This is a genomic window from uncultured Sphingobacterium sp. (assembly GCF_964277905.1).
Lineage (GTDB): Bacteria > Bacteroidota > Bacteroidia > Sphingobacteriales > Sphingobacteriaceae > Sphingobacterium > Sphingobacterium siyangense.
The window spans coordinates 115,344-173,014 of record NZ_CAXYKD010000038.1; the positions used below are offsets into that span (position 1 = coordinate 115,344).

General features: G+C 42.4%; 33 protein-coding genes (2 of these 33 cut by a window edge). 23 read left to right on the forward strand and 10 right to left on the reverse strand.

The window, feature by feature from the left end; translation table 11 throughout:
* The 6 genes from ACHWSC_RS17440 to ACHWSC_RS17465 all read right to left on the reverse strand — a co-directional run.
* Positions 1 to 1,386 carry the 5' portion of an alpha-L-fucosidase gene (locus ACHWSC_RS17440; protein WP_394677609.1) on the reverse strand. 18 nt of this gene lie to the left of the window's left edge, so the window shows 1,386 of its 1,404 coding nt (coding positions 1-1,386); it begins with the start codon at positions 1,384 to 1,386; the stop codon falls past the left edge of the window.
* Positions 1,373 to 2,851 carry a RagB/SusD family nutrient uptake outer membrane protein gene (locus tag ACHWSC_RS17445; protein WP_394677610.1) on the reverse strand — a complete coding sequence of 493 codons (1,479 nt, stop codon included), beginning with the start codon at positions 2,849 to 2,851 and terminating at the stop codon, positions 1,373 to 1,375. Before ACHWSC_RS17445 ends, ACHWSC_RS17440 begins: the two co-directional genes overlap by 14 nt.
* Before the next feature lie 11 nt (positions 2,852 to 2,862).
* The gene (locus ACHWSC_RS17450) at positions 2,863 to 6,153 is read right to left on the reverse strand and encodes a TonB-dependent receptor (RefSeq protein ID WP_394677611.1); all 3,291 of its coding nucleotides are present in this window, start codon (positions 6,151 to 6,153) and stop codon (positions 2,863 to 2,865) included.
* 158 nt (positions 6,154 to 6,311) lie between these two features.
* Complete coding sequence (locus ACHWSC_RS17455; RefSeq protein WP_394677612.1) at positions 6,312 to 7,487, reverse strand: FecR family protein; 1,176 nt, start codon at positions 7,485 to 7,487, stop codon at positions 6,312 to 6,314.
* A 45-nt stretch (positions 7,488 to 7,532) separates the two neighbouring features.
* Positions 7,533 to 8,126, reverse strand: coding sequence for an RNA polymerase sigma-70 factor (locus tag ACHWSC_RS17460; protein ID WP_333888539.1), 594 nt, complete (start codon positions 8,124 to 8,126; stop codon positions 7,533 to 7,535).
* A gap of 146 nt (positions 8,127 to 8,272) precedes the next feature.
* Complete coding sequence (locus tag ACHWSC_RS17465; RefSeq protein WP_394677613.1) at positions 8,273 to 10,102, reverse strand: right-handed parallel beta-helix repeat-containing protein; 1,830 nt, start codon at positions 10,100 to 10,102, stop codon at positions 8,273 to 8,275.
* Between the two features lie 286 nt (positions 10,103 to 10,388).
* Between ACHWSC_RS17465 and ACHWSC_RS17470 the strand changes: the two genes are divergently transcribed.
* From ACHWSC_RS17470 to ACHWSC_RS17495, 6 genes are all read left to right on the forward strand, one after another.
* On the forward strand, positions 10,389 to 12,992 hold the full coding sequence (locus ACHWSC_RS17470) for a hypothetical protein (RefSeq protein ID WP_394677614.1): 2,604 nt from the start codon (positions 10,389 to 10,391) through the stop codon (positions 12,990 to 12,992).
* Between the two features lie 259 nt (positions 12,993 to 13,251).
* Complete coding sequence (locus ACHWSC_RS17475; RefSeq protein ID WP_394677615.1) at positions 13,252 to 16,449, forward strand: SusC/RagA family TonB-linked outer membrane protein; 3,198 nt, start codon at positions 13,252 to 13,254, stop codon at positions 16,447 to 16,449.
* A gap of 18 nt (positions 16,450 to 16,467) precedes the next feature.
* Positions 16,468 to 18,441, forward strand: coding sequence for a RagB/SusD family nutrient uptake outer membrane protein (locus tag ACHWSC_RS17480; protein WP_394677616.1), 1,974 nt, complete (start codon positions 16,468 to 16,470; stop codon positions 18,439 to 18,441).
* A 10-nt stretch (positions 18,442 to 18,451) separates the two neighbouring features.
* The gene (locus tag ACHWSC_RS17485; RefSeq protein WP_075991603.1) at positions 18,452 to 19,183 is read left to right on the forward strand and encodes a DUF3823 domain-containing protein; all 732 of its coding nucleotides are present in this window, start codon (positions 18,452 to 18,454) and stop codon (positions 19,181 to 19,183) included.
* A gap of 69 nt (positions 19,184 to 19,252) precedes the next feature.
* Positions 19,253 to 20,233, forward strand: a complete 981-nt coding sequence (locus ACHWSC_RS17490; protein ID WP_120336608.1) for a family 43 glycosylhydrolase — start codon at positions 19,253 to 19,255, stop codon at positions 20,231 to 20,233.
* A gap of 97 nt (positions 20,234 to 20,330) precedes the next feature.
* Positions 20,331 to 22,592: a GH92 family glycosyl hydrolase gene (locus tag ACHWSC_RS17495; protein ID WP_394677617.1), complete on the forward strand. Its 2,262-nt coding sequence runs from the start codon at positions 20,331 to 20,333 to the stop codon at positions 22,590 to 22,592.
* A gap of 186 nt (positions 22,593 to 22,778) precedes the next feature.
* On the opposite strand, the gene ACHWSC_RS17500 is transcribed toward ACHWSC_RS17495, so the two are convergent.
* Together ACHWSC_RS17500 and ACHWSC_RS17505 are read right to left on the reverse strand one after the other, a co-directional pair.
* A complete protein-coding gene (locus tag ACHWSC_RS17500; protein WP_394677618.1) occupies positions 22,779 to 25,265 on the reverse strand; it encodes a glycosyl hydrolase family 95 catalytic domain-containing protein in 2,487 nt (828 codons plus the stop codon).
* A 3-nt stretch (positions 25,266 to 25,268) separates the two neighbouring features.
* Entirely contained in the window at positions 25,269 to 26,513 is a 1,245-nt protein-coding gene (locus ACHWSC_RS17505; RefSeq protein ID WP_394677619.1) for a glycoside hydrolase family 71/99-like protein, read from the reverse strand.
* Between the two features lie 267 nt (positions 26,514 to 26,780).
* On the opposite strand from ACHWSC_RS17505, the gene ACHWSC_RS17510 reads away from it, so the two are divergent.
* Genes ACHWSC_RS17510 through ACHWSC_RS17520 form a run of 3 tightly spaced genes read left to right on the forward strand, consistent with a single transcriptional unit; the run spans position 26,781 to position 29,725 of the window.
* Positions 26,781 to 28,052, forward strand: coding sequence for an erythromycin esterase family protein (locus ACHWSC_RS17510; RefSeq protein WP_394677620.1), 1,272 nt, complete (start codon positions 26,781 to 26,783; stop codon positions 28,050 to 28,052).
* Positions 28,053 to 28,056: 4 nt separating this feature from the next.
* Positions 28,057 to 28,962 carry an ABC transporter ATP-binding protein gene (locus ACHWSC_RS17515; protein ID WP_394677621.1) on the forward strand — a complete coding sequence of 302 codons (906 nt, stop codon included), beginning with the start codon at positions 28,057 to 28,059 and terminating at the stop codon, positions 28,960 to 28,962.
* Positions 28,955 to 29,725 carry an ABC transporter permease gene (locus tag ACHWSC_RS17520; protein WP_394677622.1) on the forward strand — a complete coding sequence of 257 codons (771 nt, stop codon included), beginning with the start codon at positions 28,955 to 28,957 and terminating at the stop codon, positions 29,723 to 29,725. The genes ACHWSC_RS17515 and ACHWSC_RS17520 overlap by 8 nt, the downstream gene beginning before the upstream one ends.
* A gap of 21 nt (positions 29,726 to 29,746) precedes the next feature.
* Here the strand turns inward: ACHWSC_RS17520 and ACHWSC_RS17525 are convergent, their stop codons facing one another.
* Positions 29,747 to 32,500, reverse strand: a complete 2,754-nt coding sequence (locus ACHWSC_RS17525; RefSeq protein WP_394677623.1) for a substrate-binding domain-containing protein — start codon at positions 32,498 to 32,500, stop codon at positions 29,747 to 29,749.
* Positions 32,501 to 32,791: 291 nt separating this feature from the next.
* Between ACHWSC_RS17525 and ACHWSC_RS17530 the strand changes: the two genes are divergently transcribed.
* The 7 genes from ACHWSC_RS17530 to ACHWSC_RS17560 all read left to right on the forward strand — a co-directional run bounded on the left by ACHWSC_RS17530 (position 32,792) and on the right by ACHWSC_RS17560 (position 44,611).
* Positions 32,792 to 34,114: a sugar porter family MFS transporter gene (locus ACHWSC_RS17530; protein ID WP_394677624.1), complete on the forward strand. Its 1,323-nt coding sequence runs from the start codon at positions 32,792 to 32,794 to the stop codon at positions 34,112 to 34,114.
* 199 nt (positions 34,115 to 34,313) lie between these two features.
* Positions 34,314 to 35,264 (forward strand): carbohydrate kinase, encoded by a 951-nt coding sequence (locus ACHWSC_RS17535; protein ID WP_088160623.1) that lies wholly within the window; start codon positions 34,314 to 34,316, stop codon positions 35,262 to 35,264.
* 86 nt (positions 35,265 to 35,350) lie between these two features.
* Positions 35,351 to 38,476: a SusC/RagA family TonB-linked outer membrane protein gene (locus tag ACHWSC_RS17540; protein ID WP_394677625.1), complete on the forward strand. Its 3,126-nt coding sequence runs from the start codon at positions 35,351 to 35,353 to the stop codon at positions 38,474 to 38,476.
* Positions 38,477 to 38,520: 44 nt separating this feature from the next.
* Positions 38,521 to 40,203: a RagB/SusD family nutrient uptake outer membrane protein gene (locus ACHWSC_RS17545; RefSeq protein ID WP_313184409.1), complete on the forward strand. Its 1,683-nt coding sequence runs from the start codon at positions 38,521 to 38,523 to the stop codon at positions 40,201 to 40,203.
* A 43-nt stretch (positions 40,204 to 40,246) separates the two neighbouring features.
* Positions 40,247 to 41,359, forward strand: coding sequence for a hypothetical protein (locus ACHWSC_RS17550; protein ID WP_394677626.1), 1,113 nt, complete (start codon positions 40,247 to 40,249; stop codon positions 41,357 to 41,359).
* A gap of 75 nt (positions 41,360 to 41,434) precedes the next feature.
* Positions 41,435 to 43,039: a glycoside hydrolase domain-containing protein gene (locus ACHWSC_RS17555; protein ID WP_394677627.1), complete on the forward strand. Its 1,605-nt coding sequence runs from the start codon at positions 41,435 to 41,437 to the stop codon at positions 43,037 to 43,039.
* A 66-nt stretch (positions 43,040 to 43,105) separates the two neighbouring features.
* Entirely contained in the window at positions 43,106 to 44,611 is a 1,506-nt protein-coding gene (locus tag ACHWSC_RS17560; RefSeq protein WP_394677628.1) for a glycoside hydrolase family 32 protein, read from the forward strand.
* 59 nt (positions 44,612 to 44,670) lie between these two features.
* Here the strand turns inward: ACHWSC_RS17560 and ACHWSC_RS17565 are convergent, their stop codons facing one another.
* Positions 44,671 to 45,819, reverse strand: coding sequence for an alginate lyase family protein (locus ACHWSC_RS17565; RefSeq protein WP_394677629.1), 1,149 nt, complete (start codon positions 45,817 to 45,819; stop codon positions 44,671 to 44,673).
* A gap of 156 nt (positions 45,820 to 45,975) precedes the next feature.
* On the opposite strand from ACHWSC_RS17565, the gene ACHWSC_RS17570 reads away from it, so the two are divergent.
* The 7 genes from ACHWSC_RS17570 to ACHWSC_RS17600 all read left to right on the forward strand — a co-directional run.
* Complete coding sequence (locus ACHWSC_RS17570; protein ID WP_313184420.1) at positions 45,976 to 46,575, forward strand: RNA polymerase sigma-70 factor; 600 nt, start codon at positions 45,976 to 45,978, stop codon at positions 46,573 to 46,575.
* A 64-nt stretch (positions 46,576 to 46,639) separates the two neighbouring features.
* Positions 46,640 to 47,866 (forward strand): FecR family protein, encoded by a 1,227-nt coding sequence (locus ACHWSC_RS17575; protein ID WP_394677630.1) that lies wholly within the window; start codon positions 46,640 to 46,642, stop codon positions 47,864 to 47,866.
* 253 nt (positions 47,867 to 48,119) lie between these two features.
* On the forward strand, positions 48,120 to 51,623 hold the full coding sequence (locus tag ACHWSC_RS17580; protein WP_394677631.1) for a SusC/RagA family TonB-linked outer membrane protein: 3,504 nt from the start codon (positions 48,120 to 48,122) through the stop codon (positions 51,621 to 51,623).
* A gap of 17 nt (positions 51,624 to 51,640) precedes the next feature.
* Positions 51,641 to 53,401, forward strand: a complete 1,761-nt coding sequence (locus ACHWSC_RS17585) for a RagB/SusD family nutrient uptake outer membrane protein (protein ID WP_394677632.1) — start codon at positions 51,641 to 51,643, stop codon at positions 53,399 to 53,401.
* Positions 53,402 to 53,512: 111 nt separating this feature from the next.
* Positions 53,513 to 56,077: an alpha-L-fucosidase gene (locus ACHWSC_RS17590; protein WP_394677633.1), complete on the forward strand. Its 2,565-nt coding sequence runs from the start codon at positions 53,513 to 53,515 to the stop codon at positions 56,075 to 56,077.
* Positions 56,078 to 56,136: 59 nt separating this feature from the next.
* Positions 56,137 to 57,072 (forward strand): SGNH/GDSL hydrolase family protein, encoded by a 936-nt coding sequence (locus tag ACHWSC_RS17595; RefSeq protein ID WP_394677634.1) that lies wholly within the window; start codon positions 56,137 to 56,139, stop codon positions 57,070 to 57,072.
* 53 nt (positions 57,073 to 57,125) lie between these two features.
* Positions 57,126 to 57,671: the beginning of an alpha-L-fucosidase gene (locus tag ACHWSC_RS17600; RefSeq protein WP_394677635.1), read on the forward strand. 1,296 nt of this gene lie beyond the right edge of the window; 546 of the gene's 1,842 nt are visible here — the first part of the coding sequence; it begins with the start codon at positions 57,126 to 57,128; its stop codon lies off the right edge, out of view.

Below are 57,671 nucleotides of genomic sequence, written 5' to 3' on the forward strand. Positions count from 1 at the left end.
ATTAAAAGTATGAATAATAGGTTGGCCAATGGCCTTATCTATTGTTAATTTAATTTGTGTACAGCGAATGGGGCCTTTCAATTGAATGATACATTTGTTACCAACGGACGAGCCCGTAAATAGTGTTTGCCATCCCTGCTTTGTTTTCGCAGTAATGTGGAAAGCACGTATACGTTGTCCTTGATCAAGGCTTTCTTCAATCATTAACTGGGTAACAGCTTTCGCCTTTTTAAAGCGAATAAGCTCTTGTTTTGGGTCTAGATCCTTTATAGGACTACCATATTGACGTTTGATCTCACTTCCAAGTTCTTCTAATCGCCGCCGATCTATTTGTGGTACAAGCCCCAAGGTGTCGGGTGTAACTCCTAAGATCAATGTTGCATTTCTGCCGACAGACTTTTGATACATATCCACAAGGTGGTTAAGAGAAAATACCGAATTTTCGTCATTTGGCTCCCAAAACCATTCGTGTCGACCGTTTGCTCCGCGGAGCGGGGCATCAGCCATTGCAGGCATAAAATAGGTTCCATCCGGATCACCGGTTTTTAAGAGTAAGAAATCGTTTGTGGAAATTGCCCTTGGACAACTCTCTCCTGCACCGGTATAAGGAAAAGGAAACATAGACCAGCATGGATAATGTACTGTTCCAGACTCGGAACCGCCCCATCTTGCCTCTGCCAGTTCGTCGTTATGATAGAAAAGGCAATTAGGTTGATATTTTTTTACAATTTGGAGCACATTGGGAGCACCTTTCTCAGGACTGCTGGCTCCACCATCAAACCAAATCTCAAACAGTGGACCGTACCATGTGCATAGCTCCTGTACCATTCCCTCTACCATTTTATTATAGTATTTTTGCCGTTCTATTTGCTGCTGTCCAGTACCGATTGCTTTAAAATCGTGAATACCAAGGTAAGCGTTCCAACGAATCCCTACATAAATACCTGGTTTTATCCCGTGTTTGATACAGGCTTTTATAAAATCACCAACAAGATCTTCTTTCCCGTTTTTCCACCCTAAAGCACTCGTGTTATAGGGATTGACTTTTGAGGGATAAAGGGCAAATCCAGTTTCATGAGTCGCGGTAATGAGTGCGAATTTAGCCCCGGCTAGTTTTGCGCTCAGCACCCATTGTTCGACATCCAGTTGTTGCGGCTGGAAAATGTGTATATCAGGAACAGGAACAATACGATTGTATTGCTGTTGATATGCCTTCCGGTCAAAGACATGCAGATCATAGTGAAAGATGATACCAAATTCGGCTCTCTGCCAAGCAAGCTGCTGTTTATTTGGGAGGGCGACAACTTGGGCATATATGCTTGGACAGGAAAGCCCAAGCATGATAATAAACAGCAATAAATCGTGGTATGGTTTAGTAACCCTCATTTTGCGTTAAATTTGGGTTTGCATCAATTTGTTGGAGCGGGATAGGATAAACGACCTGGTATTCTTTGGCTGCATAACCTCGCTCTTTGGCTGACTGGATAAATTTTCCATGTCGAATCAAGTCTTCGCGACGCAATCCTTCAGAAAAGAACTCTCGCCCACGTTCCGCCAGTAGAAAATCACGCAACAATAATTTGTTACTATAGTCTGCTAATTTGAGCAAAGTTGTATTAGCACGTTGACGAACCTGATTGATGAGGTCGATACTCTCTTGATTAGGACCATTTAGCTCATTAAGTGCTTCAGCACGACTTAAAAGAACATCGGCATAACGTATGTAGACAATATCGTTACCCATATTTTCGCCCACACCGTTTGGATCTGGCCAGTATTTGAAGCTTCGTACATCATTGAGGGCTTTACCATTGTTATCCTCGAGCAACTCCACATTTTTACCAGAGATATCAGTATAGTTTCGTATGAGAAGTTCACGTCTTTTATCGTTCGATTCAAAGGTTTTGTAAAATGCACTATAGGTACGGAATTGTGCACCAAAATTGACCCAGTTGGTGAGAATAGGGTAGTTTGGCGGGAAAGCATGTGCCATGTAGTTATTTTGATAGCCTGCCTGCGCGATACAAGGTGCCCTAAAGATGTATTCTTTATTGCTTTCACCTTCAATGGCAAAAAGCCGTGGATAATTACTATACAGTTCATATTGATGAAGGTCTATAATTTCCTGAGTGACATCGATCAGCTTTTTCCAATTTTTTTCTTTGAGATAAATCTTCATTAAATACCCAAGAGCGGCACCTTTTGTTGCCCTGCCTATTGGACTTTCTGTAAGCGGTAAATATTGTTTGGCAAATTCAAGATCACTGATGATATAGTTGACAAAGACATCTCGGTCGGCTCTTTTGGCATTTTTTCCAATTTCTTCGATCTCTTGCGGACTAGCGCCGGCAGGGATGTCAATCAGGGGGGTAGGGCCGAATAAATTATAGAGGAAATAATAAGATGATGAACGGATAAACTTGGCTTCGGCTTGTATTTTGTTGAGTTTGGCCGGGTCTAAGCCGTTGAGCTGATTGGATAGAATGATAACCGAATTTGCACTGGCAATGGCTTTATACATTTTCTCCCAGAATGAATTTAAAAAACTATTATTGACAGACCAATTAAACTGGATAAATGGAGCGGCATCTTTTTCGAGGCCACCACCCGTTTCAAAGGCAATATCTGTGTTGAACTCATTCATCATATAGGTATAGTTACGATGATCATAAGCAATAATACGGGATTGCGCATAAGCTCCTGTAAGCAGTGCATCAATGCCAGTCTCATCGGCCAAGAATTTGTTGGGGTCGTATTCTGTATATACTTCTTCTTTCAAAAATGAATTGCAGCCTATCGTCGATAGGGAAAGCAATAGTATGATGAGATATTTAAGTTTTAATGTTGTCATGTTAGTCGAATTTAGAGTGTAAGGTTTAATCCCAATCGAATCGTGCGTGCTAAGGGGTAGCTATTGTAGCTCACTTTGGAAACGGTATTGGTTCCTGTCGCACTTGCGTCAGGATCATAACCTTTATATTTGGTCCAAGTTGCCAAATTCTCTAGTGCCAGAAATATATTGACGCGATTGACTGATTTTCCATTCTTCAATACTTCGTAGTTTAAATTGATATTTTTGAGTCTTAAAAACGATGCATCTCTTACCGTCATTGAATTGATAATATAGTCGCCACCATAGGCTGTAGGGTTTACGCCGCTCGGATATTGATTAGTTGGGTTTTCTGGTGTCCACCTATTCAGGTAGTATTCGGATAACCTGTTGCGGTATTCGTTGGTAGGATAGAGGGTTTCGGTGATATTGGCGTCTAACATACTAATTCCGCCCACGTATTGAAGTAGGAAGTCCAGTGAAACATTTTTATACTTGAACGTATTGGAAAGGCTCAGATTGATGGAAGGAAAAGGTTTTCCTAAAATGGTTCGATCTTTTAAGTCTATTTTCCCATCTCGGTTCTGATCTTTAAAGCGAATATGCCCCGGCTTTGCTTCAGGTTGTGCTGAATTTTTTATCTCCGCATCGTTCTGAAATATTCCCTCCGTCTCATACCCATAGAAAGATAACATGGGTTGACCCCGTTCTACAAGTTGGTAGTTGGAGATAAAACTGGCAATAGATCCCGTAATAAGTTGTGGAATAAAATCTGGTAGTTCTTTGACTTCATTTTTTAGTAAGGCCAAATTAAATAGACTGTTCCATTGCCATTGATCACGAATAATATTTTTGCTGTTTAACTGAAAATCAATACCACGGTTTTCAACATTTCCAAAATTGACCATGTAGTTGCTAAAGCCCACCACTGAAGAAATGGGTTTACTGAATAGTTGATCCTTAGTGTTACGTTTGTAAGCGTCGACAGACCCCGTAATTCGCCCACGCAGAAGCTCAAAATCTAATCCTAGATTTATTTCTTCCGTAGATTCCCACCGTAGATTTTTATTAGGTAGTCTCGCAGGGACAACACCCTGATAAATCTTATCACCAAAGACAGCATTTCCCGACGCGACCAAGGTGTTGATTGTTTGGTAATTGTCTATTCCTTGGTTTCCTAATCGTCCATATCCAAATCTCAGTTTAAGCGTGGTACCATTTTCTTTCAAATGGGAAAGAAAATCTTCATCCGTTAATTTCCAGGCAAAAGCTCCGGACGGAAAAAATGCAAACTTGTTTTCTTCCGAAAAGCGCGATGTACCATCTGAACGCAAAGAGGCTGTAATAAAATAACGATCGTTAAAATTATAATTGATACGGCCTAATACACCATTGAGTCTGTTGCGGCTTTTACTAGAACTTACATTGTCGCCTTTATCACCATCTCCACTCTGTAAAAGGTTGTAAGAAGTGACGTCAGATAAAAATTTCATTGAACTGGCTCCCACGCCTTCACTTTGAAACTCTTCAAATGTTGTTCCCAATAAGAAAGCCAATTGATGTTTTCCAATTTTTTTATTGTAGTTGAGTAAAAACTCGCCCAACCATTGGTGGCCACTTGACGCATTTTTTGAACCCAATCCGCTATTGGCAAGACCGTTTATGGTCGATCGGTCCGTATAACTGGAGTTCATCATGTTGGCGGTACTTCCGCCAACACGTAATGTTGCTGTAAAATCGGTAAAAGGTTTAATTTCTGCGGTAATCAATCCATAAAATGTATTGGAGATATTTCTATTCTCCTTACCATTGATTAGGGCCAGTGGATTGTCTAAAGCGATAAAATTATTAAGGTAGTATCGACCATGTTCATTGACGTATGCCGGTAGCGTGGGGTCAAATTGCAATGCGCTATTGAGCGGGCCCGCGGCTTCATTCACTCCATTGGATGTATAGATTGCTTGCTGGTTACCACGGGTATAATTTCCGTTTATATTGAATTTTATATAATCCTTTGGTCGAAATTCCAGATTTGTTCTGAAATTAATTTTAGCGTAGCCCGAGTTTTTTACTAGACCATCTTGGTTGAAATAATTTAGAGCGGTATAGAAATTACTCTTATCCCCACCGCCGGAAAAGCTAAGTTGATGATTCTGTACGACCGCATTTTTTCTAAATATTTCATTCTGCCAATTGGTTCCTTCTCCCATGTTGTTGATCTGGTCTTCCGTAAAAATGGCGTCTTTGTTTGCGTCTTTTCGGATAGCATTCAGAACTTGCATGTACTGCTTTCCGTTAAGGACATCCAATTTTTTTGATACATTTTGAAACCCGATATAACTATCATATTTCGCTATAGCTGTGCCAGATTTTCCTTTTTTTGTTGTAATAAGCACTACACCGCTAGCCGCACGAGTACCATAAATAGCAGCTGCTGAGGCATCTTTTAAGATGTCTATTGATTCGATGTCATCCGGACTTAAACTACTAGGGTCGATACCAGGTAGCCCATCTACCACAATCAGAGCATCATTACTACTGTTAATGGAACCTGCACCCCTGACCTGTATTTTGGTTCCTGCCCCAGGTGCCGAATTGGTTTGACTGATGGTTACACCTGGTGCCTTACCATTGATCAACTGAAGGGCGTTGATATTGGATCCTTGTGTGAAATCCTTAGCTTGAACGGCAGAAATTGAACCTGTGAGGTCTGATTTTTTTTGAACACCATAGCCCACAACAACGACTTCCTCCATTTCATTGATTTGAGGCTCTAAAGTGATGACGAGCTGTTGGGACCGTTGGAAAGATATTGTTTTCTCTTTAAATCCAATAAAATTAATGCGAAGCTCACCACTGGGCGGAGTCTTGGCAAATTGAAAATCACCATGTTCGTCTGTTGCCACAGATTGTTCGGTACCGACGAGCAGAATAGTGGCTCCGGCAATAGGCTTTCCAGTATTGTCTTTTAATTTGCCCCGAAGATCCTGTTGAAATGTGTTGTCTTTTCCAGCTGTGGTTGAAGCAGAAGCATTGGGATGGATCAAAATTGCATTATTACGCACGCTATAGGTCAATTGCTGATCGGCGAGTAATATACGTAGTGCTTCGGCTAAAGGCTTGTTGGTAATGCTGAGATTCATTTTTTTGTCTTCATCAATTTGTTGAGAATTGTAAAGAAAGTCTGTGCCACTCTGTTTTCTAATCTTTGTTAAAATAGATTTGAAGCTTTCCCCTTTCACATGTAGCGAAATGTTTTGTCCATAACTATTTGCACTGACATGGAACGTGGCTATTACTAGAAACAGGATAATCAGTTTCATAAAAATCATAGTTTTTACGATAATCCTGGTCGTAGGATATCGAAATGAATAAGAAGTTTTATACATTTGAACTGGATAAATTGATTAATAATTTTCGTTTTGTTGGTCGTTATCTAACTGCGGGAGTGTTGGAGCACTTCCGTTTTTTTATTTAAAGTTTATTTATTGGTTACATAAATGCCTCCTTCTTTTATGTTGAATCTCAGGTTGGAAACTTCCTCTAGATTTTTGAGTAGATCACTTAGATCATTGGTGCGTCGATAGGTTCCTGAAAATCTATCCTCGCTTTGTGAGTTGATCTTAATAAATTTAACATCATACCAGTCTCTAATTTGTTCGGTTAATTGATAAATATCCACATTCTCGAATTTAAAATAACCTTGCTGCCATGCCAGGATATCCGTTGTATCTATTTCGGTTTTTTTAGGTGTTGCAGTTTCTCCGTATGCTTGCTGCCCAGGAGAAAGGTGGATCACAGTCTTTGGACTACTAACCTTTACTTTCCCTTCCAGTAATGAAATCCTTTCTATACTATTTGGGTAACTTTGGATATTAAAATGTGTTCCCAGCACCTTGGTAGTATAATGTAAACCTTGTACAGAGAAGGGCTGTCGATCGAGATGAGTGACCTCAAAATACCCTTCGCCGACTAATTGTACCTGACGTTCCATTTCATTAAAGCTTCTCGGAAACGTAATCTGTGAATTGCTATTGATCCATACTTTTGAACCGTCAGGTAGAACAAGTGCTTGTGTTTGCCCTTTTTGGGTTTGAATAGTCAATTTCGTGTTGTTGGCTAAAACATGTTTGTCGTCTTGTCGAAAAACAAGAGTGCCCGCTGAATCCTTGACAATCCCATAGGTTTTGAAATCGGATTGCTTCAATGGGATGTTGTTGCCGTTAGTATTGTTGCTGGCATAAATAAGACCGCTATGTTTTTTCAGAAAGATTTGATTTACTGTAGTGTCGTGTTGAGGGGTCTCATCCTTATTTTTGTCGGTAAGCGTAAATAAAAGTGCTGCAAGAGAAATTATACCAATGAAAATGGCTGCATAAGGAAGGAAGGTTTTCCAACGGCTATTTTTTATGGCACCGGTCTGATACGGGGTATCTTGAACTAAATGCGCGTGGATATTGGACCAAATCTTGTCTTTTTTATTTTTTTCTAGCGAGACTTCCTTGGAATATTTGAGGTAAAATTTGTCAAATTTAGCCAAAAGATCGGCACTAGGATTAGTGGTCAGTAGAACTATTAATTGTCGCTCCTGTTCTGGACTAAGCTTATTTTCTAGATAGTCTTTGACTAAGTTTTCAAACTCAGAATTGGTCATCATGATATTGGTCTTTATTATAAGAACAATATTGAGTTAGGCTAAGGACTAGTCGATGAAAAAAAAAGTAAAAAATAATAGGGGATAGATGATCGAAGAATCTCCTGGAGTACCCTTGAGTTCTTCTTTGATAAATTTTAAAGAAGACACCAAATGATTTTTTACGGTATTTGTCGAAATGGATAACTGTTGCGCTATTTCCTGATGTGATAGTCCCTCGAATCGACTCATACGAAATACGAGTTGCTGTTTTTTGGGTAGCTTTTGAACCAATTGTTCCAGTGCTTCGTTCACTTCTTTTTCCGCCAAAGGGTCTTGTTCAAAAATGCAATCATGAGATCCTTCGGAGCATAGGGGTTCGAAGAGGCTATGGTATCTTTTAAGCTGTTTGAGCCTATTGAAGCATTTATTTCGACTGATTACATAGATAAATGTTCGAATATTGCTGTCTATATCTATTTTTTCTCTTGAGTCCCAGAGCTGGAGAAAAGTATCCTGTACAATTTCTTCTGCAATGTGCTCATCCTTTAAAATATGAAGCGCAAATTGGTAAACCATTTGCGCATATTTATCATAAAGTACCCTTAGGGCAATTTGATTACCCCGAGATAATTTGTGCAATATGGCAATGTTGTCTTTCAAATGCTGTTCTAAATGTTGTGTATAGCGTGCCTAGATAACCCGACTATTACACCTGGTTAGATGTTTGCTTTATTGAACGTAAGCTATTCTTTACGAAATTCGGCTGTTACGAACTTCGCGAAGAATATACTAAGATAGTAAAATCTCTATTGATCCAAGGTTTGTAAATCACTTTGTTTGCCATTTACCGTATTGTTTGAAATACTGCTATTTGCGACACGTTCAAAAAATAAGGGCTTTTTATTCCAATGAAAAGCAGGATATTCCTTATTGGTCTTGATTTGGTTGTTGCGAAATACTAATCCATTGACTGATTTAGCATAAAGAATAGGCTTATCGAAGGTTTCAAAGCGGTTGCCTTCGATGACGATATGGCTATGGAAGTATTTCTGCTGATTTTTTAAATCCGGAATTTCTGGATAGATCGATATAATCGCATTGGTAAATTGGAACATATTGGTCAAGGCATTGATAAAAGTATTGTTCCGGATGCGAATATCGTGGCAGCTGCCAGTTTCATACCAACCATTGGCATCGCCACACAGGAGAATAGCTGTACCTGAAGTATGATCAAAGAGGTTGTTTTCTACCAGGGTCTTTTTGGGTGTACTGAATAAAGCACCTCGTGCTCTATTGTGGCGTATGGTATTGCCACTAAATAGTACACGTGGCGTCCACGTGAGGTTTTCGATGCCAATATCCATTTTTGTTGGGTCAATAGCTGGGTCCAAAGCATTACTTAAAGTAATCTTGAATTCGCGGATTGGGTCTGAGGCTTTCTCGCGTAAAACGCTAATGGATTGGATCTTATTTTTCTGGTCCCAGAGTTCCATTGTACTGGATCGGATAAATTGGACTGTATCCCCCTGGTAGCCCCAGTCAAATCCGTAGGATTGATCGTGCATATAACGACCGATCAATGTTTTGTCATCTAGTCGTTTGGTGATCTTCAGGTAGGTGCCATGGATATTGATGGCATCATCCATCATATTTTCATAAAGTCCATTCTTCGATACAATAACACCCTTGCAACCCGAAAAATGTGTTGCGTCGGCCTGAGCCGTAAAATAACGCGGATCCTGATCGCTGCGAAGTGCAATTCGGAAACCTTCCAATGTGATGTTGTCCGTTAATTGAGCTAACAAACCCATGCCTTCGGCGTAATGGACGGCGATATTTTCAAGCCGTATATTTTTTCCTTTATGGACAAATATGCCCGGATTGGGACGAAATCCAGCGCGCATGGCAACGACGGTACCCGGTATAAGCTTGCTGTTCTTCCATTGCTGCGCTTGAATGATACCTGGAGAGAGCTCCTTCACTTTGGTTGTGCCCACGAGAATATCGCTTGTATTATAGACAATGCGTTTGGTCTTTTCTTCAAAGGCAATCCCCGATGTCGGTCTCAGTTGCCAGCCTTCACCGGTATTGTAAAATATACTGTCTTTGATCGTATAGGTTACCCAAGGTGCAGTTTGATAAGTAATTGTACCGTTGATTGTATCGTTTTGTAAAATCTTGACCTGGCAGATCTGGGGACGCTCAAAATCGATGTGGATATTTTTCAAAGTGAGGTTTTTATTTTCAATCAATGCAATTGGTAACATGCGGCCATGATAGATAAAGTCTGATCCTTGTCCATCAATTGTGATATTGTCGCAATTTTCAAATGCCATACCTACGGTCTTGGGGTTGTCCTGATCGTGATTGGAGATGTAATATTCGCGGATTAGTGCCCCTTCTGGATGAAAGTCATAACGTCCCTTTTTGAATTTTAAAATAATAGGTTCTTTCTTGCCAGTCTTGCTGAAGATGGATTGAATAGCTTTATTGACCAATGCAGTACTATTGTTGCCCATGTTGGGAACAACACCATAGGTGGAAAGATCGATAATCTTCGTTGCGGACTGCGCAAGGCAGTTAAAATACATGAATGGTAGGAGAAGGATAAGCAAATAAGGTTTTAGGATGTTCATGATGTCCTGCTATTGATAAATTGGTTTATATCGCACAATTTCCCTATGGGATTTGGCTTGTCGAATATAGGGATAATCGCCCAACATCCAAATTAAGTCGTGAAGCGTAGCGTTTTTTTTACGCATGTGAAAACATGGTTTTACTCATAAATGGAAGCAAAATTCACGATGAAGAAGAAATTTGGTGCTAAGCAAAAGATCACTACACCCACAGAGGTAATAGTTGCAGAAATTTTAGATTTCTATTTAAAATTTTATATTTTTGAGATCAGGCTTAATCTAAATTGTGAAGAAAAAATCAAGACATCTTTTTCTGGTTTTCTGGTTTGTACTGATCTGTCAGATTGGATCGGCGCAATATGGGTTAGAATTTGCCAGCCACAACATGGAAGCCGATAAGCGGACTAGCCTGCAGATCGGTGCCAAGGAATCGATTTCTTTTCAACATAAACTGTCTGTTTCGTTCGATCTTTCCTTTTTGCCACTCCAACAGGATTATTTTGGTTATATCTTTCGACTGATTACGGATGATGGTGTCAATATCGATTTGATATACGATCGGCGGCTTGATCAGGACAAACATTTTAAATTGGTAGTGGGGGAGGACTTTACCCCGGTATCTTTCAATATCACAGCCTTACAGTTGTATTATAATTGGACGCCAATGCGCCTCGAGCTCGATATGGATAAAAAGGAGCTTTATTTTCAGGTTGGAACGGCCCGGTATTCCTATCGGCTCAATAAACAGTTTGCGCCTCAGTTTAAGCTCGTTTTTGGCGCAAATATGATGAAAAACTTCCAAACGATGGATGTTCCCCCCATGCGCTTAAAGGATATTCGAATTGCTGATAATGGTAAACTTAAATACTATTGGCCATTGGATGAGTCTTCAGGGACCAAGGGTTTAGATGAACAAAAAAAGAGCACAGCGGAAATCGGTAATCCGATCTGGATCAAACGGCAACGTAGTGAATGGAAAACACAGTCTTCTTTTACACTGGAAGGACAAGCTAGTGTGGCCTTTGACAAAAATGAAGAAACACTGTTTTTTGTTGGAAATAAGCGTTTAATGATCAGTAAAATTGGTGGTAGTGACTTACGTTCGCAGGAATATGCGGATGGCAAGCTTTTGCTTGTTAATGGTAGCCAATCGCTTTTTGATCCGATCAAAAAGAACGTCCTGAATATCTCCATCGACCAAAAAATCGTTGCTGCTTATGATTCCACCAGTCGAACATGGAATAAACAATTTGATTTTCCTGCTGTAGGCACAAACTATTGGCTGTTCAACAAATATTTTAATTCGTCCGACACGAGTATCTATATGATCGGGGGCTATGGACATTTTAAATACAAAGCGGGCGTATTGCGTTATCATCTGCCCACACAATCTTGGGATAGCATTCCTTTTACAGGTGATGAAATTTTTCCGCATTATCTTGCGGGAATGGGGCAGGGAAAAGATGGTGTATACCTGGCCGGTGGTTATGGCAGTTCCACAGGAGATCAAATGTTGAATCCCCGCATTTCAAATGATTTTCTTAAGCTTGATTTTAAAAACCGCAAGTCTCTAAAAGTTTACGAATTTTCATCTGCATTCGCCGATATGGTATGGGCCAATAGTTTGGTCGTTGAAGATAGTAGTGGACTGTTTTATGGATTGATTTTTCCGAACAATAAATTCAAAACACATTTACAACTGGTGGCAGGCAGCCTCAAAGGTACACAATACCAGTTTCTGGGAAGCAGCATACCCTTCGATTTTCATGACATCCGTTCTTTTGCCGATCTCTATTATGCGCCGAAATCTAAGTCCTTCGTTGCAGTTACCTTGTTTTATGATGACAAGACCGATCTGACTAAGGCAACGATTTATACTTTGCTGGCCCCCCCTTTACCGTCTGAACAGGGTATAATGCCTTTGGCTAAGCCTGCGCTGCTTAAATACAGCCTTTATGCCCTCGCTATAATGGGATTATCGCTCTTGATCTGGTGGTATCGAAAAAGAAGCAAGCAAAAAAAACAAACGATTTCCGTCATAGAAACCGATAAAATAGGAGAGCCGCACCTACAAGCAGCTCCCTTGAAGGAGACTGAACAAGATAAGAGCGGGCAATTGGTAGATCTTCCGCAACCCAAGAAAGTGGCCAAGGGATTTGAAACCCGACATGGCGCCGGAATCTACCTTTTCGGCGGCGACTTACAGATTGTGGATCTTGCTGGAAAAGAAATCACAAAGAAGTTTTCGCCATTGCTTAAAGAAATGCTGCTGATTTTTATTCTCTATACCGTACGATGGGAGCGGGGAATTAGCTCAGAGAAGTTGACTGAGCTATTTTGGTCCGATAAGAGCCAGTCCAGTGCGCGTAATAATCGATCAGTGAACATCGCTAAGCTCAATAGTTTACTCGAGCAATTGGGTGATTTTAGGGTGACCAAAAAAAGTGGTTACTGGTGCATTGAGCCAATGGATACAGTATATATCGATTACCTCCGCTTCAGCAGGATGGTATCCAATAAAAAATATTTTACAGAAACTGAAATTAGAGAATTACTCGATATAATTGACAAAGGTGGCTTCCTTTTCGAAGTGGACTATGAGTGGCTCGATAATTTTAAAAGTGAAATGTCTATTCTGGTGCTCACAACTTTGGGCAATTTTATTGAAAATCTGAATGTGCAGGATAATGCTGAACTGATTATTGAGATCTGCAATAAGATATTCTATTTTGATGAAATCAATGAGGAGGCGATGGTTCATAAATGTCGTTCCTTGTTACAGCTGGGCTATCACAGCCTAGCCTTACAGTGCTATGAGAATTTCTGTCAGATCTACGCTCGTTTATATGGTGAAGCTTACCCCAAAAGTTTTAAAGACTGTCTAGATTAAGAAAAAATATTTAAAATTTTAATGTATTGATATACAGTTGTTAATATTGTTTTTGGATACCTGTTAATCTTCTGTTAATCTTCTATTATACCCCTCGCCAATATATTCGTTTTCATACTTAATAACCAATCAAATGAAAGCGAAAAATTATCTTCAGCTCTTCCCTAGGGAATAGCGGTAATGGACTGTTTGTAGCAAACAGGTCCTCCCTAAATACATAAACCTAATACATAATTCAATAACCAATTTAAAACAATACATGAAAACAAACTTCATTTTTAATGAAAGGCCACTGCCGTGGAACAAGCTCCGTCGTTACCCTTGGCAGTGGGCATTGTCCTCGCTGCTGCTATTGTCTCCAATGGCAACCATCGCGCAGCAACAGCAGATCGAAGGTAAAGTGCAGACTTCAAAGGATAAGCCGATCGCTGGGGCTTCCATTACAGACCTCCGTACCGGGCAGACAACATCGTCTGATGGTCAGGGACGCTTCAAGATTAGCGCATCGCCGGGAGATAAACTCGTGATCACTTTTGTCGGTTACCGCAAGACTGAAATGATCGTTGGGCAACAACGCCTCATGGATGTGTTGCTCAACGAAGATAATACAAGCTTGGAAGAGGTCGTGGTTGTGGGGTATGGCACGCAGAAAAAGGCTTCGTTAACAGGGGCGATATCATCGGTGAACAATAAAGAAATCACAGTAACAAAAAATGAAAATGTGGTCAATATGTTAGCCGGTAAGATGCCCGGTGTCCGTATCAGCCAACAGTCGAGCCAACCGGGATCATTTGAATCAAATATCGACATCCGCGGAATGGGTGAGCCCCTGATTGTGGTTGACGGAATCCCCCGTGATAAAGATTATCTGTCACGCATGGATGCCAATGAAATCGAAAGTGTATCCGTATTAAAGGATGCTTCAGCAGCTGTTTACGGTGTGCGCTCGGCGAATGGTGTTCTTTTGGTGACCACACGCCGGGGAAGCAATGAAGATGGAAACTTTGAAATAAACTATTCCTATAATCGGGCCTGGCAAAAGTTTCTTTATGTTCCCAATACGGTGGATGCCCTTGCCTATATGCAGCTTAAAAATGAACAGATAGGTCGCGATTTTAATAGTAATTATCCGGCGAAGATGCCTAATATTTTTGGACCGGCAGATTTTGAAGCGTATCAGAACGGCACAAAAAAGACATCCAATTATGTCGATGCGGCATTTGACAAAGTATCACCACAATATCAGCACAATCTTTCCATCAACGGTGGCGGCAAGAAAGTTAATTATTTCTTCAACCTGGGCCATATGGATCAGATGGGCGCTTACAAAAGCAAGAGCCTCAATTATAATCGCTGGAATTTCCGCTCCAACATCGATGCGCAGATCACAGATCGTCTGAAAGCATCTTTGGATGTGGGCGGGTATGCCGATGAGACCAACCAACCACGTACGGATATCTGGGCCGTCTACAAACAGGCCTGGAGACAAAGACCTATTGTGCCGATCTATGTCAACGACAATCCCCTTTATCCGAATTTTGAGATGATCGATAACGAAAATCCGGTCGTGGTAACGGACTCCAAACAGACTGGCTATCGTAAATTTTTACGTAAGCAATTCAACGGTATCATCTCTTTAGACTATAAAGTACCCTTTGTGGAAGGCTTAAATGCGAAGGCAACCTATAATTATGATTTCAAGTACAGTGACAATACGGATTTCAAAAAGTCCTATTTTTTATATAGCTATACACCACCTGTCTATGATGGTAACGGCCAGATTATAACCCCTGAAAAGTATAATGCACATGAGAAAAATGCTCCTACGACCGTGAGGCGGAGTTCCTATCCGGATACGCATTCTCTGATGCAGTTCTCGTTGAATTATAACCGTCGTTTTGCCGAAAAACACCAGGTCTCCGGTTTGTTGCTTTTCGTCGAAGAATATAACAAATGGGATAGCTTCTATGCACAGCGGGAGATCATGGTCAATTCGGAATATCTATTTGCTGGAGAGGACAAGAACCAATTGGCAAATATGGAAGGTATTGGCGAACGTACAGCACGAGGTTTGGTCGGTAAGTTCAATTACGATTACTTAGGTAAATACATTGCCGAATTTAGTTTTCGTTATGATGGCTCATCTAAATTTCCAAAAGAATCACGCTGGGGATTTTTCCCGGCAGCCTCGGTGGGTTGGCGTATCAGCGAGGAAGGGTTTATTAAAAACAACTACAATTTTATCAATAACTTAAAAATAAGGGCATCCTATGGTAAGCTCGGGGATGACCGTTCGGCAGGTAATTACCCTTCAACCATCGTTGGTTATGCACTGGAACCCAATGAAACGGGGTGGATCTTTGGTGGAAACCTCGTGAATGGGGCCCTGCCTACAGCAATTCCCAACCCTAATCTCACCTGGTATACTTCCAAAACTGCTGACCTGGGTTTAGACATGGATCTATGGAACGGCAAGCTGGGCTTGACTTTTGATTATTTTAACCGTAATCGCTCAGGCCTTCTGGCGACAAGCCTTGACTTGATCCCTGGTACTGTTGGTGCCAACCTACCGCAGGAAAATCTGGAAAGCGATCGCACGTTCGGCTATGAGCTCTCTTTGACACATCGCAATAAGATCAATGATTTCAATTATTTTATTAATGCGCAGGTCTCTTCTACCAAGAGTCAATTTGTAAACCGCGTAGAATCAAAAGCGGGTAATTCGTACGACAACTGGCGTAACCGCTATTCTAATCGTAATAAGGATATCTGGTGGGGCAAGGAGTACGCCGGACAGTTTGGATCGTATGAACAGATTTATAACCACCCAACATTGGTAAGCAGCGGCACATTGCCTGGTGATTATTACTATCAGGACTGGAACGGCGATGGAGTGATCAACGATGCCGACAATCATCCTATTGCAACGTACAATATGCCTTTGATCAACTATGGTTTTACCTTAGGAGGATCGTGGCGTGGTCTGGATCTAACGATGAATTTTCAGGGTGCTGCAAAAGTGTATGTACAGTATAGTGAGGTACTGGCAGGACCACTGCAGTTTGACGGTGGTGCTTTGACGCAGTTTTTGGATCGCTGGAGACCAGTTGATGCTGGTGCCGATCTATTTAACCCAAGCACACAATGGTTTGCTGGATATTATCCTTCTACTGGCTCTGCCATGGCCGAAGGAACCCGGGCGGTTCAAAATGCCTCCTATCTGCGTCTGAAAACCTTAGAACTGGGTTATTCTCTCCCGCAACAATGGTTGAAGACATTAAAAATAAAGAATCTAAGGATCTATGCGAGTGCTTATAACCTGTTGACATGGACGGGTCTCAAATATACCGATCCCGAGCACCCAGGGTCTGCCGGAGGTTCTTCATCGGGTGATATTGATGTGTACAAATATCCCATCAATAAAACCTACAACATTGGAGCATCCATTAAATTTTAATCTCAAAACGAACAAAACATGAAAAAATCAATCGCTATAGCAATTATTGGCCTTTTTCTGTGCTCGGGCATGCAATCCTGTAAAAAAATGGATCTGGATCCACTAGGGGTATTGGGTGAAGATGCGCTTTTTGGAAATGAAGCTGGAGCACGTAAATATGTCGCTGGAATGTACAGCTATCTGCCCATAGAAGACTTTGTATATCATCCTGAAAGAGGATTTAGATGGGACAATTATTGGCAAAATTCGGAAACGCTTGCGGCCATGAGTGGCGAGATGACCGGACAATTTTGGGGGGTAGCTGGGGCACAGGGCTTTGGTTACTGGCCATATGATCGCATCCGGAATGTCAATACCCTGATTGCAGGCCTGCCTAAATACAAAGCCAATTATACCGAGCAGGGGTACAACCAGATCTTTGGGGAAGCCCATTTCCTACGGGCTTTCTATTATTTTGCTTTGGTTAAGCGCTACGGTGGGGTACCTATTATAAAAGACGTGCAGGATCCAACAGCTGATAAAGAACAGCTCTTGGTTAGCAGAAATAAAGAATCTGAGGTTTATCATTTTATCAATGAAGACTTGCAGGCGGCTATTTCAATGATGTCTGGAAGCAGCGAACGTGGCCGCGCCAACAAATATGTGGCAGCAGCTCTACTTTCCCGCGCCATGTTGTATGCCGGTAGTATTGCTAAATATAGTTCGTATAGCAATCTCTCTGGCGATGCCACAGACAAGCAGTTGGTAGGTATCAAAAAGGAAGAAGCGGAATGGTTCTTCAAACAGGCTTATGATGCTGCAACAACCGTGCTGGCAGGACCGTACAGTCTGTACAATAAAAATGCACAGGATAAGGAACTCAACTACGTAAATTTGTTTTTGGACTTAGACAGCCCTGAGGATATTCTGATCAAGGAGTATAGTCTGACCGCACCGCACAACAACCGTCTCAAACATAGCTATGACGCTACACACTTACCCAATCCGACCTTTTCGAGTGACAATGAGTCTGCGGCATACCCCGTATTGAATGTCGTGGAGTTATTCGGTGAACTTCCAATCACTGATGCCGGTGGAAAACCAGTACGCTATACGGACCGTAAACAGCTGTATGCCGATTTGGAACCTCGTCAGCGGGCCACATTTTACTTCTCGGGAATGGAATTGCGCGAAGGCGCCGAAAGACGGAGTTTTGATATTCAGCGTGGACTCTACAAAACCTTTCCCGGTAAGGCTGCTGATGCACAGATGGGCGCGGGTACTGCGGCGATAAATAGCGAGTCAAATCGAATCTTGGCTGGCCCCAAAAATAGCCTGTTTGATTACAATGGTACGAAGATCAACATAACAGGCGAGCATGGCATGTGGAAAGATGGACATGCCAACAATACCCGAACTGGATTTTACATCCGTAAATACATTAACTATAAAATGTCTACCAAGGATGTGAAGTTATATAACAGTACACAACCCTGGAAGGTCTTTAGGCTCGCTGAGATACTTTTGAATAAGGCAGAAGCTGCTTATGAACTTGGCCTGATCAAAAATGATGAAGCACTTAAACAGGAAGCATTTCAATACATCGCGCAGATCCGTAATCGTGCTGGTGCCAAGCCTTATCTCTTTACAGCTGCTTCGGCAAACCTCTCCGGTAAATATGGTTATCCCTTGGATGGAAATCTGCAATTTATACGTGAGGAGCGCGAACGTGAACTTTGCTTTGAAAACCACCATTGGTGGGATATGCGGAGATGGCGCATTGCAGATGTGGAGCTCAATAACTTTGTACCCAATTCGCTGATGCCTTACCTTGTATTGGATGAACTGAAATATGCTCCGGGCGGCGAACGGATCAACTCCTTTATTTTTATTCGCGAAAAGGAACCTTGGAACAAGACGTTCAACTTTGAAAAGAAATGGTATTATGAACCTATTCCGGGTGGAGAACTGAACAAAAACCCTAATCTATATCCACAGAACCCTATTTACTAACCGAGCGGAAATGAGAACGATATATTTATTTACAGCATTGACAGGCTTGTTATTTTTAAATGCCTGTTCGAAAACAGATAATTACGATGGCCCGAATGCGAGTATGAAAGGACAGGTCATTGATAAGGTAACGAATAAACCCTTCCTGACCGGACAGGGCGAATTTAGCATCCGTTTGCTAGAAACCAGTTGGAGCGACAATCCCGCACCGCAGGATATCGCCGTCAAGCAGGACGGATCGTATAACCATACAAAACTCTTTCAGGCAACGTATACCCTCCAGCCCTATGGTGGCGCATTTTGGCCAGCACAGAAGATCGAAGGTTACCAACTGGGGGCTAATGCAGAGCAAAACTTTGAGGTGACCCCCTACCTACAGATCAAAAACGTGAAGTGGACCTTAAAAGCCGAAAATAAACTGGAAATCTCCTGTACGCTTGCCGCACCTATTACGGGTGGATTGCCGCAAGTGATTGAGGTTCGCCCATTCCTGAGTCTGACACCATACTGTGGGGCTGGCAACCGTATTGATGCGTATTATAAGGATGAATATCGCGCTTTGATCAATCAAAACTGGGAAAATATTGGCAATATGCAGACCGGAGAAGGAAAGGAAACTTACACGATCAAGGATATTCCATTGAAATCAGGGTACACCTATTATGTACGGATGGGTGCAAAAGTGCGCGACACCTACGAAAAATTCAATTATTCGGAAGTGGAGGTTATTAAAGTACCTTAAGTAAAGAATCTAAACAATAAGCGGGACTTGGTGCCCGCTACTACTACTCAATACTAAATAATTATTCGGATGAAACAATTTATTAAAGCAGGTTCCAGATGCCTATTGGGCATGACATTATTTTTTGCCACACACTTGCAGGCGCAAGATAATCCATTTATCAAACATATGTATACCGCAGACCCTTCGGCACGGGTATGGGCCGATGGCCGCCTGTATGTGTACGCTTCACATGATATTGCTCCACCTCAAGGTTGCGATCTGATGGATCAGTACCATGTGTTTTCGACGGCGGATATGAAAACATGGACCGATCATGGCGAAATATTACGCGCCTCACAAGTCCCATGGGGTAGAAAAGAAGGTGGATTTATGTGGGCTCCGGATTGTGTCTATAAAAATGGTACTTATTATTTTTATTTTCCACACCCAAGTGGTACGGAGTGGAATAAGACCTGGAAAATTGGTGTAGCTACGAGTAAATCACCAGCAAAAGATTTTGTGGTACAGGGCTATGTAAAAGGTGCCGAAGCACTTATTGATCCACATATCTTTATCGATGATAATGGACAGGCCTATTTTTATCAGGGGGGCGGTGGTGTCTGTAAAGCAGGTAAGCTCAAAGACAATATGATGGAGATTGATGGTGAATTGCAAAAGATGGAAGGTTTGGAAGATTTTCACGAAGCTTCATGGGTACACAAGTATAATGGAAAATATTATCTGTCCTATTCTGACAATCACGATGAGAACTGGAAAGATGGAGTAAAAGGAGATAACCGTATGCGCTATGCGGTAAGTGATAGTCCAATGGGACCATGGAAATCAATGGGCATCTATATGGATCCGACGAATAGCTATACAAACCATGGCTCCATTGTCAAGTTTAAAGGTAAATGGTACGCTTTCTACCATAACAGTGAATTGTCACAAAAAAATGGCGAATTCAACGATTGGCTTCGTTCCATCTGCGTAGACCGCTTGGAGTACAATAAGGATGGCAGTATCAAGAAGGTAAAGCAGACTGGCTTATTGACAGGTCCCAAATAATCGATGGACACGAAGACGATATGTTGCCAAAAAAAATTAACTTTAGGGGCGGAACAACTGTTTCGCCCTTAAACCATCGAACACTTAATTGTTTAAAATGCTAACGAAGAATATCAAACGTAAAACCAATACATTGTTACGCACAATATGTTGCTGTTCTCTTCTTTCGGTCAGTATGCTAAAAGGTTTTTCCCAAGCTAAAATGACGAAAGATTATGTTGACTATGTCAATCCTTATATGGGAAACATCAGCCATTTATTGGTGCCAACCTACCCAACGGTCCACTTGCCAAACAGCCTTTTGCGCGTTTACCCTGAGCGGGGAGACTATACGTCAGACCGTCTGTTTGGTCTGCCGCTTATCGTTACCAGCCATCGTGGAAAATCGGCTTTCAATCTTAGTCCCATGGTGAAATTGCCAGGCAGTTTGAAACCGGTACAACTGTATAGTTACGATCAGGAGGAAATGCATCCGTATGCCTATTCGGTGCTATTGGATCAAGAGAATATTCAGGTAGACTATGCGCTGTCGCATCAGTCGGGGATGTATACCTTTACGTTTCCGACAACTTCGACAAAATACCTTCAGTTCAACTCACAGGAAGGGAAACTTCAATGGGACGGACAGGGACTTTCAGGTACACAGGATATTGGTAATGGTACGCACGTGTATATTTATGCGATTCCCGAATCCAAGCCAGTTGCGGTGAAGCGACTGCAAGGCCAACAACTGGAAAATGCAACAGAAACTGCAGGTAAGAATTCGTGTATGGTATTGGAGTTTAATCAGGCAGGGACTAGCTTGCGCATGAAATATGGTGTTTCATTTATCGATGTCGCACAAGCAAAAGCCAATTTAAAACGTGAAATCAGCGACTTTGATCAAAAGAAGCTAGCTGAAAAAGGCCGTAAAATATGGAACGACGCTTTAGGTAAAATAGCTGTGGAAGGCGACAATGAGTCCAATAAACATGTGTTTTATACCTCCTTATACCGCACCTACGAAAGGCCAGTCAATATTTCTGAGGATGGACGTTATTATAGTGCGTTCGACGGTAAGGTACATCAGGACGAGGGCAAACCTTTTTTTACCGATGACTGGATCTGGGACTCCTACCGTGCACATCATCCATTGCGGGTACTGTTAGATCCTGGCACAGAATCCTTGATCCTCAATTCTTTTGTCCGGATGTCTGAACAAATGGAGCAGCCTTGGTTGCCTACTTTCCCTGAGATTACCGGTGATAGTAGACGGATGAATTCCAATCATGGTGTAGCAACTTTGTTGGATGCTTACCGCAAAGGAGTGCGTAATTTTGATATCAAGAAAGCCTATCTGGCAGCAAAAGGTGCGATTACAGAAAAGACACTAGCTCCTTGGTCGGGTAAAGCCGCGGGGAAATTAGACGAGTTTTTTAAGGAGAAAGGCTATATTCCAGCATTATATCCAGGTGAAAAAGAAACGATACCAGAGGTAAACGGTTTTGAACGGAGACAACCGGTCGCTGTAACCTTGGGTACCTCTTACGACTTATGGTGCTTGGCACAGCTTGCTCAAGAATTGGGTATTCAGGCTGATTATGATCTCTTTATGAAGCAATCTTTCAATTATCGAAATCTTTTCAACGAACAGACCAAATTTTTCCATCCCAAAGATGACAAAGGAAATTTCATCATGCCTTTTGATTATGTGTTTTCTGGCGGACAAGGAGCACGGGAGTATTATGGTGAAAACAATGCCTGGATCTATCGCTGGGATGTACAACACAACATTCCGGATCTGATCAAATTGATGGGGGGAAATGAATTGTTTGTCAAGTACCTCGATGAGATGTTTCAGCAGCCTTTGGGTCGGTCGAAATTTGATTTTTATGCACAGCTTCCAGATCATACAGGTAATGTTGGACAATTTTCCATGGCGAACGAGCCGGCTTTGCATATTCCTTATCTCTACAATTACGCCGGACAACCTTGGATGACACAGAAACGGATACATAAACTGATCGGTGAGTGGTTTAGAAACGATCTTATGGGGGTACCGGGTGATGAAGACGGTGGCGGGATGTCTGCTTTTGTGGTCTTTTCCCAAATGGGCTTCTATCCTGTAACACCAGGTTTGACTTCCTACAGCATCGGATCTCCATTTTTTCAGAAAGTGAGCATACAGCTTCCTAATGGCAAGTCTTTTGTAATTATCGGCAAGAATGCATCTGCAAAAAACAAATACATTCAATCGGCGAAATTAAACGGGCAGCCGCTGAACGTTCCACAGCTGACCCATGCCGATGTGCTGAAAGGTGGCACATTGGAATTTGTGATGGGGGATAGAGCAAATCGAAATTGGGGAAAGGGAAACTAACAAAGCTTGCTTACCGGCATGTGTATGTCAGAAAGTAAAAAAGGTAAAAAGCGCTGTTGATCATCGATCAACAGCGCTTTTGTTTATGGATAGCTTTGTCCTATTGTCTATACGCGGTAGGATATTCGCCTTGCTTTAAATCGAATAACCAAAACTTTGATAAGCAGCTCAAATATGGATGCTCCCTTATTGAAACATATCGGGGGTAATCAAGACTGCTGTACCTTTTGTTCCATTCCGTTCGATCTGTTTACCTGCATAGCTGATACAGACCGGACCATTACTGCTGGGTAGGATTTCGGCTTTCTTAAGCTTACCGTTTTCCCACTGTATATTCACCGTACGATTTCCTCTTGCTTTAAGTCCGGTTACGCTTCCCTGATCCATGTTGTGGCTTAGAGCGGGTAGCAGCTCGATGAGGTAATTGTTGTTTTTGTCCCTGACCTGACTTTGCAGCAGCATTTCGGCAATGGCTGCGGTCGCGCCAAAGTTCCCGTCAATTTGGAAAGGTGGGTGATTATCGAACAGATTGGGCAGTGTCTTGTCACTGATCAGGTTATACAATAAGCGGTAGGCATGTTCTCCGTCATGCAATCTATTCCACATATTGATTTTCCAGGCTAGACTCCAACCTGTACCATGATCGCCCCGACTTAATAGCGTCTTTTTTGCAGCTTCGGCTAGTTCGGGCGTATTAACGATTGAAATCTGGTTGCTCGGATGCAAACCAAATAAATGTGAGGTATGCCTATGATTTACCTCTGTTTCTTTATAATCTTCGATCCATTCCATAATGCGGCCTGTTTCTTTGCTGATTTGTGTTGGAATAAGTTTGGTTAAGGCAGCTTGACAGCGTTGTCTGAAATCAGGATCGCAATCTAAGAGCTTTGTGGCTTCAACACAATTTTGTAGGAGGTCGCGGATAATCTGTGTATCCATGGTGGCACCGTAGGTAAAACTGGAAACTTCACCCGATGGTAGGATAAAACTATTCTCAGGGGAATGTGAAGGGTTGGTGGTCCAATAACCGGAAAATGATTTACCTTGGGGGATTTTGACCATAAAATCTAAAATAAATTCAGCCGCTCCTTTCATAATAGGATAAGCCTGGACTTTTAAAAATTCTCGGTCGCCAGTATAGTTATAATGTTCCCAGGGGTGCTGCGCCATCCAGGCCGATCCCATGGGCCAAATGCCCTGTACGCCATCGGCTGGAGCTGTGTAGCCCCAGGCGTCGGTGAGATGATGTACCACCCAGCCTTTAGCTCCATAGAGCTTGCTTGCGGTACGCTCACCAAAAGGAATTAATGCCTTCGTCAGGTCAAATAGGGGCTTATGCAATTCAGAAAGATTGGTTACCTCGGCAGGCCAATAGTTCATTTGCAAATTAATATTGGTATGAAAATCAGCATTCCAAGGTGGATCCATCTGCCAAGCCCATAAGCCCTGCAAATTTGCCGGCATATGTCCTGGACGTGAACTGCTGATTAAAAGGTAACGACCAAACTGAAAGAATTTGTTGACTAAGGTATTAGGTACCTTTTGCAATTCTTTTGTCAACCGAATGAGTGAATCGGTGGGTAGTTTTGCGAGTTTATCTTGTTCCGGATCTGGAAGATTCAACTTGACCCGATTAAAATACTGTTGGTAATCTTCTATATGAGCTTGTTTTAACTGTTGATAATGCTGTTTGTTCAGGCTACTGATTACCTTGCGGCAGCTTGCAAGTGGATCAATATCCACCGGGGTTTGTGGATAGGCGATATGCTTCAATCCGGGATAATCCGTAGCAGCGGTGACGATGATGGTAATCTCATCTGCTCCGGTAATCGCTATGCGGCCGTCGGCATTGATAAGTTTACCGCCTTTAAGGATTACTTTTGCAATTGCGGCAAATTTTGTTCCGCGCTCATGGGCATGAGCAGATTGGCCAATCTGACCCTGAAGTAGCAATTGTTTGGGATCTGTCGGATCAGCCGTGCAACTGAAATCTTGGGCTCTTTTCCAGGTGAAGTTTAGATCGAGTGCCTGTTTCTTGTTTGCTGTATAATGGATGACCATCGCGTTGGCAGGTGCTGAAATGAATGACTCGCGAAAGAACTTGACGCCATTATACACGTAGCTTGTTTGTTGCAATGCACGCTCAAGATCAAGCGAGCGCATATACTGTTCAGCTTTAAGATGGAGCATATCAAACCATAGTTCGCCTAGCGACTGATAGGGTTTGATGTTTTTGGGTAAGCCCATCAAAGTTGTGTCTGCAAGGTCGATTGCTTCTTTATTTTTACCTTCAAAAAGAAGTTGTTGTATGCGGGGCAGATACATTTTCCCCTTGGGATTATTGGGATCCTGCGGATGACCGGCCCAAAGCGTACTTTCGTTCAGTTGGATGCGTTCATCGGCGACACCACCAAAAAACATAGCACCGAGCTGACCGTTACCGAGCGGTAGCGCTTCCTCCCAAACTCCTGCGGGGCGTGCATAGCATAACGTTAAAGGGCCTGCGGAAAGACTTGCTGCCGACTGAATCTGTGTGCGGTCTGTCCAGAATTGCGTGATCTTATGTTGCCGCTGACTAGCTGGGGCATCTATTATTTTAGTGGACTGCTGTGCCTTAATTGTTGTGTTGCCCATCAGTAGCAGTGCGCAGTATAGGAGCGTTTTTATTTTCATCTTTTAGTTTCTTTTCGGTTGTTTTACGGGGACTGAGGTTTTGGTTTTTAGGTATTTGCTTGCCTGTCCGGTTAACCAAAGATAATGATCATTTGGAAGATTATCTTCAATACCGACAAATGAACCTGTTCCATTAAGTGGGACATCTTTTTGATGCAGTGTCTTGAATATGGCGGTACCTTCGTCGACTTCATCAAACATGGCGATGTAGAGCATTTGGGCACCAATTGAGAGGTTATACTGTAATTGTTTCCATAAGAAATTTCCGGAATCACGTGGGACAAAGGCACGTGAACTCCCAGTCATGTTCGTCCAGGAGAATCCAGGGAAGCAAAGTGGAGCATAATCGATTTGATGTTGTTTGCACCAGTCCATATCATCTTTGATCAGGGATTTGAACTGATCGAATCCGGCCTGATTATATCGACCAACAAACCAAGGCATAATGATATCTGATTTTTTGATGAGTTCATGCAAAAATGGATCGGATTCAGTATCCTGGCGTAATTCACGCCAATAAGTCGGTACGCCAAGAAGCACGCTATAGCCGTTTTGTTTGAGGTAATTGACAATACGTTCGGCTGTTTTGAGGTTATATTTGCGACCGTCGTTAAATCCGATACCCCAAACGGCAATCAGTGGTTTGCCATGATGAAAAAGATAGGTTTTGGCGCGATCACGCTTTTTGAGGTTCCATTCTTTTTCAAGGGCGGCTACATCGTCCATTAAGATTTTGTCGTCACCATCTTTAATGCCACTAAGGTCGTACATGACGCAGATTGCGCGGTCAAATTCATTGGCTGAACGAATAGCCGAAGTCAAGACTGTATTGAAGTGGTTGTGACCACTGGGGTTAGCGATCTCACCCACGAATCGTTGCATAAATACGCCATCGATTCCGTATTGTTGCATCCATTTAAAATGAAGGTTGACGGAAGAATAATCATGTGCGCTATAGAGTTTAGCGGGCTTTCCCTCTTTTGTCATAAAAGGACTGTCATAGGTTATTTGATAGGCGCTGACGTCGGGCCAAAAATCGATATTTGTAGAACCGGGTTGGAATCCGTTTTTTCCACGGTAATGGTACCATCCGCGGTCTGCACCATCCGTAGGACTATTGAACCAGCCTTGGTAGCCGGCCATAACAAGGCCGCTATACGAGTCGTATTGTTTTTGTGCGAATAGTAAGCCTACCGAAAAAAGTAGACAGATGCCAAGAAGATGGAATTTGAGCGTTTTAGCTATCATATCGATTTATAATTAAGTTATGCCGTTAAATATCGATTAACCCAATTAATAGTCCATTAATAAAGTATTAATAAGCCTTGAATAGATAATTTTACCGCAGTTGAATATAAAGATTAACCGCCTTTTTATTGTCATGCTATATTTCTAATTTTTTTTGTGTAATTTTTTATGGAAAAAGAAAAAATGATCATCATATATTAAAATACGTCCTACTTTAGCGTGATACGCAGTAGATAGATCAATTATGAATTATATAAACTGAGATAAATGAGAAGTGTTCTATGCGCACTTGCGGTAACGATTATCTTAATCTTATCGTTTAATAAACTTGTTTATGATGATATGCCCGTAACCAACGCTACGATAGTATTGAACGAAGTAAATCGTCATAAACAAGACGTCAAAAGTATCTTAATGACCGATAGTAATTTTTCGGATTTAAGTTTTTTTGATGCTATGCTAAAAAACAATAGAATCCTGATGTTGGGAGAAATGATGCACAATGATGGCGAAACTTTTAAAGCGAAAGCCAGGATCATCCGTTATCTCCACGAACATCTGGATTATGATGTTGTTTTATATGAGGCAGGGCAGTATGATATGTGGATGATGAATGCACAGATGGATACCCTGATGGATAAGTCGCAGGAAAAAACGATCGGTGGTACTGGACTATTTGACTTCTGGTGGCAAAATCAGGAAAATCAGCCCCTCTTAACGTATTATAAAAAAACAAAATCAACAGAGCGTCCAATGATCCTCGGCGGATTTGATATCCAATTTTCAGGCAGGGGCTTATCAAATCTACGCGTAAAATTATTGGAGGATTTCCTGCTTAAAAATGGGATAGATTCAACCAAATATCCGTTATTGAAAAAAAATAGCAACAGGTTGGAGTATCTAACTTATGAACCTTTTGCCAGTAAACGGCTCAATGCGAACGAAAAAAAACAGTTCCTGGCAGAACTGGATGAGTTGAACCGCAGGATCCTCAGCGGCGTAAAAGACTCGGAGCATCTGATCTATAGCCGATATCTGTCTGATATGAGGCACAACTTTGACAAATCTTGGCGCTATAAAACTGGGTCGATGCAGAGCATGCATTTTAGAGATTCACTGATGGCGGAAAATCTAACCTATCAGATCGATTCGCTTTACGCCGGCAAAAAGATTATCGTCTGGTGTGCCAATATTCATAGCTTTTCTGCGCCATACAATAAAGATTATCGGCCCCTCGGGACTTATCTAAAGCGTAAATACGGTGCTCAAGCGTATAGTCTGGATTTTACTTCCTATGGACGATATGATAAAACTGGCCGTGTTGTCGATAGAGTGGGTAAGTTGGCCGTGGAAAATGTATTTCATGCCACTAAATCACCCTATTTCTTTTTGGATCTTCGTCAGTTGCCCAACAATAGCATGTTAAAACAACGTTTTAGTTCAGTCATTAATCAGGGGATTGATGAAGAAAGAAAATGGCACGAGTTTATCGATGGCATTTTCTATATCGATATCAATAAAGATCCAATTTACCGCTAACAGCATGGAAAGTATCTTAACACAACAACTTAGCTTTAAAATAGGCGCAAAAACAATCTTGGATAATATTAGCCTACAAGTCCCAGACAGGAGTATTTATGGATATCTCGGCCGAAACGGGGCGGGAAAATCCACAACAATCAAATTGCTTTTAGGTCTTTTGGAGGATCAGGCAGATACGATTTTTATTCAGGGAAATAGTCTAAAGGCACATCCGACAGGTGTTTATGCCAATGTTGGAAACTTGATTGAGGCCCCATGCTATTATACGAAATTGACCGTTTTTGAAAATTTAAAGTACTTGGATATCATCCACAAAAAAGGCAACAAACGCATTGATGAAGTATTGGAAATGGTAGATCTTCATCGGGAAAAGAAGAAAAAAGCCAGTGCCCTGTCCATGGGGATGAAACAGCGGCTGGGAATAGCGATGGCGATTTTTCATGATCCGCAATTGCTTATCCTGGACGAACCATTAAATGGTCTCGATCCACAGGGAATTGTCGAAATGCGCAATTTATTTTGTCATCTCAACGAACAGGGAAAAACGATCTTTCTTTCGAGTCATATTTTGAGTGAGCTTGAAAAAATAGCGACACACATTGGTATCATTGAAGGTGGGAAAATGATTTTCCAGGGAACCAAACAGGAGCTGCTGGGACAGGTTGACCGAGAAGTGTACCTACGTACAGCCAGTCCCGAAGCAACAGCTTCGGTTTTAAGAAATAGCGGTTTTTCTGGTGTTAAAATCGAAGGGGAAAACGTTGCCGTCACTATCGGCGATGATCTGCAATTTGATTTTATGATCAAATCTTTGGTCGAAAAGCAGATTGATATTTATGGATTGGAATCCCGTAGTGCTGATCTTGAACAAATTTTTATAAACCTTATCACTCGTGTCAATGACTAATACATACTATACTGCTTTCTTGTCGGAAAAGTACAAACTCTTGCGTAATAGGGAAATTTTTGGGGTACTTATCGTTCCTATGGTGCTCGTTTTTGCGATTGCCGGTTATATTATTTATGATGTTATGGATTCAGGAGGGGCAATGGCGGTTCCTAACCCTTGGAAACTTCTGCTTGGCCGATATGTTTTTCAGTTTTTTTACCTGCTCTATCCCATCCTGGTCGCTTTATTCGTCTATGCCTGTTGTGATGTCGAGTATAAGAATAACAATTATAAAATACTCTTTACCCTACCCATCAGTAAATCGAATATTTTCTTTTCCAAAGCCGTCTTTATCCTGTTGACCTTACTGTTTTCAATACTCTTTGCTTACGCTGCATTTCTGATCAGTGGTTATCTGCTCAGCCTGATTTACCCCGTACTGGGGTTTCAGAATTATGATTTTAGGGTCGTAATCTTTTATACGTTTTTGAAACTTTTTATTACGCTCTCAGCTATCGCTATGATTCAGCTTGCCCTGAGCCTATTGTTCAGAAGTTTTATCTACCCAATTGGAGTAGGCATGTTTATGTTGGTCTTTTCCGTGCTTGTCGCACAGAAAAGTTTTTCGGATTTTATCCCTTATACAGGTGCCTATAATGCGGTAATGAATATCATGTCCGAGAATGATTCCTTTGCACGACTAGACTATAGCAACATGCTGATGCTCGTCATATTTCTATTGATCAGTTTTTACTTATTCAAGCGGAAAGGACAGTTTTAATTTGTAGGCACACCTGATCGGCTATTTTTTATCAAGTTCTTTTTTATAAGTACTCGGAGACTGGCCATATTTCTTTTTAAAGGCCGAAGCGAAATAGGATGCGGAGGAAAAACCGACACTGCTAAATATCTCGTTGATGTTTAGTCCTTCAGCCATAAGGCTTTTGGCTTTCTTTAATCTTCGCTCGATAATGTATTCATTGACGCTGCAGTCAAGTAACTGTTTGACTTTACGGTAGAGCTGCACGCGGGAGAGATGAAGCTCGTTGGCAATGCCATCGACACTCAATCGCGGGTCTGATAATTTGGATTCGACAATCGCGGAAAAATTGTTCAGAAAACGTCTATCGTTATCATTGACCTGCTCAGCTTGAGCGTTATCAAACTGTTCCACATTGCTGCTGTATTTTTCTTTAAGCTGATGGCGTGACTGTAGGATGTTTGAAATCCGTGTCCGCAGTAATTCGGCATTGAAAGGTTTAGTAATGTAGTCATCGGCCATCAATTTACTTCCTTCGAGCATCGTATCTTCATTGGCGAGTGCACTCAATAAGATGACGGGAATATGTGCGGTCTGATAAAATGCTTTGATGTCCTTTAGAATATCCAGACCGCTACCATCAGGAAGCATAATATCCGTAATGACTAGATCTGGAAAATGGGTCTTCAACATTCCATTGGCTTGTTGCACATCTTTTGCCAGGAAAAGATTATAATCCCTTTCTAAGAGGGAGCGGAGATAATCTCTGATTTCATCATTATCTTCTACGACCATAATACTTTTTGATTTGTTGGATCGAAAAGAAAGATTGTTGTCTACCATCTTTCGTGTGGCGTCCAATATGTCGTCTTGTTGAAACAGTGGTTTTTCTCCTTTGTCGAAATCGGCCAGTTCAGCGGGCTCGTAGTGACTATTTCCAATTGGCATACGTAGGGTGAATATCGACCCATGGCCGGGTTTGCTACTCACAGTGATTTGGCCATGATGCAGTTCGATGATCTGTTTGGTGTAGGCGAGGCCGATTCCGGAGCCATTACGACTACTGGCGCCCTGATAAAAAGGATCAAAAATATGCTCAATATCACTTGGGGCAATCCCCAGGCCATTATCTAATACACGTAGATAGAAATAGTCTTTGAAATTGTTTTCTTCCAATATAATTTCAATTCTGCCACTTGCCGCCGTATGTTTGATCGCGTTGGACAATAAATTGGATAAGACCTGTTCCATGAGGTATTCGTCCATCCAAACCTCTTTCAAGCTTGTTTTGTTGACATAACTGACGGAGATCCTGTTTTTCTTAACCAAGGGTTTGAAACTACCTATTACCTGCTGAATAAATGGGTCAATGTAAACAATGGCCGCATGCAGCTTAATCTTCGATTTACTGATGCGATGGATATCAATGAGGTCGCTGACCAAACGTTGTAGTTTTTTTGCATTCCGTTTGATGCGCGACAACTGTTCTCTGACCTCTTCGGTAAGATCTTTTCGTAATTCAAGGTCCTCGATAGGCGCGATGATAAGGGTCAGCGGGGTTTTAAATTCATGCGAGATATTGGTGAAGAAATTATTTTTGATTTCTGCCGCTTGCTGAATTTGACTGTTCATTTCGACGATCTGTTTTTGTTGCGCAAGGATCTCGCTATTCTGGATTTCCAGATGTTTGTTCTTTTCCCAGTTGCTCCTGATCACGATAATAGAAATTCCCCCAAAGACAACAGCTAGCACCAAGCTAACGACCAATACATTAAGAACGGACTTTTGACTTTGGTAAATCTTATTCTGTTCCGTAATGAACTCCTGTCTTTTGTCAATATCGAGCTGCTGTTGTTTTATTTTATCCGACTGCAGGGCAAGCAACTCCGCGTTGGTTTTATCGATGACAGAGGTTGCGAGTATATTCTCGCGGCGGTAGTTTTGATGGTTGATGATAGCCAAGGCCGTTCGAATGGCTTCGGCCCCGCCAGTGGGGTAGAGTATGGAAGCAAACATTTTGCCCTGTATGATCTTTTCAAGGCCATTTCCGGGACCAGGAAGAGCATCAACACCAATTATCTTAATGTCCTTTTTGATCTGCGCTTCGTCCAATGCTTTTTTTACCCCCATGGCCATCTGATCATTGAATGTAAAGATGATATCACTCTGGCTCATGACGTTTATATGCTTACGCATTTCCAGATAGGCTTTATTTTTCTCCCAGCCGCCGTGAATGACGCCGCTCACCCGAACCGCTGTGGCATCTCCAATTTGCTGGATAAAGCCTTTTTCACGCTCTATTGAAGCCGAGGTGCCCGATAGCCCTGTGACTAATCCGACCGAACCCTTTCCTTGTAAAATTGTACGGCTATATTGACCGGCCAGTTTCCCGATGGCGAGATTGTCGGCGCCCACATAAGCATTATATTGGCCGGAGGACGTCTTACGGTCTGTTACGATGACAGGTATATTGCGTTGGAATACAGAATCCACAATTGGCGTGAGTGGCTCGGCCTCATTTGGGGATACAATCAGAAGATCGATATCCTGTTTGACTAATTCGCGAATTTGATTGATCTGTACATTATTGTCGCCATGTGCGTCGCGATAAAGAAAGTCAATATCGGGATTGAAGGAAAGTTCCCTTTTCATTTCCTCGAGCATCGTTTGTCGCCAGGCATCGTTTCCGATACACTGCGAAAATGCGATGACCTGCTTTTTCTTCCGGACCATTGGTTGACAGCCACAAAAAAGAAGCAAGGTCAATATGCCACTAAAAATGAAATATTTTCCCATGATTTTTCCCCTTAAATATCCGAATATACATTATTTAGATTTTTTTGGGTAACAGTGGTTGTGTTAGTGTATGTTTTACACTAAAATAGGAGCCTTCAAAAATGTATCATTTTCTAAATTTTCTGTTTAAAAAGTGAAAGTTTTGAAAAGTAAATTGAATGTAAGTGTTAGATTTTTAGTGTTTTAGTGTTTTTGGGAAAATGTTACATAAATAAATGTTTTTGCGAAGTCCAAATTTAAGTTAAGATGAAGCACGTGTTAAATTTGGATTAATCAATTATAGATCATCACATGAACAAAAACACGGTATTAGCTTGGTCCTTTGTAGTGGCTTTAGGCGGATTTTTATTTGGATTTGATACAGCGGTTATTTCGGGAGCAGAAAAGGCCGTTCAGGAGCACTGGCATTTAAGTGAGTTTCAGCATGGACTGACAATGGCCATCGCCTTGATAGGGACAGTTGTCGGCGCAGCATTAGGTGCACTGCCTTCCGATAAATTAGGCCGTAAAAATACCTTATTTGCTGTTGCAGCCCTTTACTTTATTTCAGCGATTGGTAGTGCACTGGCGAATGACTGGACGATATTTATTTTATTCCGCTTTTTGGGTGGCATAGGAGTTGGTGTCTCTTCGGTAACGGCACCAATCTATATATCAGAAATCTCCCCGGCAGCATCGCGGGGTAAGTTGGTAGGGCTTTTTCAATTCAACGTTGTATTAGGTATTTTGATAGCCTATTTGTCCAATTATTTTATCGGTCAGGTTGGCGAAGAGTCCTGGCGCTGGATGCTGGGGGTACAGTGCTTTCCGTCGTTGTTATTCTTCTGTTTGATCTTCCTCATTCCGGAAAGTCCGAGATGGTTGCTGCTGCACGGGGGGAATTTGGCCGAGGCAACACGGATTATGAAAAAAATTAATTCGGATGGTTACGAGCTGGAGATTTCAAAAATTCAGGAGTCCAAAAACAAGTCCGAAGGAGAAGGCAAACTCTTCGTTCGCGAAAATGCCAAACCTATTTTATTGGCCTTTTGTTTTGCGCTGTTCAATCAAGTTTCAGGTATCAACGCGATTATATATTATGCGCCCCGTGTATTTGAAATGGCTGGTTTAGGCTCACAGAGTTCACTGCTTTCGACAGTAGGTATAGGGGTTGTCAATTTTATTTTTACGTTGCTGGCGATCAATTTCATCGATAAGGTGGGCAGAAGAAAATTAATGTTGGTGGGCTCGATCGGGCTGATTGTTTCATTAGCACTCGTTTCCCATGCTTTTTATACCAACCAAACGACGGGGTTTGCGATCACAATCTATCTGATGAGTTTCATTGCCTTTTTCGCATTCTCGCAAGGTGCGGTGATTTGGGTGTTTATTTCGGAAATTTTTCCGAACGACGTACGTGCCAAAGGGCAGACATTTGGTAGCTTGACACATTGGGTGATGGCGGCGATTATCACTTTTTGTTTTCCAGCCTTGACAGAAATGCTCGGCGGCGGCGGTACCTTTTTGATCTTTGCCCTATTTATGGTGCTGCAGCTTGTTTATGTGCTTAAGTTTATGCCGGAGACAAAAGGGAAATCATTGGAAGATCTTGGGCATACCATCAATCTGCATTAGTCTTTAGCTAGACTAGGCTAATAGGTGTCGGAGTAGCTATGACGCGACTGGCGCCTATCTAAAGTTATTTAATCAAAGACAATGTGATAACATGTTGTGTGTATCTATTGTCAACATTGAATTTAAAGGGAAATATAATAATCAATTTGTTACTTGGTTTTTGGTGCTCGGCCGAAGCTTCGTATAAAAAGGAGAAAATATGAAAAACGGAGATAAATCAATACAGGGTATTTGTTTTGGCGAGGTTCTTTGGGACAATCTTCCTACAGGTAAAAAATTAGGCGGTGCGCCTTTGAATGTGGCTTATCACCTCAATAAATTGGGGGTTACGACGCGTATGCTAACGCGCATAGGGCGTGACGATAATGGTTACGAGTTGCGTAACGTATGTGAAGATCTGGGTATCCCGACCGATTTCTTCCAGTACGATGACCTGTTACCAACTTCAACAGTAGAGGTTTCGATCGATGCAAAACGCGACGTGCATTACGATATCGTTTATCCTGTAGCTTGGGATAGAATAGCGGTGGACAATGTTGTTCTTGAGGCAGTTGCAGCGGTGGATTTTTTGGTGTATGGTAGTCTGGCCTGTCGGGATGAGGTAAGTTTTCAAAGCTTGCTATTACTGCTGGAAAAAGCCCGCTTCCGGGTGATGGATGTCAACCTGCGTACACCTTATTTTGGTCCGGAAAAAATACATAAACTGTTGGGATACGCTGATTTTGTGAAAATGAATGCCGAGGAACTGCATGTTATTTCCGACTGGAATGGCGCAACGGATGCCTATACCGATCAGCAGCGTGTGGACTTGATCATGGAGCGTTTTGCAATTCAGGAGGCAATAGTAACCTATGGTGCAGATGGTGCGGTATATCATTATAAAAAAGACAATATCAGTTATCATTTTCCAGCCTTGAAAGTTCAGGTAGAAGATACCATCGGAAGTGGTGATTCTTTTTTGGCGGCTTTCCTGACCAAAAGGTTTCAGATGCAGGAAGGTGTTCAGCTGGAGGAAGTACTGGAATTTGCGGCCACCTTAAGTGGATTTGTGACACAGAGCCGGGGGGCTTGTCCTGAATATAACGATGAGGTCATCAATCGATTCCAATGGTTGCATCCGATCTTCAATGGAGCTCAGAAGCAACAGTAGGTAAACTGCTTCTTTACGAAGCAGTTTACCCGCTATCATAATCAAATAATCAATCTAAATCATTAACCATTTACTTATAACCAATTATGTTTACAAGACAGAAAGCAATGCTGCTCCCGTCTTTGGCACTTTTTTCTGTTGTCGCATTTGCGCAACAGACTGAAATCCGGGGAAGAATTACGGATAGTGGGACAGCAGCACCTATAGTAGGGGCATCTTTAGTGGTGAAGGGAACCACAATAGCCACCAAGACAAATGAAAAGGGAGAATTTGTCCTTCAGACTTCGGGCAATCAGGGTACATTGGAAATAAGCTATGTCGGCTATGCCTCCCAGACGATTGCTGTAGCAGGAAGAAAGTTCCTCGATATTCAGCTTGCACCTACCGAAAAAGGGCTCGATGAAGTGGTCGTTACAGGATATCAAACAGAACGTAAGAAGGATTTGACAGGTGCAGTGAGTGTTGTTAATGTTGCTGAGATGATGAAAGCTCCGGAAAATAACCCGATGAAAGCACTGCAAGGAAGAGTAGCTGGTATGACCGTAACTTCGGATGGTAGTCCAAGTGGAGCGGCAACAGTGCGTATGCGCGGAATCAGTTCCATCAACAGTAGTCAGGATCCCTTGTATGTCATTGATGGAACCCCCACACAGGGAGGAATGCATGAACTCAATTCGAATGATATCGAAAGTATTCAGGTTTTAAAGGACGCTTCTTCGGCGAGTATCTATGGCTCGCGCGCAGCGAATGGTGTTATTGTCATCACGACAAAAAAAGGAAAGATGGGTGCCCCTAAACTTACAGTAGACGCCTATGCCACCAGTACGCATTTTAATAATCGCATGAAAGTGCTGGATGCCCAACAATATGGTCGTGCATTGTGGCAGGCCACCATCAATAATGGCGGAAACCCCAACGGAAATAATATTGGTTATCAGTTTGAATGGAATAACGACGCAAATGGCGTACCTCAGCTCAATACTGTTTTTGTTTCCAAGTATATCGACCGTGAACATACCATGTACGCTTCCGATACCGATTGGTTTAAGGAAGTTTCAAAACCGGGATTGCAACAATCTTACAATGCGACATTAAGCTCCGGGACAGAAAAATCCAGTTCCTTTTTCTCCTTAGGTTATTTGCACAATAATGGGACACTCCGTTACACGGATTTCCAGCGGATATCTGCCCGGATGAATGCCGATTATAAATTGTTTGATGGACGCTTGGTGGTGGGCGAGAATTTTACGGTAAACAATACCGGTGAAGTGCAGGTACCGGGCGATGTGCTTGACCTTTCGTTAAAAGCATTGCCCATTATTCCTGTCCATACAGTAGATGGAATAGGATGGGGTGGACCAGCATTGGGAATGAACGACCGCCATAATCCCATGCGTGTACTTTATGATAACCGGAACAATAAATATAATTATTGGCGGTTGTTTGGAAATGCCTATGCGGATCTACAGCTTATAAAAGGTCTGCATGTCCGCACCAGTTACGGTTTGGACTATAGTAATTTTTACAAACGTAATTTGGAAGTATCCTATCGTTCGGGATTTATGAATAGCAGCCGGAGTGGGGTTAATATGGAACAGTCCCATGGAATGAAGTGGACTTGGTCCAATACGGCGACATATCGGAAACAGATTGATAAACATACCTTAGATGTGCTTGCCGGTATGGAAATGAACCGTCAGAATGATATCAATTTTAATGCCTATACTGCCGGAGATGGCGCCTTTGCCATAGAGACACCTGAGTATATGTGGCCAGGTGTGAGTACGGGCACAGCGGCAGTAGGCGGTGGCTCTACGGGATTCTCGCTGTTATCCTATTTTGGAAAGGCCAATTATTCCTATGATGACCGCTATCTAGCTTCCTTCACCGTGCGGCACGATGGTTCTTCCCGCTTCGGTAAAAATAACCGCTTTGCAACTTTCCCGGCGGTAACAGCGGGGTGGCGGATTTCGTCCGAGCGTTTTATGGCAAGTACGAAAAACTATATTTCGGACCTCAAGCTGCGTGTTGGATGGGGGCAGACAGGTAACCAAGGTATAGGTAATCTGGCTACCTATGCGCTTTTCGTTCCCGAATATGGTGTTGCTGATCCGACATGGAACATCGTGGATGGCACAGCATACGATCTCTCAGGCGCAGGAACGGGAAAATTACCGTCGGGATATCGCAAAATCCAAACAGAAAACAATGACCTGAAATGGGAAACCACAACGCAGACGAATATCGGTTTGGACTTTTCATTGTTTAATCAAAGTCTCTATGGTTCGATTGACTGGTATGTCAAAGCAACCAAAGATATGTTGATCAATCCAGCCTATATCGGTGTGGTCGGAGAGGGTGGTTACCGTTGGGCGAATGGTGCCTCCATGGAAAATAAAGGTTTGGACCTATCGGCTGGATATCGCAATAAAACATCGTTTGGACTGGATTATGATGTGATGGCTGTGTTCTCTACCTATAAAAACAAGGTGACACATTTGCCCGAAGCGGTAGAAAACTCCTATGGAGGTCGTCAGGGAGATAATATTATCGGCCGGCCGCTGGGATCATTCTATGGCTATGTCACCGACGGTATTTTTCAGAATCAGGACGAAGTGGATGCGCACGTCAATCAGACCGGTAAGGGGATAGGGCGTTTACGTTACGTCAACGTCTATGATGCGGACAAACAGATTACGGATATGGACCGTACCTGGATCGGTAGTCCACATCCTGATTTTTCCTATAGTCTCAATATTGTGCTGAAATATAAAGGGTTTGACCTGTCGGCATACTTTCAGGGGGTACAGGGGATAGATGTCGAAAACTGGCTGAAAAAACAAACAGACTTCTGGAGTGTGGATGACGTCAATTCCAACAAAGGCCTGCGGTTGCTGAATGCATGGACACCACAAAATCCAACGTCCACGATTCCGGCCTTACAAACGACAAACAGCAATGACGAGGGCCGCCTGTCAAATTACTTTATCGAGAATGGATCTTATATGAAACTCCGGAATCTGTCTCTGGGCTATACCTTGCCAACAGCAACAGCCTCACGCCTGCGTATGAGCCGGCTAAGGATCTATGTCACCGGTCAGAACCTATTTACCGTTAAGTCAAAGAATTTTACAGGTGTAGATCCTGAAAATGTAGGCTGGGGGTATCCAATTCCAACGACCTGGACAGCTGGGGTAAATATTGGATTTTAAAAAGGTGAGAAATAAGGCTATACACTTATAAATAATTTATACGGATGAAAAAAATAACCACTAAAATAGCGATACTTATGGTTCTTGCTGGACTACTTCCAGGATGTACCAAATTTTTGGATCAAACACCCAATGGTGTGCTGAGCTCCGATCAGGTTAAAGAGCCAGAACGATTATTGACAGCGACCTATGCCGCTTTGGGCAATGATCATTATGATGTCCCTTTTAGCTTATGGCCCTATGGTACGGTTCGGTCGGACGATGCATATAAAGGCGGATCGGGACCACAGGATATCCAGACCTTTCATTTTCTTGAGGTCTCAAATAACATTACAACCAATTTCGCGGAGTTGGATAAATTGTGGTTTCAATTGTACGTTGCAATTTCGCGTGCCAATACAACAATCAAGACCATACAGGAAATGGACAATTTCGACGGGAAGGAAGAAAAACTGGGTGAAGCACGCTTTCTTCGGGGGCATTTTTACTTTATGCTCAAGATCCTTTTCAAATATGTGCCTTATATCGATGAAAATGTACCGGTAGACAGCTATGAAACCGTATCGAATAGAGCCCTAAGCAACGATGCATTATGGCAAAAGATTGTAGCGGATTTTCAATATGCGGTAGATCATCTTCCTGCTGTGCAAACGGAGGTCGGTCGGGCCAATCGTATCGCCGCTGCGGCTTATCTCGCCAAAGCTTACCTGTATAAGGGATACCGTCAGGACAATGCCGAACGTAATATGGTGACGGGTATCGATGCGGGAGATTTGGAAAAGGTTGTACAAAATACGGATATTGTGCTTTCATCGAACCATACGCTGGAAACCGACTTTGCATTTAACTTCTTGCCGGGCAAGTATGAAAATGGGACAGAAGCGCTGTTTTCAGTTCAGTTTTCAAAAGATGACGGGACAAAATTTGGGCGTGTTAATTTTTCTGATGTACTATCTGTACCTATGGGGCTGGGCTGTTGTGATTTCAATAAACCGAGTCAAAGCCTTGTCAATGCGTTTCGCACAACGGGTAAAGGTCTACCACTGGATAATTATAATGCGTTGAATAGCTTTAATACCTCCGAGAAGTACGATCCGAGGTTATTCCATACAGTTGCAATTCCGGGCTTACCTTACAAGTATAGTAGCAAAAGAACATACGAAGAAAGCTGGAATCGTAATCCGGCGGAGTATGCCGTTTACGCCTCGTTAAAAGAAAATGTTGATCCCGACTGTGATTGTTTCGTCCCCATGGTACCCTTCTATGCGAATACAAAGAATCGAATTGTATTGCGCTTTGCCGATGTGCTGTTGATGCGGGCAGAGGCGCTTATCGAGCTGCATCGTTCGATTGAAGCACTGCCATTGATCAATCAAGTGCGTACGCGCGCAAAAAATAGCACCTCACTTACGGGATATGCAAATGATAAAACGCTGATCGAAACGTACAAAAATGGAGATAATATTGTATGGACCGAAGAAAATGCCCGGAAGGCGTTACGTTGGGAAAGACGCTTGGAGCTTGCAATGGAAAATGGAAGATTCTTTGATCTGGTACGTTGGGGAATTGCAGACCAGGCCATGAATGCCTATTATGATGTAGAAAAGTCACGTCGATCTTATTATTCCTCGGCACATTTTACAGCAGATAGGAATGAATATCTGCCGATTCCCGAAGCACAGATCAGATTAAGTAAGTATCTGTACAAACAAAATCCAGGCTATTAAACAGGCATTTATTGTTGAACGATTAGCATAACCAATTATTCCAATGAACACATTAAACAATTATATAAAAGTAGGGATTGCCATCCTGCTTATCGGGCTTCTCGCTGCCTGCAAGCGTGATGCGGATAGTACACTCAATTTGAGTGCAGATGTAGATGTACTTTCTTTCAAGGTCGGCAATACCATTGGGAAAGTAGATCAGGCAAAAGGTACCATTCTTGTTATGGTTCCTGAAGGTACAGATCTTTCGGCGGTGGCTCCGACAATTGAATTGCCCAGTAATGCAAAGGTTTCTCCAGCTTCAGGCATCGCCCAGAATTTTTCATTTTCTGGCACAACACCGATTACTTACCGCGTTTTTAATGGTAATCTATTTAATACCTACCAGGTAACCGTCAAAGAAATCAAAGCAGAAATAACGGCATTCCGCATCGGAGAAAAAGCAGGGATCATTGATCAGAAAAATAAAAGCATTAAAATTTACCTACCCCTGGGGACAGACCTAAAGAATCTATCACCTGCGATAGAATTTACAGCCGGAGCAAGCATAACGCCCAATCAGAGTGGGCCCGTAGATTTAAGTTCCCCCATAAAATACAGCCTTGCGTATATGGGGCAGACTTTCCAATACACGGTAACTGCCCTATTGGGTACAGAACCCAAACAAATCTTTATGATTTATAATGGCGAAACCAGCGTTCCACATTTCGACGGGTTAGGGGTGAGTACGGTAGATTCACCTTATCCCAATCCGAAAACCACTGGAATTAATGCAACACCCTTCTGTGCGTCTTTTGTACGGGACAATAAAACTGGTGAAGGATGGCACGGTGGAGCGCTCTGGAATGCAAATAAAGTGACGATCAATCCGGCAGAATACGGGCGTTTCTCGATGATGGTATTGAAAGATGTAGCTGGTGATGTGCAATTGGAAATTCAATCGGATGGCGAACAGAATAAAGATTGGTTGCGTGCCAATTATTCGAAAGATCATGTCGGTGAGTGGCAAGAATTGGTTTTTCAGATTCCTGCCGGAAGAAAGGCTATCATTAACAATATACTGGTAATGCCACATGAGCATCCTAATGGACAGCCCGTGGCATTTCCTACCCAACGGATGTACTGGGACGAATTGAAGGCATTACCTAAAGAGTAATCGAATACAAACAAAACAAGTTATTATAAAAGCAAAAATGATAGCTAATCAGGGATTAATAGAAAGATTTAGATCATGAGACCAAAGATATATTTGCTTCCGACAGTATTCTTGCTAAGCTTGTTGACAAGTTGCAAGAATGGGGACGAGAGTTCGATAGGGCTGGATAGGCCCAAGGAAATACTGCCTGTGGATAGTTCTACGGCATGTATTTCGGGGCAGGAGGCGGGCCCCTATCAAAGGTTTTACAGACCCCAGCAGGGGTTTGTGGGCGATCCCATGCCTTACTACAATGCCAACGATAACAAGTTCTACTTGTTTTATCTGTATGAAAATGCCAACAGGCATCCGATTTATAGTACGCGGACAAATGATTACGGTACATTTGAGGGCTATACCGAAGTCTTGTCGTCGGGTGCCGTGGGGAGTCAGGATGAATGGATCGGAACAGGAAGTTTTATTAAAAAAGGAACATTGTATTACTGTTTCTATACGGGGCATAACAATGTTTTTACGCCTGCGGAAAAGATTATGTTGGCTACGTCAACTGATTTAATGAATTGGACCAAGCAACCAGCAATGGCGCTGCAGGCTGCAGCGGGCTATGATCAAAATAATTTTCGTGATCCACAGGTTTATTGGGATGAAGGCCGCAATGCCTACGTCATGCTAGTCACGACACGAAAAGACGGAAAAGGAACGCTGGCACGTTATCAGTCGACAGATTTAAGCAGTTGGTCTATGATTGAACCGCTCGCTGCGACCACAGGGACAGTAGAGAAATATGGAATCGAAACAGATGCAGAACTATTGGAATGCCCGGATCTATTTAAAATGGGCAATAAATGGTATCTCTTGTTTTCGCGGATCAACCGGGATGAACATCGTAAGACATTTTATCGTGTTGCGGATTCTCCGGATGGCCCCTGGATGATCTGTCGGGATGCCGAAGGACATCATGAAACCTTCGACGGACGCTATCTCTATGCGGGCAAAACGGCTAGCGACGGTACGACACGTTATCTTTCGGGATGGTGTTCAACCGGGCAAACAGTAAATAATAACAACGAACTGCCCTGGGCTGGAAATTTAATTTCACACCAGTTGGTTCAGGGAGCTTCAGGACGTTTATATCCTAAAATTCCGGAAGCCCTAAACAGTAAATTCAATAAGGAAGTCGCCTTTGAAAAACTGAGCAATGTTGGTCAAGTTTCCGAATCGAATAAAACCTATAGTTTGACGGCGCAATCGGGCGGAAGAAGTTATGCACAATTTAACCGGAATACTTCATCTGTTAAAATGACAATGACCATTGATGCTTCTCAATCCAGCAAATTTGGTTTTTCATTTGGTGCATGTAATGATCCGACCGAAGTGTATAGCATTGCTTTTGATCTGACTTCATCCAATCGTTGGAACATGCCAGCACTATTTATGAACAAGGAGGCACGCGATGGCGGCGGAAACAAAACAGAACTCAATTTTACGCCACTTACAGTACCGACCAATCGGATTTTTAACGTGAAAATTATTATTGAAAAATCGATTGGTATCGTATATGTGAATGATCGTGTTGCTTTTACCAACCGGATCTATAAAATGGATCAAAACCCTTGGACTATTTTCGCGGATCAAGGAACAGTAAAAGTGAATGGGTTGAAAATCGAAAAATCTTCCTGACAATTGAGACGATATTTGCCTATTGAAGCGAACAATAACCTAATTAGAAATGTAAACAAAAGAAAAATGATAAGATTAAAGAAATACGGTGTTTTAATGCTCCTGCTAGGTGTTTTTGGTACAAGTCTGGCACAGACGGGACAGCATAAACAAGGGGATCCCGAAGAGAAGTATCGCCCACTTTACCATTTTACCCCACAGCAGGGCTGGATGAACGATCCCAATGGACTGGTTTATCTGAACGGTAATTATCATCTTTTTTTTCAACATAATCCCGAAAAACCCGTTTGGGGGCCTATGCATTGGGGCCATGCGATCAGTAAAGATTTAATCCATTGGGACGAGCAGAAGATCGCATTGTACCCCGATAGTTTGGGGACTATTTTCTCTGGTAGTGCTGTAATCGATAAAGATAACACGGCAGGTTTTGGAAAAGGTGCTATGGTCGCCATTTTTACTCATCACAATCATCAGGAAGAGGATCGAAAAACAGGATTGCATCAAAATCAAAGTTTGGCTTATAGTTTGGACAAGGGCCTTACCTGGACAAAGTATACAGGCAATCCGGTATTGCCAAACCCTGGTATATGGGATTTCAGAGATCCAAAGGTGATGTGGCATGTGCATAGCCAACGTTGGATTATGACCTTGGCTACAAAAGATTGTATTACTTTCTATTCTTCCAAAGATTTGAAAACGTGGCAGAAGGAAAGTGAGTTTGGCAAAGAGGTGGGTGCCCATGGCGGTGTCTGGGAATGCCCTGATCTTATCCCCATGGATTACAAAGGAGCTACAAAATGGGTTTTGCTGGTGAGCATCAATCCAGGTGGACCCAACGGTGGCTCGGTGACACAATATTTTGTGGGTGACTTTGATGGGCATCAGTTCCGAACAGCAGATACTAAAATAAAGTGGTTGGATTGGGGACCCGATAACTATGCTGGCGTAACCTGGAGTAACCTAGGGGATAGGCACCTGATGATTGGCTGGATGAGCAACTGGCAATATGCCAATGTGGTTCCTACCACAAAATGGCGTTCCTCCTCAACCATACCCCGTGTTTTATCTTTAGGAAAAGTTGGACAGTCGTTCTACGTCGCGAGTACTGTGCCCAAAGAAATTGAAACTGCATTTCGACCACTAAAAAAATACCATGGCGGTGGAACGAAGGAAGTTTCATTCGAGCAACATCTCCCACAAGCGTATCGTTTGGACCTCAAAGATTTGAAGCAGCAGGCTTTTAAAGTCATCTTATCGAATGAATATGGCGACGAATTGGTTATTGGTTATCGTGAAGACCAAAATGCCTATTATATCGATCGTTCTAAGTCCGGTGAAGTGTCTTTTAATGGAGAATTTCCAAAGACAGCTTTGGCACAAAGGCTGCTAAATAAGGGTGCACTTTCTTTCAGTTTGTATGTTGATGTGAGCTCTGTGGAACTTTTTGCAGACGAGGGGCTAACGGTAATGACCAGTTTATTTTTTCCGAACAAGCCGATAACCAAGCTGCGTATCGTGGGAGATAAAAAGTTGGAGTTTCAGGAAATCGGTATTTCTGCATTTAAGAGATAAGAGCTGGATTTTTGCCATTAAAGCGATCCTTGATAAGACAAGGATCGCTTTATGCTTCGCTACTTTGTCTTATTTTCGAGATTCAAGTGTGCTGGCATTAGCGTGGGGAAAGTCCACGCAAAATGATTTTTTTTGTAAACTATTGGACGGTACATTGAAAGATACGGATCAAATTTCGATGTATGATAAATATCCTTCATGGCCTCAAAGAGATTGGAGGGCCAAACTCCTGCTGTCCGGTCCAGGATGTCAACGTCCGGATTTTTAAACCAAGGCCATTCAGTTGGATGTTGATTGTAATAATATAAATAGTCAAGGGCCTGCGTGACCGATTTTCCGTCCTTCGTGGCGGTAAATAGGTTTTCTCCGGTGGCATTGTGTATGCACCACATGGAGGCTGTCAATGGTGCTAATGAAAAGTAGGTGTACCATAAACCTTTCTCACCCCGTTTTACTTCCTCGATAAGATGACCATCAGCTGCGATCTTTTCAAAGAGATCAGCCTTGATTAAGGCTATTGTAAAAGAAAGCTCTTTTTGGTCATCAAGAAAGTTTGCCGAAAGTAGATTCGCAAACCTCGCCCAATCCGCAATATTATTGGATTTTTCGCGTAAGAAATGTGTCGCTTTTTGAAAGACATCGATGGTCCAGACCTTAAAATGATCATGATCTTTCTTCGCCCAAAGGGGATCGTTTTTAAGTAATTCGGCAGCAATCATCAATCCGGCTCCCGCATAAGAAAGCACAACTGGTCCGTCAAACTGACTGTATTTTTTATTGATTGTGGCCCAGGAGTTAATGAAATATAAGGCCTTGGATGCATATTTTTGCTCCCCGTTTAAGGTATAAACCAAGGCCGTACAATAGGCAGCAAAAGCATCCGCATAGAGCTTTTTTGCCATAGCACGTTGGCCTTCTTTATCGCTGTAAAAGCCGGGTACACTAAAATCTTCAACAGCATGATGGTCAGTCAATAAAAGAGAATCGGCCAGCCTAATCAACTGCGTGTATGCAGTATATACAGGTTCGGATTTTTTGTTGATTTGCGATTTCACATAATTGACCTGGGTAACTGGGTGCATTAAGGATTGCCCATGACCATGTGAAGGCCAAATAAATAGGCCGACTATAGACAAGGTCAATCCTATTTTTAAAAATTGAGTGGTTTGGGCCTGTAAGCCAAAAAATAGATATATGAAATTTTGCATGGTTCTAAATGGATACGTTTATCGATTGGTTTGATCGCTATGGGGGGATTAGCTACTGCAAATTAAGAAAAAAATAACATAAGTTAACTGGTGTTCAGAAATTTCATTTGAATTATTGCAGCGAAGTAATTAACTTCATGCCTAGAATAATCAATTATGGACATCAATCAAAATCTGCCTGAGAAGGAACTCTTGTGCCAACTCCATCATGGAGATATGCAGGCTTTTGATATCTTGTACCATCGTTATAGCCAGATTATCTATGCCAATATCCTTAAGTTTCTGAAAAATGAAACTAGTGCCGAAGATTTACTTCAGGATGTTTTTCTGCGTATCTGGGAAAATAGGTCAAAAATAGATCCTGAACAATCTTTTGCAGCATTTCTTTTTACCTGTTCGCGTAACATCACATTTAATTTCAAACGACGCCTGAAATTGGAGATGGAATCTGAAGTCCAGCTCGCCTATGGCGCATTGGAATCTGAAAATACCATTGATAAGGTGCTCGATTCCAAGGAGGCCATGGTCTTGGTAGAAGACTTGTTGAGCAGATTGCCCACACAACGCCAAAAAATATTTAGGTTATCTAAGCTTGAAGGTAAGAGCTATAAGGAGATTGCCGAAGAAATGGATATTTCTATTGCTACTGTTCGCGACCATATTGTTAAAGCAAATAAATTTATCCGACATGGTGCATTGCAGGATAATGGCTTCTCGGCCCTACTAATGATTCTGCTTCTGCATGCTGCAAATTAATTTTTTTTTCTAGAGCAGACCTTTATGCTACGAAGTGTGTATTTACTATTAAAAATACAGCTCAGTGGAGACCAATAAATCTAAAATAGACCAATTACTTCAAAAATATAAAGAAGGGAACTGCTCGCTTGAAGAGATCGAATGGCTACAGCATGCGCTTTCTGCTACCGACATCGGGGATCAGGATGCCATCGATCAGGCTATAGTCACTAGTTTACTCCAGCCTTCTGCTGCAGGGAAAATGAGTGAATCCAGGCAAAAAATAGTGCTCGGAAATATCAAAAAGCAAATTCAGCAAGGCACAGAGGAGCGCGATAAACCTAAGTTTTCAATCGTTTGGCCCTATTGGGCTGCGGCGGCTTGCCTATTGCTCTTTATTTTTACAATGCTATTCTGGCAGCAACAGACGAGTCCTGTTCAGGCAGACATTAACCTCGTGAGGATGCAAGATACAACGGGTGGTGTTGTAAAGCCTGGTGGAAACAGTGCTACCCTTCGTTTAGCGAACGGCACACTTTTAGAACTCGATAAACAGGCATCGGGGATTGTGATGGGAGAAAGTATTACCTACGAAAATGGAAAGTCTATCGCTGCTGCGGCATTAGATAAACAGGGGATGGCGGCAGATCCAAGTAAGGTTGTATTGGAGTTAGCCACTCCGCTAGGGGGGATATACCAGATTACTTTACCCGATGGCACAAAAGTATGGCTCAATGCGGGCTCTTCGCTAAAATATCCGATGAGCTTTGCAAAAAATGAACGAAGAGTTAGTTTGGAAGGCGAGGCCTTTTTTGAAGTGACGAAAGATAGCGCACGACCTTTCAAAGTGCTGAGTAAAGGACAGGAAATTGAGGTGCTCGGGACTGCCTTTAACGTCAATGCTTATCCCGATAATACCGTGATTAAAACGACTTTAGTTAATGGGAAGGTTAAATTATCGAACGATAAACGATATTCAAAAGCAATATTCCTGCTACCAGGTCAGCAATCGACCAATTCCAATAACGGAAAAATACACCTCGCAAATGTGGATACAGCACCCTTTACCGCCTGGAAAGAAGGTTTGTTTTATTTTGACGAAACACCGCTTTCGGATGCACTGCAGCAGATTGGTCGCTGGTATAATGTCGAAGTGAAGTATAAGGGCGAGGTACCGCAAACACATTTCTACGGTCGTATAAAACGAAGCAAGCCACTTCGCGAGGTACTTGACGTATTGGAAGAAGGTGGGTTGCGTTTTGAGCTGAGCAAAAGCGATGAAAAGAATATCCTATATGTTAGACCGTTGTAATTAAAACCCTAAATAAAGATGAAAAAAGAAATGATCATGGATTCCACTTAATCCGGAAAAGGGTATAAGCAAAACAAAAAGGGCAGTGCTGGGGGGCACTGCCTTGAATTGGATGCATATACTTACAAGTGTTGCCCAAAGGCAAATTTTTGATAACCATTTATAAATAACATACAAACCGTACAAACATATGATTTTTTATCCATTTGTTAGGCTACACCCGTGGAGTTTAACTTTACGAAGTATACTGATTATGAAATTGATCGTACTCATTTCTTTACTGACCGCGATGCAGCTGTTTGCAGAGGGAAATGCGCAGACCATAAACTTAACCGCTAAGCACGTTACCTTAAATCAGGTGATGCGTGATATCCAAAAACAGAGTGGTGTTAATTTTTTCTTAACTGGCAAGTCATTGGCTCAGGCACGTTTGTCAGTCAATATACAGCATGCCAAATTGGAAGATGCATTAAATGCTATCGTAGCACCTTTGGATCTGGAGTGGATCAAAAAAGATGAGGTGATCGTGATAAAACCCAAAAGAAATCCGCCAAATACCGAACGCAAAGAAGTCCAGCAGCGGAGCATTGCTGGTAAAGTCGTTAATGGTAAAGGACAAGCCCTGGTAGGAACCACCATTACAGTGAAGGGAGCTAATATTTCCACGGTCACGGACCAGGATGGAAGGTTTACAATTCAGTTACCAACGCCAAATGGCACTTTGGTATTTTCAAACATAGGCTATCAACGTTTGGAAAAAAGTGTCACTGGAAATGATGAATTAACCATTGTACTTCAGGAGGAGGTAAGTGGTCTGGATGAGGTGGTCGTCGTAGGGTATGGAAGCCAGAAACGCGCAAATGTAATTGGTGCCGTATCAACCGTGAACGGCAGTTCGGTAGAGAATAGGTCAACCTCCACACTTAGCCCTTCATTGGCTGGACTCGCGGCGGGCGTTAACGTACAGGCCACAACCGGAAAACCAGGTGCAGACGGTGCTAGTATACTGATTCGTGGAAAAGGAACTTTAAACAATACGTCTCCCTTGGTTGTGATCGATGGTATTGTCGGATCTATGGATGCCGTTAATCCCAATGATGTGGAGTCAATTTCGATTTTAAAAGATGCGGCAACAGCAGCGATCTATGGATCCTTGGGGTCGAATGGCGTTATCTTAATTACGACAAAAAAGGGAGCCAAGGGAAAAAATAATGTGTCTTATACGGGCATGGTTTCGCTGTTGCGCCCCAATAATGTACCCGAATTTATTACCGATTACGCACAACATATGCGCCTTGTTAATGAAGGCTTCAAAAATTTAGGGCAAGCGGCTGTTTATACCGATGCAACAATCAACCTCTGGGAAGAAGCGAAGAAAAATCCAACAGGGTTAACAGAATTTGGTATTCCCAATGAAGTCGCTTATCCAAATACCAATTGGGGCGATGTGCTTTTTGGACAACGCAAACTTTTACAAAATCACAATCTTTCTCTAAATGGTGGCAGTGAGCATACGCAATACCTCTTTTCAGTGGGCTATTTCAACAATCCGGGGACGATGCCCGAAACTGGAGCAGACAAGATACGTCTGCGTATTAACTTACAGTCTAAAGTTGCCAAGTTTTTAACTGTGGGTACCCAGACCTTTGGCGATATGCAGAATTTGAGTGTCGCCGATGTGGTCACAGCATATTCTTACCTGACCCAAACCGTGCCAGGAGTTTATCCTTTCTACAACGGGGTCTATGGTTTCCCGGCTGCGGCCGAAGAATCGGCTACTGCAAACAATGCCCTGGCTTTTCTAAATGGGATGGGTGGAAAGAACCAGGTCAATCGATTCAATACCACAATATTTGCGAAGTTAAATCTCATGAAAGGCTTGGAGTTTGAATCAAGGGTAAATTATAACCATGCCTATACCGAGACGAATTCTCATCAGGTGCCTTATGAGAAATGGAATTTTGCAACCAACAAATTAAGTACGGCGGCGCTATCTGCGGGACAAATAACTACCCAGTATGGGTTAACCAAGAGCTACAATGTGATCGTTGATAATGTATTACGTTATTCAGGATCTTTTGGTAAACACGATGTGGGCGGCATCTTGGGGTATAATGAACAGTATTTTAACCAATATAATATCGGAGCGGCCAAACTTGGGCTTGTGCATCCAGACCTGACAACATTTAATTCGGCGACGACAATGAGTTCCATTACGGGTGATGAGCTTGACTACGGGTTGCGGTCCTTTTTTGGTCGCGCAAATTATGCTTACGCTAATAAATACCTTGCGGAAGCGGTGGTACGGTACGATGGATCATCTCGATTTGGAACCGCCAAACGCTGGGGGCTCTTTCCGGCATTCTCTGCGGGATGGCGTATTTCGGAAGAATCTTTTATGAGTCCACTCAAAGCTTTTGTGAATGACTTGCGAATAAGGGCCTCGTGGGGGAAAACCGGAAATAATGCCTCTCCGGGTAATTACGATCATCTTCCCTCGTATGGTACGGTAAACTATTCATTCAATAATCAGGCTGTTCGTGGTTTGGCACAGACTAAACTAGGAAACGATCTTTTACACTGGGAAACGACCACAACAACAAATGTAGGTTTTACAGCCACGGCATTGAAAAATAAATTAACGGTCGAATTTGATGCCTACCGTGCTTATACCGATGGAATCCTATATGTTCCGACCATTCCGGCGACAACTGGAACTGCTACTGCAGCAACCATGAATATAGCCGAAGTTAGCAAGCGGGGGATTGAATTGACGCTGGGATACCAAGATAAAATTAACGGTTTTAACTATGGAATATCGGCCAACTTCGCCTATAATACCAATCGGGTAGAAAAATATAAAGGAGCATTGTCGGAGGGCTATGTAACGGATGCGGCAGGTAATCGTGTTTACCAGTCCAATATCGGTATGGTTTCCAACGGTGTCAACCAGCGTATTTTAGAAGGGCACGAAATCAATGAATTTTACTTGTACAATGTATACCGAGGTTCGGGAAGCCATTTTTTAGCGGATGGTTCTGTCGATAAAAATGGAGGGCCGCGCGACGGTATGATCCGGACGGAACAGGATATAGAATGGTTGAAGGCTATGGTCGCTGCTGGCTATTCATTTCAGCCTGCCGATGGCATAGACCCTACCAAGATATGGTATGGTGACTTGATCTATTCGGATATGAACGATGATGGTATCTACGGGAACGTCTATGATCAAAAGTTTATGGGCAAAAGAGAAACTCCAGCATTCAATTACGGCCTCAGTATCAATATGGCCTATAAAGGATTTGATGCATCCATGATTTGGTCCGCTTCTTCAGGTATGTCGTATTACTGGAATGAACTCTATCTCAATTCATCCATCGTTGCGCAGGGAAAATCGGTACCGGCATTGGTCGCAAATGACCATTACTATTATAATGCCGCAAATCCTTCCGATCCCAACAACCGGATAGCTGGTTATTATCCACGCTTAAAAGGAGTGACAGATGCACAGAATGGACGTACCAGTGATTATTATTTGTATAACGCTTCTTTTGTGAAACTACGTAACCTACAATTGGGTTATTCGCTTCCAGAAAGCTTGGCAAACCGTCTATCAATTGCAAAATTACGGATCTATTTAGCGGGTGAAAACTTGCTGACATTTACGAAATATCCTGGTTTGGATCCTGAGATAGGTTCGACAACAAATTACCCTTCAATGCGGCAATATTCACTGGGTTTGAATCTTACTTTTTAATTCGAATGACAATGAAAATGATGAAAAAAATAATAGCAATTGTATTGCTAACAAGTATATTGGGTTGCAAAAAAGATCTTTTGGATACCTCCCCATATTCATCGGTCTCCACGGCAACGATGTGGACAACCGACAATTTAACTGATTTAGGGATTGCGGGGATCTATAGTTCCTTTCGACTCTTAATGGGGCATAGCGGACTGATCTCACCTTATGAACTTTATCAGTTTGACCGTTTCTCCTATACTGGGCAGGCACGTTTTGATGAACCCTTATTGACAGGTACCATCACCGCCGGTGATCCATTATTTGTGAATGTTTGGAAGATTCAATATGAAGGTATTCAACGAGCAAACGATGCCTTAAAGAATATTCCCCTAAAGTCACCTTCTACAGCAGAAAAGAAAGCGAAATATATTGCGGAAGCTAAATTTCTACGTGCTTACTTTTATTTTCGGCTCAATCAGCTTTACAAAGGTGTAACCATCTACCTTGAGCCGTTTACTGCAGCCGAAGCCGTCAAAGGACGTAGTTCGGAAGATGATGTCTGGAATCAAATCCTAGCTGATTTGAACGATTGTATCGCAGAAACTAATTTTCCAGATCGTTATCCTGCGGGGAATGCGAATTATGGCCATGCAACAAAGGCGGCAGCTTATGCCTTACGGGGTAAAGTTTATCTTTATCGAAAAGATTGGACAAAAGCTTCGGCAGATTTTCAAAAAGTAAAAGATGCTGGCCACTCACTCTTCGGAGATTATAAAGCTTTGTTTAAAGAAGCTAATGAACAGTGTCCTGAGATGATTTTTTCTATTCAGCATCGGAGTGAATCAGGCTATGGAAATAATATGCAATTGTTTTGTGGCTGGCCCTCGGTCTATTCGCGTGGCTGGAATTATTACATGCCTTCACCACATTTGGTCGATCTCTATGAAAATAACGATGGTTCTAAGTTTGAATGGGATAAAATTATTCCAGGATACAGCAGTTTAACCGAAAATGAAAGGGAGGTGTTTTTTCTGCGCAACAATCTCACGGAGGCCGAGAAAGCTGCTGCAACGTTGAGAGGTGCAAAGATGAGTCTTTACCTACCGCAAGGCAATGAGGAGCGTATAAAAAAAGCCTATGAAAATCGTGATCCCCGTTTGCAGGCCAATGTCGTGACGCCTTATTCGACTTTTAGGGGTGCCTATAATTTTACGAATGTTGAAAGTCTTCAATTTATGCGCTGGCCATTTCGCGGGCAGGCACAGGTAGACGGCGATATTCAGAGCGATACACAGATCAATTTCTTCTATTTCTATCGAAAATTTGTCGCTGAAGGAGTCAATGAGATTGTGGATCGCAATTATGGTCCTATCGATTTTCCGATTTTCCGCTATGCTGATATTTTATTGATGTGGGCCGAGGCCTTGAATGAAGAGGGCAAACTAAATGAAGCTATAGCAAAAGTTAACGAAGTTCGTCAGCGTGCAGGTGTAGCACTTTTAAATGCTAATGCTTCAACTGCCGTCGGTGGGAAGGAAGACTTACGCCTGCGTATTCGTAATGAACGTCGGGTTGAGTTCCCGAATGAGGGAATCAATTACTTTGACGAATTGCGCTGGGGAACCTGGAAAGAGAAGGTGTTTCAAGCAGGCAATGGACGTAAGCAGGTTTGGGGGACAAATGTTGGGAATTATAGCTATAAGGGTGACTTTTTGAACGTATGGCCTATCCCGACCTCAGAAATACAGATGAACGTAAACCTGGTGCAGAACCCAGGTTGGATCGATTAGTTTTATGGATATAAAATGAACCTAAACATGATTTTTTTTAGATATAGCCTATACATTATTTATTTTTTGAGCCTTTTTTATCCTTTTTTTCTATGGGCGGATACAAGTGATATGGTAAAAAAAGGATTTGATTTGGCCGAGCGACAGTACGCTTTGTTGTATGAAGATCATAGCGATCTGCGTAAGTATCCACGATCGGCTGATCCAAAGGGGAAAACAACTTTTACTGATATCCGGGACTGGACGGGTGGTTTTTGGCCAGGCTGCCTTTGGTATGTCTTTGAGTATACCGGCGAGGATCAATGGCGGGACGCTGCACTAAAATGGACGAATTCATTACGCCAAAATCAATATAATACGCAGCACCATGATATTGGTTTCGTGATGAACTGCAGTTATGGAAATGCCTATCGGTTAACTGGTGATACTACATTCAAATCAATTTTAATCCAGAGCGCCAAATCGTTATTGACACGTTTCAATCCGAAGGTTGGTGCAATTAAGTCTTGGGATACATTTTCCTCTTGGGATGGTAAACATACGTATGAATTCCCTGTCATTATCGACAACATGATGAATTTGGAACTTCTTTTTTTAGCTTCCAAATTATCTGGGGATTCTGTTTATCGTAATGCCGCTATTCGACATGCAGAAACGACGCTGAAAAATCAATATCGCGCAGATTACAGTTCTTATCATGTGGTTACCTATGACCCCAATACCGGTGCTGTATTGAGCCGGGAAACGGCACAGGGGTTTTCGGACAATTCCGCTTGGGCTAGAGGGCAAGCCTGGGGATTGTATGGATTTGTTGTGATGTACCGTGAAACGAAGGATCCTAAGTTTTTACAGGCTGCACTAAAAATGGCAGAGTTTTATATAAAGCATCCGCGTCTGCCTCAAGATAAGGTGCCACAATGGGACTTCGATGTAAATCAAGCTGGATTTGTCCCAAACTGGAATTATCGTAAAGCAGATTTTGAGACTATTCCGCGGGATGCATCGGCGGCGGCGGTCACTGCTTCGGCATTGTTGGAGTTGGTTGACTACATGGGAACTGGGCAACAGCAGGAATATTTGGATGTCGCCGAAACGATGTTGCGTTCATTGGGGTCACCGCAGTACTCCAGTGAGGTCGGAGCAAATGGTTTGTTTGTGCTGAAGCATAGTGTGGGCAGTATTCCGCATAAAGGGGAGATTGACGTCCCCCTCGTCTATGCAGATTATTATTATTTAGAAGCATTGATGCGCTGGAATAAGCGAAACTATCAGCGTGCACAATTGATGAACGAATGGCAGGAGATGAATAGACAGAAGGCAAAAGCATTAAAAGATTTTCAGCGGCAGAAATTTGGTCTATTTATCCATTGGGGACTGTATGCTATTCCAGCTGGGATGTGGAATGGGCAAAAAATGGAAGATTTGGGTAGTCCGAGTGTTGCTGAATGGATTCAACTGGTGGCAAAAATTCCACGGTCTACCTATGCCAAATTAGCGGATCAATTCTCCCCGCAATCTTTTGATGCCGATAAAATCGTTAAAATGGCCAAGGCTGCAGGGATGAAGTATCTTGTTGTGACGAGTAAACATCACGACGGATTTGCCCTATATGGTTCAACGGTTAGTTCATTCAATAGCAAGCAGGCCACGCCCTTTAAACGCGACATCATTCAGGAACTTTATGATGCTTGTCTTCGGCATAAACTCGATTTTGGTATCTATTATTCACAGAATATCGACTGGCGGGATGGTAGCGACGCGCAATATGCGGTAACGAAGGCACAACATGATCTTGTTCATGCCAAAACCGATGCTTTCGGTGCCAATCTTTGGGATCCCAGTGAAAATTCTTTCGCTTCGTATCTCAACGAAAAAGCAATTCCTCAGGTAAAGGAAATTTTGACACGGTTTAAACAGCTGAAATATATCTGGTTTGATATGCCAGGACTGATGACTGCAGAACAGAGCTTTCGATTCTATAAAACCGTGTATGATTGTAATCCACGTGTTATTGTCTCCGAGCGAATTGGCAATGGTATGGGCGATTATGCCATTCCTGGGGATAATCGGATTCCTGACTCTTCTGAGCGTTTTACCAGACCTTGGGAAGCCATTGGAACATTCAACCATTCCTGGGGCTATAAATCTTATGACCACGATTGGAAAAATGTGGATGAATTAAGGTATTGGCTCCTTGAAATTGTCAGTAAAGGAGGAAATTATATGCTTAATATTGGTCCAGATGCACAAGGAAATGTAGCCACACCGGTAAAGAAAAATCTTGCTATCTTAGGGAAATGGTTGCGGCGCAATGCCGAAGCGGTTTATGGGACATCACCCTGGACCATTGCGCATGAGGGACCAACAACAGTTCGGATAACAGATACCGAGCAACGGGAAAGGGAAGGATTTAAAGTATCATTTACAGCCTTGGATTTTTGGTTTACACAGAAGAATGATTTTGTATATGCGATGGCTCTTGTAGTACCCAAAGATGGAATCGTCAACGTACAGTCCCTGAACCAAAATAAGGCTAAAGTGAAATCAGTGGAAATTTTAGGGGTTGGTCGGATCGATTTCCATCAGGATAACCATGGATTGCAATTGAAATTACCCAAGAAGATACAAAACAGCAGCTTGGGCTATGCGCTAAAAATAAAACTAAAACTAAGCTAATCCAGCTATTAGCTTTATCAATTATAACGATGTTGAATCTATTATTAAATACAAAAAAAATGCGCTTTTTGTCATTATTGCTGTGCTTAAGTTTATGGTATTTGCAAGCGGTTGGGCAGAAAAAAGCTGATAGTTTTGGCTGGAGCGATGGACAAAAAGTACTTTTTTTAGGCAATAGTATTACTTATGCGGGGCAATATGTCGCCATGACCGAAAGCCTATTCCTGAGCAGTCACCCGAAAAGGAAACCTCAGTTTATTAATTCGGGGTTACCAAGTGAGACTGTTTCTGGACTCAGTGAACCGAATCATGCCGATGGAAAATTCCCACGCCCCTGTCTATTTGACCGACTGGACAATGTGCTTGATAAAATCAAACCTGAGGTGGTTTTTGTTTGTTACGGTATGAATGACGGCATTTACCTCCCTTTTGATGCTATCCGTTTTGAAGCCTATAAAAATGGAATTATCCGTCTGCACAAACGTTTGGTCGATCAGGGCGTCAAACGCATCCTATGGATGACACCTCCAGTGCATGATGATTCGCAGCTTCGGCTCAATGGCTACAATAACGTATTGGATCGTTATGCCGAATGGCTTATCGGCTATGCCAAAATGCAGTCCTGGGAAATTATAGACCTGCATTTTCCCATGCGTCGCTACTTGGAAGCTAGGATCGAGAAAGACGCTCAGTTTAAGCTGGCTGCAGATGGGGTGCACCCTGGAGAGCTGGGACATTGGCTAATGGCAAAGGAAATTCTACAGCACCTGATGCCTGATTTCCCTATTGAAAGTACATGGGATGACAATTTGCGCAGTCAACCAAAACTTCGCCAGTTATATACGCTTGTTTTGAAAAGGCAGACGATGATGAAAGACGCATGGCTAACCTATACAGGTCATAAACGACCTGGACTATCCAAGGGAATTCCAATAGAAGATACGAGCAAAGCATATGATGCTATTCAAGATGAAATTCAAGCGTTGGGTTTCTGATCGGTGCTAGCTTGTAATCCGAATAAATGAACTTTTATGTATAAATCTATATCATGATGAAAATCAATTTTTTTAAGTGGAAGTGTGCAGCAGCAGTGGGAATGTTGCTGTGCATGACCGATGTTGCTATTTCACAGACCAAATCACCACCTTATGAAGGTGTTGCCGGTTGGCAGGAGACGCAAGATAAACGCATGGAATGGTTTAAAGAGGCCCGTTTTGGGCTATTTATCCATTGGGGATTATACAGTGCAGCAGGTGGTTCTTTTGAAGGGAAACAATATCCACAGCATTATGCCGAATGGATACAAACCTGGGGGAAAATTCCCAGTAAGCAGTATGCTGAAGTACTGAAACCAAAATTTACTTTAGGTTCTTTTGATCCACAATCCTGGGCACGCCTTGCGAAAAAAACTGGAATGAAGTATATGGTGCTGACTTCCCGACACCATGAAGGCTTTAGCCTGTTCAATAGCCAACAGCCTTATGCCTTGAAAAATGATGTTACGGGTACGGCAAATTTATCGCCGAAGGGAAGAGATCTTTACCGCGAAATTATGGATGCTTTCCGTCAGGAGGGAATGAAAGTAGGAGCTTAT

What these genes read in the sequence shown, in the direction of transcription:
- ACHWSC_RS17495 (WP_394677617.1), top strand. Translation starts at nt 20,331, where the DNA reads ATGCTAACGAAGAATATCAAACGTAAAACCAATACATTGTTACGCACA.
- ACHWSC_RS17560 (WP_394677628.1), top strand. Translation starts at nt 43,106, where the DNA reads ATGATAAGATTAAAGAAATACGGTGTTTTAATGCTCCTGCTAGGTGTT.
- ACHWSC_RS17535 (WP_088160623.1), top strand. Translation starts at nt 34,314, where the DNA reads ATGAAAAACGGAGATAAATCAATACAGGGTATTTGTTTTGGCGAGGTT.
- ACHWSC_RS17465 (WP_394677613.1), bottom strand. Translation starts at nt 10,102, where the DNA reads ATGAACATCCTAAAACCTTATTTGCTTATCCTTCTCCTACCATTCATG.
- ACHWSC_RS17540 (WP_394677625.1), top strand. Translation starts at nt 35,351, where the DNA reads ATGTTTACAAGACAGAAAGCAATGCTGCTCCCGTCTTTGGCACTTTTT.
- ACHWSC_RS17475 (WP_394677615.1), top strand. Translation starts at nt 13,252, where the DNA reads ATGAAAACAAACTTCATTTTTAATGAAAGGCCACTGCCGTGGAACAAG.
- ACHWSC_RS17480 (WP_394677616.1), top strand. Translation starts at nt 16,468, where the DNA reads ATGAAAAAATCAATCGCTATAGCAATTATTGGCCTTTTTCTGTGCTCG.
- ACHWSC_RS17555 (WP_394677627.1), top strand. Translation starts at nt 41,435, where the DNA reads ATGAGACCAAAGATATATTTGCTTCCGACAGTATTCTTGCTAAGCTTG.
- ACHWSC_RS17565 (WP_394677629.1), bottom strand. Translation starts at nt 45,819, where the DNA reads ATGCAAAATTTCATATATCTATTTTTTGGCTTACAGGCCCAAACCACT.
- ACHWSC_RS17545 (WP_313184409.1), top strand. Translation starts at nt 38,521, where the DNA reads ATGAAAAAAATAACCACTAAAATAGCGATACTTATGGTTCTTGCTGGA.
- ACHWSC_RS17585 (WP_394677632.1), top strand. Translation starts at nt 51,641, where the DNA reads ATGATGAAAAAAATAATAGCAATTGTATTGCTAACAAGTATATTGGGT.
- ACHWSC_RS17530 (WP_394677624.1), top strand. Translation starts at nt 32,792, where the DNA reads ATGAACAAAAACACGGTATTAGCTTGGTCCTTTGTAGTGGCTTTAGGC.
- ACHWSC_RS17580 (WP_394677631.1), top strand. Translation starts at nt 48,120, where the DNA reads ATGAAATTGATCGTACTCATTTCTTTACTGACCGCGATGCAGCTGTTT.
- ACHWSC_RS17515 (WP_394677621.1), top strand. Translation starts at nt 28,057, where the DNA reads ATGGAAAGTATCTTAACACAACAACTTAGCTTTAAAATAGGCGCAAAA.
- ACHWSC_RS17590 (WP_394677633.1), top strand. Translation starts at nt 53,513, where the DNA reads ATGGTAAAAAAAGGATTTGATTTGGCCGAGCGACAGTACGCTTTGTTG.
- ACHWSC_RS17525 (WP_394677623.1), bottom strand. Translation starts at nt 32,500, where the DNA reads ATGGGAAAATATTTCATTTTTAGTGGCATATTGACCTTGCTTCTTTTT.
- ACHWSC_RS17445 (WP_394677610.1), bottom strand. Translation starts at nt 2,851, where the DNA reads ATGACAACATTAAAACTTAAATATCTCATCATACTATTGCTTTCCCTA.
- ACHWSC_RS17455 (WP_394677612.1), bottom strand. Translation starts at nt 7,487, where the DNA reads ATGATGACCAATTCTGAGTTTGAAAACTTAGTCAAAGACTATCTAGAA.
- ACHWSC_RS17450 (WP_394677611.1), bottom strand. Translation starts at nt 6,153, where the DNA reads ATGAAACTGATTATCCTGTTTCTAGTAATAGCCACGTTCCATGTCAGT.
- ACHWSC_RS17505 (WP_394677619.1), bottom strand. Translation starts at nt 26,513, where the DNA reads ATGATAGCTAAAACGCTCAAATTCCATCTTCTTGGCATCTGTCTACTT.
- ACHWSC_RS17550 (WP_394677626.1), top strand. Translation starts at nt 40,247, where the DNA reads ATGAACACATTAAACAATTATATAAAAGTAGGGATTGCCATCCTGCTT.
- ACHWSC_RS17500 (WP_394677618.1), bottom strand. Translation starts at nt 25,265, where the DNA reads ATGAAAATAAAAACGCTCCTATACTGCGCACTGCTACTGATGGGCAAC.
- ACHWSC_RS17510 (WP_394677620.1), top strand. Translation starts at nt 26,781, where the DNA reads ATGAGAAGTGTTCTATGCGCACTTGCGGTAACGATTATCTTAATCTTA.
- ACHWSC_RS17570 (WP_313184420.1), top strand. Translation starts at nt 45,976, where the DNA reads ATGGACATCAATCAAAATCTGCCTGAGAAGGAACTCTTGTGCCAACTC.
- ACHWSC_RS17595 (WP_394677634.1), top strand. Translation starts at nt 56,137, where the DNA reads ATGCGCTTTTTGTCATTATTGCTGTGCTTAAGTTTATGGTATTTGCAA.
- ACHWSC_RS17485 (WP_075991603.1), top strand. Translation starts at nt 18,452, where the DNA reads ATGAGAACGATATATTTATTTACAGCATTGACAGGCTTGTTATTTTTA.
- ACHWSC_RS17520 (WP_394677622.1), top strand. Translation starts at nt 28,955, where the DNA reads ATGACTAATACATACTATACTGCTTTCTTGTCGGAAAAGTACAAACTC.
- ACHWSC_RS17490 (WP_120336608.1), top strand. Translation starts at nt 19,253, where the DNA reads ATGAAACAATTTATTAAAGCAGGTTCCAGATGCCTATTGGGCATGACA.